57 protein-coding genes and 1 tRNA gene (2 of these 58 only partly in view) are annotated in these 54,751 nt (G+C 60.7%); 29 read left to right on the forward strand and 29 right to left on the reverse strand.

Annotation, left to right across the window (positions count from 1 at the left end; all coding sequences use genetic code 11):
• On the reverse strand, positions 1–860 hold the 5' portion of the coding sequence (locus VGR99_RS02125) for an LLM class flavin-dependent oxidoreductase (protein ID WP_326896649.1). The gene continues 148 nt to the left of window position 1, outside the view; 860 of the gene's 1,008 nt are visible here — the first part of the coding sequence; its start codon is at positions 858–860; its stop codon lies beyond the left edge, outside the window.
• A gap of 283 nt (positions 861–1,143) precedes the next feature.
• On the opposite strand from VGR99_RS02125, the gene VGR99_RS02130 reads away from it, so the two are divergent.
• The 7 genes from VGR99_RS02130 to VGR99_RS02160 all read left to right on the forward strand — a co-directional run bounded on the left by VGR99_RS02130 (position 1,144) and on the right by VGR99_RS02160 (position 11,116).
• The gene (locus tag VGR99_RS02130; protein WP_326896650.1) at positions 1,144–1,632 is read left to right on the forward strand and encodes a Twin-arginine translocation pathway signal; all 489 of its coding nucleotides are present in this window, start codon (positions 1,144–1,146) and stop codon (positions 1,630–1,632) included.
• 11 nt (positions 1,633–1,643) lie between these two features.
• Positions 1,644–2,282: a ferric reductase-like transmembrane domain-containing protein gene (locus VGR99_RS02135; protein ID WP_326896651.1), complete on the forward strand. Its 639-nt coding sequence runs from the start codon at positions 1,644–1,646 to the stop codon at positions 2,280–2,282.
• Positions 2,283–2,465: 183 nt separating this feature from the next.
• Entirely contained in the window at positions 2,466–2,942 is a 477-nt protein-coding gene (locus VGR99_RS02140) for a cyclic nucleotide-binding domain-containing protein (RefSeq protein WP_326896652.1), read from the forward strand.
• Positions 2,943–4,268: 1,326 nt separating this feature from the next.
• Positions 4,269–5,489, forward strand: a complete 1,221-nt coding sequence (locus tag VGR99_RS02145) for a tyrosine-type recombinase/integrase (RefSeq protein WP_326896653.1) — start codon at positions 4,269–4,271, stop codon at positions 5,487–5,489.
• 1,108 nt (positions 5,490–6,597) lie between these two features.
• Complete coding sequence (locus tag VGR99_RS02150) at positions 6,598–8,895, forward strand: AAA family ATPase (RefSeq protein WP_326896654.1); 2,298 nt, start codon at positions 6,598–6,600, stop codon at positions 8,893–8,895.
• A gap of 820 nt (positions 8,896–9,715) precedes the next feature.
• The gene (locus VGR99_RS02155; protein ID WP_326896655.1) at positions 9,716–10,024 is read left to right on the forward strand and encodes a hypothetical protein; all 309 of its coding nucleotides are present in this window, start codon (positions 9,716–9,718) and stop codon (positions 10,022–10,024) included.
• 453 nt (positions 10,025–10,477) lie between these two features.
• Positions 10,478–11,116, forward strand: coding sequence for a hypothetical protein (locus VGR99_RS02160; protein WP_326896656.1), 639 nt, complete (start codon positions 10,478–10,480; stop codon positions 11,114–11,116).
• A 190-nt stretch (positions 11,117–11,306) separates the two neighbouring features.
• Here VGR99_RS02160 and VGR99_RS02165 read toward each other — a convergent pair whose 3' ends face one another.
• The 3 genes from VGR99_RS02165 to VGR99_RS02175 all read right to left on the reverse strand — a co-directional run bounded on the left by VGR99_RS02165 (position 11,307) and on the right by VGR99_RS02175 (position 12,739).
• On the reverse strand, positions 11,307–11,636 hold the full coding sequence (locus VGR99_RS02165) for a hypothetical protein (protein WP_326896657.1): 330 nt from the start codon (positions 11,634–11,636) through the stop codon (positions 11,307–11,309).
• A gap of 67 nt (positions 11,637–11,703) precedes the next feature.
• Positions 11,704–12,195 carry an Hsp20/alpha crystallin family protein gene (locus VGR99_RS02170; protein WP_326896658.1) on the reverse strand — a complete coding sequence of 164 codons (492 nt, stop codon included), beginning with the start codon at positions 12,193–12,195 and terminating at the stop codon, positions 11,704–11,706.
• An 85-nt stretch (positions 12,196–12,280) separates the two neighbouring features.
• On the reverse strand, positions 12,281–12,739 hold the full coding sequence (locus VGR99_RS02175; RefSeq protein WP_326896659.1) for an Hsp20 family protein: 459 nt from the start codon (positions 12,737–12,739) through the stop codon (positions 12,281–12,283).
• Between the two features lie 335 nt (positions 12,740–13,074).
• Here VGR99_RS02175 and VGR99_RS02180 point away from each other — a divergent pair, with 335 nt between their 5' ends.
• Together VGR99_RS02180 and VGR99_RS02185 are read left to right on the forward strand one after the other, a co-directional pair.
• The gene (locus VGR99_RS02180; protein ID WP_326896660.1) at positions 13,075–13,302 is read left to right on the forward strand and encodes a hypothetical protein; all 228 of its coding nucleotides are present in this window, start codon (positions 13,075–13,077) and stop codon (positions 13,300–13,302) included.
• Complete coding sequence (locus VGR99_RS02185) at positions 13,299–13,478, forward strand: hypothetical protein (RefSeq protein WP_326896661.1); 180 nt, start codon at positions 13,299–13,301, stop codon at positions 13,476–13,478. The genes VGR99_RS02180 and VGR99_RS02185 overlap by 4 nt, the downstream gene beginning before the upstream one ends.
• Positions 13,479–13,770: 292 nt before the next feature.
• On the opposite strand, the gene VGR99_RS02190 is transcribed toward VGR99_RS02185, so the two are convergent.
• From VGR99_RS02190 to VGR99_RS02205, 4 genes are all read right to left on the reverse strand, one after another.
• Positions 13,771–14,091, reverse strand: coding sequence for a hypothetical protein (locus VGR99_RS02190; protein ID WP_326896662.1), 321 nt, complete (start codon positions 14,089–14,091; stop codon positions 13,771–13,773).
• A gap of 89 nt (positions 14,092–14,180) precedes the next feature.
• Positions 14,181–14,396 carry a hypothetical protein gene (locus VGR99_RS02195; protein WP_326896663.1) on the reverse strand — a complete coding sequence of 72 codons (216 nt, stop codon included), beginning with the start codon at positions 14,394–14,396 and terminating at the stop codon, positions 14,181–14,183.
• 18 nt (positions 14,397–14,414) lie between these two features.
• Positions 14,415–14,657: a hypothetical protein gene (locus tag VGR99_RS02200; protein WP_326896664.1), complete on the reverse strand. Its 243-nt coding sequence runs from the start codon at positions 14,655–14,657 to the stop codon at positions 14,415–14,417.
• 1,181 nt (positions 14,658–15,838) lie between these two features.
• Complete coding sequence (locus tag VGR99_RS02205; RefSeq protein ID WP_326896665.1) at positions 15,839–16,096, reverse strand: hypothetical protein; 258 nt, start codon at positions 16,094–16,096, stop codon at positions 15,839–15,841.
• A gap of 653 nt (positions 16,097–16,749) precedes the next feature.
• Here VGR99_RS02205 and VGR99_RS02210 point away from each other — a divergent pair.
• Positions 16,750–16,950, forward strand: a complete 201-nt coding sequence (locus VGR99_RS02210) for a hypothetical protein (protein WP_326896666.1) — start codon at positions 16,750–16,752, stop codon at positions 16,948–16,950.
• 504 nt (positions 16,951–17,454) lie between these two features.
• Here the strand turns inward: VGR99_RS02210 and VGR99_RS02215 are convergent.
• Positions 17,455–17,682 carry a hypothetical protein gene (locus VGR99_RS02215; protein ID WP_326896667.1) on the reverse strand — a complete coding sequence of 76 codons (228 nt, stop codon included), beginning with the start codon at positions 17,680–17,682 and terminating at the stop codon, positions 17,455–17,457.
• Between the two features lie 387 nt (positions 17,683–18,069).
• On the opposite strand from VGR99_RS02215, the gene VGR99_RS02220 reads away from it, so the two are divergent.
• The gene (locus VGR99_RS02220) at positions 18,070–18,285 is read left to right on the forward strand and encodes a hypothetical protein (protein ID WP_326896668.1); all 216 of its coding nucleotides are present in this window, start codon (positions 18,070–18,072) and stop codon (positions 18,283–18,285) included.
• A gap of 57 nt (positions 18,286–18,342) precedes the next feature.
• Here the strand turns inward: VGR99_RS02220 and VGR99_RS02225 are convergent, their stop codons facing one another.
• A complete protein-coding gene (locus VGR99_RS02225) occupies positions 18,343–18,726 on the reverse strand; it encodes a PRC-barrel domain-containing protein (protein WP_326896669.1) in 384 nt (127 codons plus the stop codon).
• A gap of 516 nt (positions 18,727–19,242) precedes the next feature.
• Here VGR99_RS02225 and VGR99_RS02230 point away from each other — a divergent pair.
• Both VGR99_RS02230 and VGR99_RS02235 read left to right on the forward strand, forming a co-directional pair.
• The gene (locus VGR99_RS02230) at positions 19,243–19,569 is read left to right on the forward strand and encodes a hypothetical protein (protein ID WP_326896670.1); all 327 of its coding nucleotides are present in this window, start codon (positions 19,243–19,245) and stop codon (positions 19,567–19,569) included.
• Between the two features lie 1,272 nt (positions 19,570–20,841).
• The gene (locus VGR99_RS02235) at positions 20,842–21,117 is read left to right on the forward strand and encodes a hypothetical protein (protein WP_326896671.1); all 276 of its coding nucleotides are present in this window, start codon (positions 20,842–20,844) and stop codon (positions 21,115–21,117) included.
• An 851-nt stretch (positions 21,118–21,968) separates the two neighbouring features.
• Here VGR99_RS02235 and ligD read toward each other — a convergent pair.
• Together ligD and VGR99_RS02245 are read right to left on the reverse strand one after the other, a co-directional pair.
• Positions 21,969–22,886 (reverse strand): non-homologous end-joining DNA ligase, encoded by a 918-nt coding sequence (ligD, locus tag VGR99_RS02240; RefSeq protein WP_326896672.1) that lies wholly within the window; start codon positions 22,884–22,886, stop codon positions 21,969–21,971.
• A 1-nt stretch (position 22,887) separates the two neighbouring features.
• On the reverse strand, positions 22,888–23,238 hold the full coding sequence (locus tag VGR99_RS02245) for a hypothetical protein (protein ID WP_326896673.1): 351 nt from the start codon (positions 23,236–23,238) through the stop codon (positions 22,888–22,890).
• Positions 23,239–23,356: 118 nt separating this feature from the next.
• On the opposite strand from VGR99_RS02245, the gene VGR99_RS02250 reads away from it, so the two are divergent.
• The gene (locus VGR99_RS02250; protein ID WP_326896674.1) at positions 23,357–23,590 is read left to right on the forward strand and encodes a hypothetical protein; all 234 of its coding nucleotides are present in this window, start codon (positions 23,357–23,359) and stop codon (positions 23,588–23,590) included.
• Here VGR99_RS02250 and VGR99_RS02255 read toward each other — a convergent pair.
• On the reverse strand, positions 23,529–23,942 hold the full coding sequence (locus VGR99_RS02255) for a nuclear transport factor 2 family protein (RefSeq protein ID WP_326896675.1): 414 nt from the start codon (positions 23,940–23,942) through the stop codon (positions 23,529–23,531). The genes VGR99_RS02250 and VGR99_RS02255 overlap by 62 nt on opposite strands.
• Positions 23,943–24,078: 136 nt before the next feature.
• Here VGR99_RS02255 and VGR99_RS02260 point away from each other — a divergent pair, with 136 nt between their 5' ends.
• The gene (locus VGR99_RS02260) at positions 24,079–25,707 is read left to right on the forward strand and encodes an arylsulfatase (protein ID WP_326896676.1); all 1,629 of its coding nucleotides are present in this window, start codon (positions 24,079–24,081) and stop codon (positions 25,705–25,707) included.
• A gap of 124 nt (positions 25,708–25,831) precedes the next feature.
• Here the strand turns inward: VGR99_RS02260 and VGR99_RS02265 are convergent, their stop codons facing one another.
• From VGR99_RS02265 to VGR99_RS02275, 3 genes are all read right to left on the reverse strand, one after another.
• On the reverse strand, positions 25,832–26,044 hold the full coding sequence (locus tag VGR99_RS02265) for a hypothetical protein (RefSeq protein ID WP_326896677.1): 213 nt from the start codon (positions 26,042–26,044) through the stop codon (positions 25,832–25,834).
• Between the two features lie 1,118 nt (positions 26,045–27,162).
• Positions 27,163–27,342: a hypothetical protein gene (locus tag VGR99_RS02270; RefSeq protein WP_326896678.1), complete on the reverse strand. Its 180-nt coding sequence runs from the start codon at positions 27,340–27,342 to the stop codon at positions 27,163–27,165.
• Positions 27,343–28,984: 1,642 nt separating this feature from the next.
• On the reverse strand, positions 28,985–29,218 hold the full coding sequence (locus tag VGR99_RS02275) for a hypothetical protein (RefSeq protein ID WP_326896679.1): 234 nt from the start codon (positions 29,216–29,218) through the stop codon (positions 28,985–28,987).
• 459 nt (positions 29,219–29,677) lie between these two features.
• Between VGR99_RS02275 and VGR99_RS02280 the strand changes: the two genes are divergently transcribed.
• On the forward strand, positions 29,678–30,685 hold the full coding sequence (locus VGR99_RS02280; RefSeq protein ID WP_326896680.1) for a glycosyltransferase family 2 protein: 1,008 nt from the start codon (positions 29,678–29,680) through the stop codon (positions 30,683–30,685).
• A 285-nt stretch (positions 30,686–30,970) separates the two neighbouring features.
• Here VGR99_RS02280 and VGR99_RS02285 read toward each other — a convergent pair whose 3' ends face one another.
• Both VGR99_RS02285 and VGR99_RS02290 read right to left on the reverse strand, forming a co-directional pair.
• Entirely contained in the window at positions 30,971–31,297 is a 327-nt protein-coding gene (locus tag VGR99_RS02285) for a hypothetical protein (RefSeq protein ID WP_326896681.1), read from the reverse strand.
• 1 nt (position 31,298) lies between these two features.
• Complete coding sequence (locus VGR99_RS02290) at positions 31,299–31,724, reverse strand: hypothetical protein (protein WP_326896682.1); 426 nt, start codon at positions 31,722–31,724, stop codon at positions 31,299–31,301.
• Positions 31,725–32,121: 397 nt separating this feature from the next.
• On the opposite strand from VGR99_RS02290, the gene VGR99_RS02295 reads away from it, so the two are divergent.
• Complete coding sequence (locus VGR99_RS02295) at positions 32,122–32,316, forward strand: hypothetical protein (RefSeq protein WP_326896683.1); 195 nt, start codon at positions 32,122–32,124, stop codon at positions 32,314–32,316.
• 733 nt (positions 32,317–33,049) lie between these two features.
• On the opposite strand, the gene VGR99_RS02305 is transcribed toward VGR99_RS02295, so the two are convergent.
• Complete coding sequence (locus VGR99_RS02305; RefSeq protein ID WP_326896685.1) at positions 33,050–33,619, reverse strand: hypothetical protein; 570 nt, start codon at positions 33,617–33,619, stop codon at positions 33,050–33,052.
• A 291-nt stretch (positions 33,620–33,910) separates the two neighbouring features.
• On the opposite strand from VGR99_RS02305, the gene VGR99_RS02310 reads away from it, so the two are divergent.
• Positions 33,911–34,561 carry a hypothetical protein gene (locus VGR99_RS02310; RefSeq protein ID WP_326896686.1) on the forward strand — a complete coding sequence of 217 codons (651 nt, stop codon included), beginning with the start codon at positions 33,911–33,913 and terminating at the stop codon, positions 34,559–34,561.
• Between the two features lie 23 nt (positions 34,562–34,584).
• On the opposite strand, the gene VGR99_RS02315 is transcribed toward VGR99_RS02310, so the two are convergent.
• The 6 genes from VGR99_RS02315 to VGR99_RS02340 form a co-directional block, all read right to left on the reverse strand.
• Entirely contained in the window at positions 34,585–36,348 is a 1,764-nt protein-coding gene (locus tag VGR99_RS02315; RefSeq protein ID WP_326896687.1) for an ABC-three component system protein, read from the reverse strand.
• Complete coding sequence (locus VGR99_RS02320; protein WP_326896688.1) at positions 36,345–36,590, reverse strand: ABC-three component system middle component 6; 246 nt, start codon at positions 36,588–36,590, stop codon at positions 36,345–36,347. Before VGR99_RS02320 ends, VGR99_RS02315 begins: the two co-directional genes overlap by 4 nt.
• Positions 36,587–37,498: an ABC-three component system protein gene (locus VGR99_RS02325; RefSeq protein ID WP_326896689.1), complete on the reverse strand. Its 912-nt coding sequence runs from the start codon at positions 37,496–37,498 to the stop codon at positions 36,587–36,589. The genes VGR99_RS02320 and VGR99_RS02325 overlap by 4 nt, the downstream gene beginning before the upstream one ends.
• Before the next feature lie 150 nt (positions 37,499–37,648).
• Complete coding sequence (locus VGR99_RS02330; RefSeq protein ID WP_326896690.1) at positions 37,649–38,113, reverse strand: hypothetical protein; 465 nt, start codon at positions 38,111–38,113, stop codon at positions 37,649–37,651.
• Between the two features lie 27 nt (positions 38,114–38,140).
• Positions 38,141–41,494, reverse strand: coding sequence for a hypothetical protein (locus tag VGR99_RS02335; RefSeq protein ID WP_326896691.1), 3,354 nt, complete (start codon positions 41,492–41,494; stop codon positions 38,141–38,143).
• A 2-nt stretch (positions 41,495–41,496) separates the two neighbouring features.
• Complete coding sequence (locus tag VGR99_RS02340; RefSeq protein ID WP_326896692.1) at positions 41,497–42,621, reverse strand: phage tail protein; 1,125 nt, start codon at positions 42,619–42,621, stop codon at positions 41,497–41,499.
• A gap of 213 nt (positions 42,622–42,834) precedes the next feature.
• On the opposite strand from VGR99_RS02340, the gene VGR99_RS02345 reads away from it, so the two are divergent.
• Entirely contained in the window at positions 42,835–44,127 is a 1,293-nt protein-coding gene (locus tag VGR99_RS02345; RefSeq protein ID WP_326896693.1) for an ATP-binding protein, read from the forward strand.
• Between the two features lie 23 nt (positions 44,128–44,150).
• Here the strand turns inward: VGR99_RS02345 and VGR99_RS02350 are convergent, their stop codons facing one another.
• Both VGR99_RS02350 and VGR99_RS02355 read right to left on the reverse strand, forming a co-directional pair.
• Positions 44,151–44,429 (reverse strand): hypothetical protein, encoded by a 279-nt coding sequence (locus tag VGR99_RS02350; protein ID WP_326896694.1) that lies wholly within the window; start codon positions 44,427–44,429, stop codon positions 44,151–44,153.
• 303 nt (positions 44,430–44,732) lie between these two features.
• Positions 44,733–45,071, reverse strand: a complete 339-nt coding sequence (locus VGR99_RS02355) for a hypothetical protein (RefSeq protein WP_326896695.1) — start codon at positions 45,069–45,071, stop codon at positions 44,733–44,735.
• A 418-nt stretch (positions 45,072–45,489) separates the two neighbouring features.
• On the opposite strand from VGR99_RS02355, the gene VGR99_RS02360 reads away from it, so the two are divergent.
• Positions 45,490–45,792: a hypothetical protein gene (locus tag VGR99_RS02360; protein ID WP_326896696.1), complete on the forward strand. Its 303-nt coding sequence runs from the start codon at positions 45,490–45,492 to the stop codon at positions 45,790–45,792.
• 109 nt (positions 45,793–45,901) lie between these two features.
• Here VGR99_RS02360 and VGR99_RS02365 read toward each other — a convergent pair.
• Positions 45,902–45,976 (reverse strand) — tRNA-Thr (locus VGR99_RS02365).
• A gap of 317 nt (positions 45,977–46,293) precedes the next feature.
• On the opposite strand from VGR99_RS02365, the gene VGR99_RS02370 reads away from it, so the two are divergent.
• The 5 genes from VGR99_RS02370 to VGR99_RS02390 all read left to right on the forward strand — a co-directional run bounded on the left by VGR99_RS02370 (position 46,294) and on the right by VGR99_RS02390 (position 50,487).
• The gene (locus VGR99_RS02370; RefSeq protein WP_326896697.1) at positions 46,294–46,488 is read left to right on the forward strand and encodes a hypothetical protein; all 195 of its coding nucleotides are present in this window, start codon (positions 46,294–46,296) and stop codon (positions 46,486–46,488) included.
• A 41-nt stretch (positions 46,489–46,529) separates the two neighbouring features.
• Positions 46,530–48,236, forward strand: a complete 1,707-nt coding sequence (locus tag VGR99_RS02375) for an FAD-dependent oxidoreductase (RefSeq protein ID WP_326896843.1) — start codon at positions 46,530–46,532, stop codon at positions 48,234–48,236.
• 182 nt (positions 48,237–48,418) lie between these two features.
• The gene (locus VGR99_RS02380) at positions 48,419–48,727 is read left to right on the forward strand and encodes an EthD family reductase (RefSeq protein WP_326896698.1); all 309 of its coding nucleotides are present in this window, start codon (positions 48,419–48,421) and stop codon (positions 48,725–48,727) included.
• Positions 48,728–49,019: 292 nt separating this feature from the next.
• Complete coding sequence (locus VGR99_RS02385; protein ID WP_326896699.1) at positions 49,020–49,529, forward strand: hypothetical protein; 510 nt, start codon at positions 49,020–49,022, stop codon at positions 49,527–49,529.
• Positions 49,530–49,662: 133 nt separating this feature from the next.
• On the forward strand, positions 49,663–50,487 hold the full coding sequence (locus VGR99_RS02390; protein WP_326896700.1) for an alpha/beta hydrolase: 825 nt from the start codon (positions 49,663–49,665) through the stop codon (positions 50,485–50,487).
• Between the two features lie 42 nt (positions 50,488–50,529).
• On the opposite strand, the gene VGR99_RS02395 is transcribed toward VGR99_RS02390, so the two are convergent.
• Entirely contained in the window at positions 50,530–51,180 is a 651-nt protein-coding gene (locus tag VGR99_RS02395) for a TetR/AcrR family transcriptional regulator (RefSeq protein ID WP_326896701.1), read from the reverse strand.
• An 82-nt stretch (positions 51,181–51,262) separates the two neighbouring features.
• Between VGR99_RS02395 and VGR99_RS02400 the strand changes: the two genes are divergently transcribed.
• The 4 genes from VGR99_RS02400 to hisD form a co-directional block, all read left to right on the forward strand.
• On the forward strand, positions 51,263–52,201 hold the full coding sequence (locus tag VGR99_RS02400; protein ID WP_326896702.1) for an SDR family oxidoreductase: 939 nt from the start codon (positions 51,263–51,265) through the stop codon (positions 52,199–52,201).
• 26 nt (positions 52,202–52,227) lie between these two features.
• Entirely contained in the window at positions 52,228–52,887 is a 660-nt protein-coding gene (locus tag VGR99_RS02405; protein WP_326896703.1) for an NAD-dependent epimerase/dehydratase family protein, read from the forward strand.
• Between the two features lie 81 nt (positions 52,888–52,968).
• Positions 52,969–53,418: a DUF2948 family protein gene (locus VGR99_RS02410; protein WP_326896704.1), complete on the forward strand. Its 450-nt coding sequence runs from the start codon at positions 52,969–52,971 to the stop codon at positions 53,416–53,418.
• Between the two features lie 144 nt (positions 53,419–53,562).
• Positions 53,563–54,751, forward strand: the 5' portion of a protein-coding gene (gene hisD, locus VGR99_RS02415) for a histidinol dehydrogenase (protein WP_326896705.1). Its footprint extends 107 nt past the window's final position; the window shows 1,189 of its 1,296 coding nt (coding positions 1–1,189); the start codon lies at positions 53,563–53,565; the stop codon falls past the right edge of the window.

Below are 54,751 nucleotides of genomic sequence, written 5' to 3' on the forward strand. Positions count from 1 at the left end.
ACAACATCGGGCGTGCCGACCGCGGAGCAGGACAGCGACTGGCCGACGCCGGCCTTCTCGGCCGGCGACCACAGCGCGTCCATGTCGTCGACCGGCGGCGGCAGCGGGCCGGGCGTGCCGCGGCGCAGGTTGATGAACTGCTGCTGCAGCGAGGAGAACATGCGCTGCGCCTCGACATTGCTGTCGGCGGCGAACACGTTGACGCCGACCATCGCGTAGGGCTTGTCGAGCTGCGCCGAGGGCTCGAAGCGCGCGCGATATTCGCGTAGTGCCGGCATCATCATCTGCGGTGCGAAATGCGACGCGAAGGCGAATGGCAGGCCGAGCATCGCCGCAAGCTGCGCGCCGAACGTGCTCGATCCCAAAATCCACAGCGGCACCTTCGTCCCCATGCCGGGCACGGCACGGATCGCCTGGTTCGGCTGCAAATCGCCGAGCAGCGCCTGCAATTCCAGCACGTCGTGCGGAAAATTCTCGGCAGCGGTCGCAAGGTCCCGCCGCAGCGCCCGCGCGGTGAACTGGTCGGTGCCCGGCGCCCGCCCGAGCCCGAGATCGATCCGCCCGGGATAGAGCGACTCCAGCGTGCCGAACTGCTCGGCGATGACGAGCGGCGAATGGTTCGGCAGCATGATCCCGCCGGAGCCGACGCGGATCGTCTTCGTCCCGCCCGCGACATGCCCGATCACCACCGACGTCGCTGCGCTGGCGATGCCCGTCATGTTGTGGTGCTCGGCGAGCCAGAACCGCTTGAAACCCCACTTCTCCGCATGCTGGGCAAGGTCGAGCGAATTGCGGAACGCCTGCGAGGCGTCGGAGCCCTGCTTGATAGGCGCGAGGTCGAGCACGGAGAACGGGATCATGGGGAGGGTTACCGGAGTGGGAGATCTGCGCGTCTGAGGGGATCACATGTAATGTCACTGCGTAGGATGGGTAGAGCGCAGCGAAACCCATCATGTACTTCATCGAAAGGTCTTGATGGGTTTCGCTTTGCTCTACCCATCCTACGAGGCAGTTCGAGCGTCCCACACCCCCGTTCACAACACTGTTATTGCGGCCCATTGCGCCCTTGGTCTCAACTGGGCGTTTCTCGCCTGTTGTTGTATCCTCGAACCAGCAACTGCCCGGTCGCCCGGAGGAACTGACATGAGCATTGTCGTACTCAACCGCCGCAATCTCCTCATTGTCGGCGGCTCCGTTCTGGCAGCCGGAGCTTCCGGGCTGCTGTTGCCGGCCCGCGCGGACGGTCTCGCACCGACCGAGACGATGTCGGGCGGGGCGAACAATTACCGCAAGGGCGCGGCGATCGTGGAGCGGATCGGCAAGGGCGGCTTCTGGATGAGCGGCACCGTGCGCCGCGCCGGCGACGGCGCTCCGCTCGCAGGCCAGCGCATCCAGATCTGGGCGCACACGGTCGAGGGCCAGGAGCACGAGCCGCAGAGCCATGGCGCCACGCTCACCGACAAGGACGGAAAATTCCGGCTCGAGATGCCGCAGATCATTCCGATCTTCGGCCAGCCGCACGGCCACCTCGCCTATGACAGCGATGAGTTCAAGACCGTCTTCCTGCGGCCGGTGATGCGGAGCCCGAAGGAAACCAGCCTCGAGGCGCACTTCGTGCTGCAGCCGGCCTGAGCGAATAGCGAATGAATGGGTGGAGACTGGCCCGGGCGATCCTTATCTGGGGCGCCCTTGGTGTGGCCATCGGCGTGCCGATCGCGCTCGCAGCAACAAGCGAGCAGCTCGCATGGCGTGGCCCGGTCTACATCCTCGCCGGCTTCGCAGGCATCGTCGCACTCGGCCTCGTGCTGATTCAGCCTCTCCTGATCGGCGGATATCTGCCGGGATTTTTGGGCTATCGCGGACGGCGTGCCCACCACTGGATCGGCGGCGCGCTTGTCCTGGCGATATTGATCCATGTCGCCGGCCTCTGGATCACCAGTCCGCCCGACATGATAGACGCGCTGACCTACGCATCGCCGACGCCGTTCTCACCCTTCGGCGTCACCGCCATGTGGGCCATCTTCGCCGTTGCGCTGCTGGCCTCACTGCGCCGGCGATTGGGCCTGCGGCCGCGCACCTGGCGCTTCGTTCATATGCCGCTGGCGATCGTCATCGTCGCGGGAAGCGTAGCCCATTGTCTGCTGATCGAGGGCACGATGGAGACGATCTCGAAGGCCGCACTGTGCGCGCTCGTCCTCGCGGCAACCGTGAAGGCCATGGTCGATCTGCAGGTGTGGCGAAAGCGAAGGGCGCTCCGCGGCGAGAGTGTCGCGCGGCAGTAGTGCGTAGGATGGGTAGAGCGAAGCGAAACCCATCGTGCTTGTCTGCGCGGAAGCATGATGGGTTTCGCAAGTGCTCTACCCATCCTACGAGTTTCTTGCTGGCCGCATCATTCTAACCCGTCGTCGTCGGAGCCGATATGCACTCTGCTTGCCGCAGATGGCGACGGAGCGTATTCTCCCGCCATGGTTGTCAGTGCCCCCGACCTGAAAGCGTTCCTGCTCGCGACGCCGTTCTTCGGTGGTCTTTCGGACTCCAGTCTCGACCTCATGATCTCGATGCTGGTCGAGCGCCGCTTCGATGCCGGCGCAACCGTCGTGGCGGAAGGCGAGCCGGGGCGTTCGATGTTCATCGTCAGATCCGGCCGGCTCGCGGTGAGCAAACGGGCGCATGCGGGCAGCGTCGTCCCGATTTCCGTTCTGCAGCCCGGCGATTTCTTCGGCGAGATGACGCTGATCGAAATGCAGAACCGCTCCGCCACCGTGGTCGCCGAGAGCCCGACGGTGCTGTACGAGCTGACCGCCCAAAATCTCTACGCCTGCTACAAGGCCGACATCCACGCCTATGTGATCGTCCTGCAGAACATCAATCGCGAGCTTTGCCGGCGCCTGCGCCGCGCTGACGATCGGTTTGCCGGACACCATGTGGGGGAAGACAATTGATAGTGCGTAGGATGGGTAGAGCGCAGCGAAACCCATCATGTCGCAGCACCGAACAAGACTCGATGGGTTTCGCTTCGCTCTACCCATCCTACGAGTCCGCACGCTGATGCGGCTACAGCAACGCCAATGAGTGCAGCGAGTTTCTATGAAGGCCGAAGGCAACCAGGCCGGAGAGAAGCAGTGCAGTTCCAGTCACGATCAGGCAACACGCAATCACTATTGGAGCCTCTGGTTCGTCATCCACTGCAAAGACGATAATAGATAAAATTTTACCGACAATCGAAAGGAAGAATTAACCTTACTCGCGCGGCGCGGTGTGTAGGATGGGTAGAGCGCAGCGAAACCCATCACGTCTCGGCACCGCGTGATGCCTCGATGGGTTTCGCTTCGCTCTACCCATCCTACGAGCTGGTCGGGAACCCGGCATCGGGTCTTTCGACGGGTCGACGGTCTTGTGCTCACCGGGCACGCCAATCTGCCTGTCGGGCAAAACACCCCAACCCCCGTCAATCCTCCCTCGCAAAAATATTCCACTTTACCGAAATTCGGAATTGCGGCATTCTCTGCGCCATCCCGGCCCGCGGAGAGGGGCGATCGTACGTCGTGTCGAACGAGGGCTGGGGTGCGGTGGACGCGGCTGCGCCGGGCATGGGCGGCGGGACCAGGGCGAGATGAACCTCGTGAGGTCCTTGCCTCCTTGCGGAACGGACGGCGCCAACGCTCTCGCGAAGCCCTTCGGGGCAGAGCAGGGCGAAGCTGCGTACGGCGAAAGCGCGTGGTCCTGACCGTCGTTGCTACGGTCAAGCCTTGCGGAGATGTTCTGGGGCCCAACCGGGCCTGAAGGCATCGTCAATTCGCGAGGTGACGGAGGCCAGAAGGAACTCGGCTCCGGGGAGAGCGCGTATAAGCCGTCAGACCACCGCGCAGGGAAGGCCGGGTGTTTTCCGGCCCACCTGTTTTCCGCCTGCGCATTTGCGTGTGCAAATTCCTGACGCAGCGGACCATGGGTGCCAGCCGGCACCTGGCCTTCCCTGCGCCCTCTTCAAGGAAGAGGGCGAAAGAGCAGAGCAAAACTCGGGCGTTTCAGGCCGCGAGAACGCTGATCTGTGCGTGACCTAAGAAAATGGTGCTGCCAGACAGGATTGAACTGTCGACCTCTCCATTACCAAAAGTGTGCTTAGTTTACGCGTGAACCCGCCTGAACCCGATCAAGCCCGAAAGTGCTGGTTAATCAGAGGCTTCAATGCGACACTAGCCCGACGCAACCCGCATGAGCCCGCAAATTGGTGCTTCCGGGGTGCTTCCGGTCGATAGGGGCGAATAAAAATGCAGAACCGCGTGAATCTCACTGAGGAACGCATCAAGGCGCTGAAGCCAGAGGATGGCCGCGAGGTCGTTCTTTGGGATTCGGAGGTGCGCGGGTTCGGCGTCCGCTGTTGGCCGTCGGGTCGCAAGCTTTTCATCCTGCTTTACCGCGCTGGCGGCGGCGGGCGGAAAGCGCCGCAGCGGCGAATGACCCTTGGCGAGGTTGGCTCGGTGCGGCTGGCTGATGCGAGGACGGCCGCGCGCAAGTTCGCCGGCCAGATTGCCGGCGGTCTAGACCCCCAAAGCCAGCGCAAGGAAGCCTTGCGCCGTGATGCGGCGCGCTTGGATCGGGCCATCGATGCATACGAAGAGCATCTCAAGGGCCGGCACGTCGTCAACACGGTGCACATCGTCTCTCTTCTCCGGCGGGAGCTGCTTGGACCACTGGGAAAGGTTGACGTGCAAACGATAGACCGGCAGTCGGTTGCGAACCAGGTCGCCAAGCTCGAGGAGCGAAAGAAGCCTGGAGCCGCGCAGGATCTGCGGTCTAAGGCCGCGACGTTCCTTAATTGGTGCGTAAACCGTGGCTTGCTTCACGCAAACCCCTTGGCCGGCTGGCGCCGCGATCGCAAGACACGCGCTCAATTCACTTCCCGGACGGGAAGGGCGATCCCGGAAACAGAGCTCAAGCTGATTTGGCGCGGGTGCAGTGCGGTTTCCGCGCCCTACGGTGATTATGTGCGGATACTTTTGCTGCTAGGCCAGCGGCGGAAGGAAACGGCCTTGATGAAGCGATCCGACGTCGACTTCACGAAAGGTGTTTGGACCATTCCAGGGCCGCAAACAAAGAATGGCCGGGAGCATCGCGTTCCACTGCCGCCCTTCGCACTAGCGATTTTGCAGCGTCAGAAGAAATGGGCGAAGAGCGACTACGTATTTGCGGGCGCCGGTGGCAAGCGCATGACTGGGTGGTCCAAGCGCCAACCCGATCTTGTGAAGAAGTGCGCCGTGAAATTCCATCTCCACGACTGCCGCCGCACATTCCGTTCGGGGCTTTCCGCCGCGGGCGTGGAAGAGGAGGTCGCGGAGATGATGCTCAACCACACGCGAGAAGAGCTACTGGAAACGTACGACCGTGAACCCCGGTGGAAAGAGCGTATCGAAGCGGCGGAACGGTGGGCTAAATACGTCGCACGCGTCGTCGACGACTCTGGGGTGATTGAGCTTGCCGCGACGGCATAGCGAACGTGAGTTTTCGTTCCTCGAAGTCCCCTTGCATTTCGCGCTTTGTCTGATTTGTCGATTTTAGCGAGTTGCCACAAACCACGCGTGAGTCGCATATTTGCCGCCATATCCCACGCTTTTTGTAGGAAATGGCGACCATGGATGATGCTCCTGAGCAATTAGCAAAGACCAAAAGCCTCACGCTCGGCGAAGCGGCGAGGCTCGGCAAAGAGACTCTGTTGGACGAGAAAGAAGCGGCTTCCGCTTTGCGACGCAGTAAGCGCACTCTTGAACGTTGGCGCTCGTTAGGGCTAGGGCCCAAAGTTACGAAAATCGGGGGGCGCCGCGTCGCGTACACCGTGGGATCGATTCTCGAATTCGCTGGAATAGCCGCTTAGCCGGCGCCATGCCTGTAGATCTTCAATTCTCACATTCGAGCCGCGGCCTTCGCCCCGCCGCGCGCAAATGCTCCTGGGCAGCCAATAATGGGAGATCGGCCCCCGAAAACAACAAGCCCCGTCCTCATCGCCGCAAACGATTGAGGACAGGGCTCGAAGAAGGAATTTGTTTTGCGTATCGAAAACAATACCACGCCCCGCGTGGATTTTCCAGAGCCACAGCGTGTGTGTTCGGATCCTGAAGGCAATATCCGTGCGCCCTGGCGCGAACTATCTTCCTATCGATCTCTTCAATATTTCATCCCGCTCAACGGCGGAATAGACCCGTCGCGGGGCGAAGCCCGCTTCTACATTGCGCCTGGTGAAACGTTCTCTCGAAATGCAAGGCGGAGCTTCGAGCGACTTCGGGCTAGTCTTCCCAAAGCCGATGAATTCCCAGCTCGTATCGAGCTCGAATTCTCGTCGCCAGCTGGCGCGCCGCTATCGCAGCCTAGGGCATATAGAACGCTAGCTGTCGACTGGGCGCTATCGGTTTGCGACACAGTGCTCGTCTGCATCGACCGCTACCCGGGAAGCTTGGAAGGCGAAGCTCACCGTGTGCTCGCCCCGATGCAAGTCGTCTTCCGCAGTCGCGAGGAGGATGTAGCAGCCTGGCGCGAGTATCTCGAGCCAAGGATGAAGCCCCGACATCGATTTTATATCGTCCATCTCGTCACGGGGCGCGCTTGATGAAGATGGGCGACGTGTTGAGCAACCGCAATGCCAGCAATGGCGCACTTAAAAGCAACACAGATGAGGCAATTCGCTTTCTGCAAGCCCTCGACTCGGTAGGTCGACATAATCTCTGGGCTAAGGATCCCGAGACTAGCAAGAGTGAGGGGCGGACTTTCGGGCCGAACTCCTGGGACGCCATCCAGCGATGGATCGACGCGCGCCAAGGGCGCATGAATATCTATTTCAGCGTGAATGAGCCCAAGCCGGGCGCGCCCGATGACAAGCTTGGCAAAGAGGAAATCGGCCAGGCTCGTGCCTATCATTGCGATATCGATCCGGAGAAGGCCGAACAGCAAGATCCGCTCAATTTGAGCCGTCTGAAGGCCGCTCTTGAGGTCAAGATCAAGGCCGTTCAAAAAGATCCCCGAGCGCCCTGGATAGGCGCGATCATCGATTCTGGCGGGGGATTCAATCTGCTGTACCCCCTTGATCAGAAAATACCCATCGCTTCATCTGAAGACGTCTACGCGATCGAAGCTCAGAACCGTGGCCTCGTTGCCAAATTTGGTGGGGACCCCGGCACGTTCAATATAGACCGTGTGCTCCGCCTTCCCGGCACGATCAATTTGCCAGACTCCATCAAGCGCAAGAGAGGCCGGCAGGCTGCTGTCTCTAGGCTTGTAGATCTCTACATGGATGAGCCGACGACTCCTGCGGAGATGGAGGTCTGGGCCCCTCCAATTGCACCTGAACAAAGGCCGGACACATCCAAATCGAAGCTCGACATTGACATGGAGGCGATCCGGGCCTGCGCAATTTTCGACGACTTGCCTTCCGATCTACGAACTAAGTTCGAAGTTGCGTGCAAGGCAAACAACGCTTTGCTCCAGCTATGGGAGGGCGATCGCCGTGCGGGCCCCGGCGAGGACGACTCGGGCTCAGGCTATTCCTGGGCATTCGGCGCTCTTCTCAAGAAGGCCGGAGGCTTTTCGCCTACGGATTTCGGCCAACTACTTCGCGTGTGGGATTTCAGCTCTGCCGATAAGAGCAAAATCAATCGCCGATATGTCGAGCGAGCCTGGCTAAACAGTCCCGACCCGAAGCCTTCGGCAGGAAGCGAGTTTCATCCGCTTGCGGCTCGTTGGATCACCCGGTTCGAAGCTTCTGATTTGCCGCGGCGCGTATATGTTTTTGGTCCCTTCGCGGCTAAGCGATACGTCTCCGTTTTGGTCGCGCCTGCCGGTGTAGGAAAAACGACCTTTCTGCTGATGATGGCCGTTGCTGTCGTGACGGGGCGCAGTGATATCGCGGGATTCGACGTTCCCCGTCGCGAGCGTGTTTTCCTGTACAATCAGGAGGATGAACTCGACGAGCTTAAACGCCGCTTGTTGGCTGTTATGGCTCAATTCGACGTGTCGTGGTCCGATCTACTCATCGACGGCCAGCCCGGGCTTGTGATGGAATCTGGCGCGGAGCAAGCGCGTATTTTCGCTCGCAAGGACGGTGACCGAGTTGTGGGCACCAAGGACGCAGTCGGCATTGAAGCGTTCATAAAGGACAACGATATCGGACTCGCGATTTTCGACCCCTTCGTTGAAATGCATGCTGTAGACGAGAACAACAACGTTGAAATTGCCGCTGTCGGTCGTGTCTTCCGGCGTATGGCTGTAACCGCACCATGCAGCGTTGTTCTCGCTCACCACCCCCGCAAGCCACCGAATGCCGCCAATCGAGAGTCCTACGCCGGCGACATGGATGCGACCCGAGGTGCCGGCGCGCTCACGGGCGTCACCCGTATGGGCGCCACTCTCTACGGCGTCGATTCCGCAACCGCAAAGAAGTTCGGCATCTCTGAAGCCGAAAAGCACCGCTACATTCGCTTCGACGACGGAAAGGCCAACATGTCGCTGTTGTCTGGCGAACCACGCTTCTTCCGCCGAGAAGGCGTCGTGATCGGCGGCCCTGGTGGCGAAGAGGTTGGCGTTCTTGTCCCGGTGAAGCTCAGTCGAGTCAAAAGCGCTACGCAGTCGGGCGCGGACGAAAATGCCAACATCCGCGAGGCGGTAGCCAGTCTACTTAGAAGAGCAGACGGTCGCAGGATGACGGTAAAGTCCGTTGCCGACGAACTGATCGACACAGGCTTCGCCGAGCTCGTCTCGCCGGAAGCGCTCCGAAAGCGGTTGGCTCGGATGTTCGAGCAGCCGCAGACCTTTGAAAATGGCGACAAAGTCCGGAGTGAAAATGCCCGCGAGAAGGGCAAACAGGGCCGCGCGATGCATCTCATCATCGATATTGGGGACACCACGACATGACCGTCCGCGAACTGTCTCCGAAAGAAAGAATAGTGAGAATTCTCAACAACATGCCAAACATTGCGGACATCAGGACACGCGTTATTGCGGACATCGATGTCCGCGAACCTCAGAATCTTCAATCCTCCCAGAACGTTGGCGTTATTGCGGACACCAGGACAATTCCACCCCTTCGGGGGGATGCGTTGTCCGCAATCCCCCAGCGGGCAGAGATGTGCGCGGCGCTTCGCGCCGCACCGGGAAGGTTTTCACTTGCGCTTATTGAGGAGCGCCGCCCGCGCTTCGGGAGGATCTCTTGAACCGCTTCACCCCTGGCCGCAGCTTCAAGTCTCGAGGCCGGCAGTATCGGATCCTCGGCACCAAGGATCATTGGTGCCGAGACGGCCGCTACCTTGAACTCATCCGCTATCAGTCGATCTGTGCGGAGCCGGGCTGCAAGCGCATCTTCACGGCCTTGAGCACCAAGACTCGGGTTCGCCGGGGCCAACTCAACAAGCGCTGCGAGCTCCACCATGCCCCGGGGGTGCCAATCCCGGTTAAGAAGGTTAGGAAGCGCCTGAGGGCGCGGCCGAAGGTGCGTACGAGGAAGCCAACAGCGGCGGCATGCCAGGCGTCTCGCCGAGAGCGCGCGCTCAAGAGGGCCATCCTCGTCATGCAACGCGTCCAGCGCCCCTCGTATCTCGATTGAGCGGCCTTCTGAAGGGCGTCCTCTGCGAACGCAGGCGCGCGTGAACCCATCGATAGAGCCGTGCGGTGAGCACTCCACTGGTTGCAGTTGGCGGGCGGTCCTGCATGCTCCAGCGACGCGGAGGAGGGGCACATGAAGAAGAGGATCGCGATCGCTTGCGCCATGCTCAGCATGGTGACCGGCGCCTGGAACGGCCCGGCGGATGCAAACGAGAAGCTCGGCCTGGTCGTAAGACGGCTCGCGGATGCCTGTGTAGGAACCATCATCTCGGCTGGCGCCCTCGAGAAGGTCGTCAGGTCGAGCATGACCGCAACGGTCGTTTGCAGCTGTGCTGCGGAAATCGAAGTCGCGCGCGGAAACTTCCCGAAAGAAAGCTTCGATGCTTGGGCAGTGCAACCGCAATTCAAAGAGACGCTAGTGCGCTGCGCTGGAGCTCAATGAAATGTGACGTTCGACGCGACACCGGTTCGCAGTACCCCGCATCCGCGAACGCCTCAGGGCAAAGCATCCTCCAGCGTCAAAGTAATCCGAACAAATCGCGCAAATCGATAAAACGAAGAACCAAATATGGCCTCTGATACCTCAGCCGCCGTGATCTCGCTCCGTCAAGCTCCCAAGAAAGCCATGACCGGCGCGGAGCGGGCCAAGGCCTATCGGGATCGAAAGCGGAAAGCTAAGGCGCCGCCGGCCGAAGCGCGTCCAGAGCTCTCTGCTTCTCCGATGCCCACTAAACCGCCCCCGCCCGTCGTGCCATCTAGCGCCCCTCCGCCAAGCCCTGAAGCCGTCACGCCGCTGCCCGCCGTAACGCACGACAGCGCGGCGACCGTCACGCCTGCGCCCGTGACGCCAAGCACCCCTCCATCCGTCACGCCGTCACGGCCTTCCATCGCTTCCATGATCCTGCTTGTGGCGGCTCTCGCGCTCGCCGGCGTCGGCATTGCGATCAACGGGTGGTTCGCCCGATCGCTCGGCTCAAGCGACATCGCTGGATGGCTCTTCCTGGCCCTGGGCGTGGCCGCCGATCTCATCGCGCTTGGGATGCCGTCCTGTGCCGCCAATCTCTGGCAAAGAAGCCGCACCGGCACCGCTCTCCTTGGGTGGGCACTCTGGCTGGTGACGTTCGTCTTCACCGTCACGGCTGGCATTGGCTTTGCGTCGACCAACGTCAGCGACGTCACGCTGGCGCGGGCGTCACGGGTCACGCCGGCCGTGACGGCCGCTCAAGCTGCGCTTTCGGACGCAATGGCTGCTCGAGATCGCGAGTGCAAGGGCGGGGTGGGGAGGTTTTGCCGTGAGCGTGAGGCGGGAGTCGTGGAGCGCCGGCAAGTCCTGGATAGCGCGGTCGCGGCTGTTAAGCAGGTCGCGGATCCTCAAACGGAAGCTGCCATTAAGCTGGTCGCGTGGGCATCCTTTGGATCGCTCAGCCCGGCGCCGGAGGATTTTGCTATGCTTCGGCTGATTTTGCTCGCCTTGCTCCCGCAAGTTGGCGGTCTCTTGATGTTGGTCGCACGCCGCTCACTGGCATCGAACTGATCGGTCGCTGCGGCCGAGCGGCCGGAGCCGAAAGCGGCGTGCGAGCATCCGGGCCTCTGCTTTGCGACGAGCGGAAGGCTGCGTCAGGAGGTTCTCGCGGAGGACCCGGCTAGGAACGCACAAAGCGGCACTGCACAGATTGCAGAGGCTTGACTGATCAGCACGATCGCCAGAATGGTCCGAGTGAAAATCATGGTGACCTCCGCTGAGCGGCGGCTCGTGGCCGCCGCAGCCGCAGGGGCGCGCCGCCTGGCCGCGGCGGATCATCATCCTCATCGTCGAGCTGACGCAGCGCCGTGAGAATGTCGGCGAGCCTGACAGGGTGGCTCATGCCCGGGATCTCGCGCAGCGCCGGGCAGGAGTCGACCGCGAACATGTCGGACGCCCAAGACGACAAGATGATCCGCTTCTCCGGCGCGGAGAGTTCGTTGTCGTTCAGAACATCCTCCGGAGACGCATAGTGCGCGGCCGGATGGAAGAATGGATTGAGATTGCCGGTGTTCGTGTTGGCGTTGGTCATCGGTTGCTCCCTTTACGCTCCTTTGCAGGGGAGTTCGGGCGGCGACGACCGCCGCCCGTGATAGTCTTTACTGCGTGTTGATCGCAATTCGCTTGACGCCCGCTCGCGGGTTCTCGGACTTCGGCAGCGAGATCGTCAGAACGCCGTTCTTGAACGTCGCCTCCGCCCTGTCCTCCTGGACGTCCTCGAGCGCGATCTGCCGCTGGAACGAGCCGTAGTGGCGCTCGGTGAAGTATCTGCCTTCGTCCTTGCACTCGCTCTTCTTCTCGCCGCGAATGGTCAGCACCCCGTTCGCGATTTCGATCTGGACGTCGTTCTCCGTCATGCCGGGAAGCTCGGCCGAGATGGTCAGCGCCTTGTCGGTCTCGCTGAGCTCGATCTTGGGCCAGCCGAATTGCCCTTCCATGAACGGCGACAGGCTCGTCCCGCCGAAGCCGCGGAAGACATCGTCGAAGAGCCGGTTCATTTCGCGATGCAGCGTCATGAACGGATCGTGGGGGCCGCGCGCCGGCGCAAGCTCCTGGTTTCTGGACCGGGGAATGAGATCACGAACTGCCATGGTTCTTCTCCTTCATTGCATAGGCCAGGGAGCGCGGCCACGCTTGCGCGCGCGCCGCGTTCCGCCGTCGAACCTCGATCAGGCGTCAGGCTGCCTTCTTCTGCTCGATCTGCGACGGAGAAGCGCCATTTCCGATCTGGATCCGGCGAGGTTTCATGGCTTCCGGCACCTCGCGGACGAGATCGATGATCAGCAGTCCGTCGCCAAAGGCCGCGCCCTTCACCTGGACGTAGTCGGCGAGGTTGAACACGCGCCGGAACGGACGCGCGGCGATGCCCTGGTACAGGTACTCGCCGGCCGCCTTCTCGGGCTTCCTGCCCTCGATGGTCAGCGCGTTCTGCTCGGCCGTCACGGCGATGTCGTCCGGGCCGAAACCGGCCACGGCGAGCGAGATCCGGTAGTGGTCTTCACCGGAGCGTTCGATGTTGTAGGGGGGATAGTGGTCTTCGCTTGCCTGGCGCAACGTGCTGTCGACGAGGTCGGCCAGGTGGTCGAAGCCGATGGTGGAGCGCCACAGGGGCGCGAAGTCGAAGGTGGTCCTCATATCCAAGTCCTCCAAAGAGCAAGATGGTTACGAAGGAGCGCAAGACGGTGGTCCGAAACCTCCCGGCCGGCGCCCGTGCCGAACCCATGAAGGCGCCCGGCACACCGCTCTCGCGGCGAAAAACGACTTAGAAAAACACAAGGGAGATTCAAGAGGCCGATCGAAGAATTTTTTGCGGGGCGAATCGGATGGTCGATTAACGATCCGGCCGCAGGCTTCCGCCGATCGCACGAGACATCTTGACAGCGTCTTCACGCTGGATATTTTTTGCGCCGGGAATGGAGAGTCCCAGTTTCTCAAATCGCAAAGGACATGAAAGACCGTCAGGAGTGGCGATGATGCTCGATGAAGATCTTGCCCTTATCCGTGCGCACCGCAACAATATCCACCGTTATCGGCGGCTCACCAGGACCAAGCTGTCGGACCTCGAACGCCAGTTCGTAGATCGGCGTATTTCCGAGGAGCAGGCGGCCCTCGAGGCGCTGGCCTCCAAAACTTTCCCTGTAGCCTTTACTCTGCCCAAGGGGCCGCTCGCGCCAGCAAGCGTGAGGGCGCCGTCATGAGCGACGTCCAGGCCCTGCTGATCCGCGGCAGCGAGAAGGTCATCGCGCATTACCGCCTGCTGTTGGAAAGGGCGACGACGGAGCGGGAACGCGAGCTCTACCTTGGCCGTATCGAGAGGGAGCAGCGGCTCATCGACCAGCTTCGCGGCGACTTTTCAAAGAGGATAGCGGCGTGACTTCCCCAGACGAGGAGGATCGATTTGCGGGCTTCGATATTGTTCTGAAGCGGCGCGGACGGGGGCGATGGAAGTGGACTGTCTGCGCCGCCGGAGGCGAAGCCGTGATGTTCGGCTCGGAGTGCACGCGCGAGGGGGCCCGATACAAGGCCGAGCGCGCTCTCTTTCTCCTGCTTTGCGCAAGCGCTTCGCGGGCTGCATCCGGGGGAGAGGGGCGAGCTGCGGGCTAGCAAAATCTGGAGATTGGGCGTCAGCGATCGTTGCACCCCTTCAAGATTCCCAGCTTCGTCGCTCACAGGGCAAGCACCAGAATTGCTGCAAAGCAGATCATTACCAAGATCAGCGCCTGAGTCATTCTCGGGAGCTGCTGGCGACGCATCGTTCGTTCTGTCTTGAGCTGAATGGATTTCGTTCTCGGCAAGTTTTTGTGACGCGGAGTGCTCGCCGGGCCGCTGTATTTGACGTACAGCTCGAGCAACCTCAATTGTGACTGCAGGTCGTTTCTGCCGTCACGATCTTGTTGGGACAGCACCTCAAACTCGAGAGTTTCTTCAGAGGTGAGTTGGCCCAGAACGATTCGCCCTTCGTCGGACAATCGATAGCGCAGTTCCATTTGAGTCATACGCGAGGGCAATCTTCGGACGAGGTCACGCCGGGCCGTGTCCTCGACAAGCTTCAGGCCGTCTTCCAGGACTTCGTGTCCTATCGGTCGTCTGCCATTGAGGAGAGCCGAGGCCACTCGATAGGCTTGCAGAAGAGGCCGCGGCGCTCGATCTCTTTAAATAGCCGTTCCGCGCGTTGTCGCGCGGCGACGCCCACCAAGTGCGTTCCTGCCGCCGCGTCAGCGTGAACCTGGTGGCGAATGAATTCATACATCCGTAGAATGAAATGGTCGGAGAGGCCGTCGAAATCTTCCATTGTGAGTCACATCTATCGCTAAAATAATGAGGTTATCAGCCACCAACTGGCCCAGCCCAGCGCGCCGATCCAGGCGATCATCGCAGCGCCGGCTGCGCCCAAGAAAACGATAGGAAGAAGGTAATCGCCAAGACGCCTGCGCTCGTCGAGTGCGCCGTTTTCCCCCGTCCGGTCGAGCATGTCGATCCCTGCTTTAGGCGGAAAAATATCGGTTGTCGTGCAGAGAGACAAATCATCTGCGCAATTAACCTCACCGGTCAACCTTAACGCCGCAACGGATGCGATAATCAAGCGACTAAGGATGATCGCAGCAGATGCTCGCAAGATCGACCGGCTTGGTCTTTCGCTTCGATTGGTATCCGTCCATCCCGCCGGCCATCCAGTACCCTTTGACCGAGCGCCTTTAGCGCCAGTCCTGGTGGCATCAACGATTGCTAAAGGGCCATCTCCAATGAGATCCGGGGCGGGTTTCAGTTTCGATACTGTTTCCGCACCCGGCGCAAAGAAAGACGTGACGTATTGTCAGACCATCGTTCACCAATTGAGAACGGGACCACTGCATGTTGCTCCCGCACCCAGCGCAAACTGGAGGTCCCGTTCCGCTGAAGTGGGTTTCCGAACTTGCCATTCCTTCCAGGCCTTCCGCGGCAGAGCTATAGTTCTTTGCGATCTGTTGTAATGTTGCGCGTCTAGACTCATTGCCGATCTGATCGGCCATCTGCAAAGCTTCGGCGGCCTTATCCCGAAAGCGCTTTGCGCTTTCTAAATCTGATAGGGCCTTCTGAGAAGGCGAACTTAACCACTCACTCGTGCGCGAACCGGGCTCGGCTTGCCGAGCTTTGCGCAGAAGTTCGCGCTCGGGGCCCCGCGGGAGAGACTTCGCCTCCTCGCGCAGTTGAACGGCTTCCTGGTCAAGCCGCTCCTCGAGGGGTTGAGTCTGTTTCACTCGACGCCGCTCTGTCATGGCGCTGCTCCTTTGAAGAGTTCGGCGGAGCGCAATGGCGTACTCAAACTGACTAACGCCTCGGGCCGCTCGATGATGGAGAGAATGTGCAGCTATCAAGCAGGCGAGGCCATCGGTATAATTTCGCTCCGCACACGGAACGATCCAGGAGTTACTCAAAAGCCCCCGATTTAGCGACTGTCGCCAAATTATTAGAAAGCTCACATGGAGCACTGTCGGCGTCCGCTAAAGGGCAGAAGCGGACGGCGCGCCGAACGTCGGGTCCGTCTTTGGCACATCACAGATCCTCCCGCAGGCCCCTGCGATCTAGGCAAGAAGCTTGGGTTCCGACCCTGATGCTCTTGTGCGCGTTACGCTTGGAGTAGGGCTGCGTCTTGCGGACCAGCGGCTTCGTTTGCCAGGGGTGCGGAAACCGCGGCGCTGAGGTGCGGCCCGACTTCGAACGGGGTGATTTGCGGCGCGGCGGGCGGGCAGATCTTTACTGCAAGACTTTCGGCATAACTAAGACGATCTCGACGTGCTTCTTCAGTACCATCGATGCAACAGCGGCGATGTGTAGAGAGAATTCATCCTCGATCTCTGCTGCTTTCGCTTCGTCCTCGACGAAGGCATAGAGCATGGTGTCGTAAATTTCGTCGAAGTGGATGCCGACGAACAGATGGTCAAAGACGTCAGCGCCGACGACGCCCGCCATGCGTGCCTGGATGGCCAGATCCTGAATAGTGGTGAGTTTCATGATGCTGGACAGATATGAATCGGCCGCTCCAAAGCAAGTGCGAATCGGTATTCGAAGAGCTCAGTGCGGCGCTCAAGGCCATCCAGGTCGCATTCGACCAGTACGCGGAGGCCGCATTAGACAACCGACGGTTATTCCTAAGTAAATCGCATAGCATCGGTTGAGTGGAGTTCACAGCTGTTCGATGAGCGTTCTCGTTGACGAGAAAAATACAACCAGAATAGCGCGATTGTGGTTGTATCGCGGAACGCCGGAGAGGCCCGAAGGTTGGAGACTAAGGTAGGTAAACTTCCCGCCGTCGGCTCCAACCGATGGCGAGTGTTTCTTATGAGTTGCGTGGCGTGGCGAGACGTACCGAGATGCCGGGGTTCATTAAACCCCAGCTTGCGACCCTGAAGGACAAAGCTCCCTCAGGTGTTCAGTGGATTCACGAGATCAAATACGACGGCTATACGTCATCACGATTGCCAGCCAGAAGTTGAGATAAATGAGTAAAATGCTCATGCGCGAACTATTCTCACGTTTCTAACTTTTGTTGTCGCTCCCGATGGGCTTTGGGACCTACGGTAAATCATCACCGCGCGGTCCATGGCTTTTATCGGTGATGAGAACGCCAATTGCGCTCCCGCCCCACTTCAACAGGGAGCAGCGCCATGAAGCATCGGCGTCGTTTCAAGCAGCAAACAACACTTCAGGATCGAGTCGCGGCTTGGGCTAAAGAGGTCCAGGAGCAGGCTGCAAAACTTCCGCCTGGTCCAGAGCGGGATGCACTTCTCAAGAAGCTTCGTCAGGTAGATGTCGCCTCCCATCTCGACGACTGGATGAGATCGCCGGGGCTTCAGCCGCCGATTTAGGAACGGCGTTTCCGCAATTAACGTTGGTGAACATGACCGACGTTAAATGCAAGATTTGCCAAGGTCTCGGCTGGGTGTGTGAAAATCATCCCGACAAAGCGTGGACCGAGGGGAGGGAGGTTGTCAATGCGGCGCCGGTATGCCCTGCGAGTGCAACAGGGCGAACGGTGAAGACTTACCCGACACTGAAGCCGTTATTATAGAAATTGAAATTGACCCCAAACGTCTGAACTAACTCTCTCGCACCACTTGGACGGACGTACTCGTGGGCCACCCAAGGCCTTCGGTTTTGACCGGAGCCTCAGCGTTATCGGCGTGTGGGGCCCTTCATTCAAGGGCCGCAAATCTGCCCTGTCAAAATCGTTCGAGAGTCGACGCTGTAGGATGGATCGCCCACAGCGCCGAGCCCGTTAGTGCATGTGGCCAATCAGATAAACGCCGCCACCCAGGACGATCACGGCCGGTACGGCCCAAAGCAAAAGTACGGGCATCGAAAATCCCTCGTTAGTTCGACGTGCAGACCTTGACGGTCTTCATGCCGGTTTCAGCTTCGGCGCGGGTCTTGTAGACCGTGTCGCCGCTGACCACCGTCGTTTCCGTGGTCGTCGGCTTCGATTCAGTGATAGTGCACTTCTTCGTCTTCACGTCCTGCACGACGTAGAACGATTGCGCAAACGCAGGCGCTGCCACTGACGTCAGCATGGCGACGGCGATCATCGTCTTGATATTCATTCGGTCCTCCTCCATCAGCCCATCCAGCGGGCTCGTTTCGAAAACCCAGAAAATTGCCACTTGTTCCCGATTGAATCGAACTTCCCAGTCGGCGCTGCGTTATCGCGTTGAACAAGAGGAGACTTCGATGCTGGATGTACGGTTGGTTGCGACTTGCGTAGCGATGTCCGTCGCCTTGATGTCGGTCGCGTTGGCCGAACCGACGAAGGATCAAGCTCCATCCAGTATTCAGAGCTCGACGGAAGCTCGTCCGATACGCGTCATCCTGCCGGCTCCCTGGGAGTCCGGCAATCCGCAGCCCGAAACGCGGCTCGCAAAGTGAGGAAGGAGCGGTAAGCGGTGCTCTTTGTGCCGAGCACCCCTGATCGCATTGCTTGGAGCGGGCTGATGGATAGAAGTTCAATCTATGACGAGCTGGGTCGCGTTGAACGCGATGTGGTGCAGGGAGAGCGCCGGCTTGCAGAAGTGGAGCGGCAGATTGTTGACCTGAAGCGCGAAGGTCAGGACACGACAAGGGCTGAATTGGAGTTGGAGACGCTGCGTGAAAATCAGCGCCTGCGCGATCAGGATCGGCAGCGGCTCCTTTCGATGCTACAGCCGTGATGAGAGCGACCCACTGCGGTAGCAGCGAGCCGCTGTTCAGGTGTAGATCGATGCGACTTACTTCTTCTCGGGCACCCAGGTGGTGCTCTCCCTGTCATATTTGAAGCCCGGTGCGTTCTTAAGCGTGTCCTTTGTCTCGTTTATGGTGAGCCACCATTTGTCGTTCTTCTTGGTGGTCTTCACCGCGCTGAAGGGCACGATGATACGCTTTTCGCCAGCATCCAGGAATCCGCCGACACTGAGCACGAGGCCTGTGATCTTGCCGGATTTATCGATGAGCACGTCGTCGATGTCACCGATCTTGCTCTCCTTGGGGTCATAGACGGCTTGCGTGTAGTAGTTGGTCACCGTCCAGCTTTCCGATGGCGCCATGGTCTTTGCGGCATGAGCGGCAGTGGCGGCTGCAATCGCGAGTGCACTCGCCATAACGAGCTTCTTCATCTTGGTGTACTCCTCAACCAGTTGGTTGCGACGCAAAGAGGAAACAACGGCAAAGGTTCCTGGGCTCGTCCGCTAAGGCGGTTTGTGGAACAAATGATTCACAGCAGTTCCATATCGACGCCCCCAACGTCCCCCCGCTGGATCAGCGGTTTCGCGCCTCCGAGACCTGCAGCAACCTTGGGGATCCTTAGGCGTTCCGGAGGGATGAACCATAGGAACTATACTTTGGTCTGGCCGCTCTTATTGGCGCCTTCGCCCTGTTTTTGATCTGGCTGTCAGAGCATTCGAGGGAAGCAGCATTTCAGCGGCTTGAGCGTTACGAGTTACCGCACTCTCCTGGAAAATAGTGTTGGCTTCCAGCAAAGGCGTTGGGTCACCGGCTCATTCATTCGGTCAGCCATGTGCGGAGCCAATTCCTGTCTGATTGCTGACCCCTTCGAAAATTGCGATTGGGACGACGAACGTTGGGAAACGTTGCGCGTTTAGCGAGATGGGGCAGTGCACGGGAGAAGAAACATGCGAACCGTAACCCTCGCGATGATTGTAGTTGCCGGAAGCGCAATTGCATTCCAAGCAACGGCGCAACAGCAAAGCGCCGCGCCCAGTGAGCAAACCAAGGACGAGATGCACACTGACGTAGACAAAGGGCTCAAGACGAGCGAGCCCAACGAGCAGATGCAGCGCGACGCAGATAAAGGGGCCAAGACACGCAATTCAGGCGCGTCCGGATACGTTGCCGACCAAGACAGGCCGGGCGCCTCTGCGCATCCCCCGGGCCAACCGGGGAGTGAACAGACGACCGGTTCTGGCAGCCAGGCCGGCCCTTCGAAACAAAGCCGGTAGTAATTGCTTGGCCCGGCCTGGCGCTCACCCTTGCGCAACCGGGGGAGTGACGACAGCCGCATTACTGCAACTAGCAGCGGTTTTCATGGGAAGCGACGAAGTGGATTCTAAGTTGGGGATCCATTCCTCCGAAGTCGCATCCCAATGATGGGTGTCGTCGAAATGCTTCCAGAGCGGACGCCTTTGCTTCTTTTCGCCGTTCTGCAGGTTTGCTCGTGCGACGACAACGAGCGACACGGCCCTCACTACCCATCCGCGAGCACTATGGGAGTTCCATTTGATTGCTGAGAGCATTGGAAGCCTCCGTCACAGTAAGAACTTTTCGTCACATTTTGCACGCATCGATCGGTGGCTCTTGACGAAGGTTCATGGCGAGGGATCCCTAGTCGGCTCGAAGAACTGGTCCACCTTCCATTGCAAAGGAGCAGATCGATCCCGACAACCTGTTGGCGCGCGAGGGAGCTTCGTTTTGCTCGGCGCGGCAGCTGCAATTGTCATTTCCGGCGCAAGATGGAATGGGCCAGGAATAGAAGCAGCAATGCCCGTAACGATGGGCTCTCCCAGCGATGTTGCTCCAATCGTGATTGTCACCAAAGATGTGACCGCGATAAGCACATGGGTCACAATGCGCTTTGAAAAATGCCTCGTCATGAGTCGAGCCCTCATAACCGAACTGGGACAGTGACAACCTTAGTTCAGGCACAAATGGCGTAGCAGCGATCCAGACCTGGCCTGGACCCAAGACGCGCTACATGCTAGCGGCTCGTGAGCTCGTTAGCGCTGGCGGAGAACTCTTGATCGCTCTCCGCTCGCTTACACATTCGAGCGGCGGAATTGTGCGATCGGCTGACTTTGCTGTCGGACCAAAAAGAGCAGGCCAAGCTATTGAGATCCAATGTAGCAGCCTTCTGTTTCGGCAAGACTTCGTCAAACAACTCAAGATCGCTCCTGCGCAGATAAAAATCCAACTACAGCGCGAAAAAGCGACCACTAGCTGCGAGCATGGTTGGATGCAACTCGGACCGAGATGTCATGCAAAGGTTGGCGCCTGATAGCGAGCCCGCTCGATTGAAATTTGGCACGTAAAATTTTCGGTGCGAACTCACACAATTTGACTTGGCTCAATGCGCACCACGCCGAATTGCGGATTGTTCCACGCGAAAGCGGACAGCCGCGCTGTTGTTACAGCCTAGCGCCTCCCAATTGCCGCGCCGGGCTTGCTACTCAGTGCGCTTTCGATCGCTCGCGTGCGCCTCTGGCCCGGGAGCTCTGATGTCGGTCGATGCGGATAACCTTCAATCAACTGTGCGCTACGCCCTTTTGACGACGCGCGCTACCACCGTTTGTCCATTTCATCCGGATGTGATCATCCGCGTCGGCGACGATGGCGCCGAGACTCATGCTTATTATCGCGCCCGGAACATCATCAAAAGCGATGGCACTTGCTGGGACCATGACGATCTGATGGAAGAGATTGCAAGCCAACTTGTGCAAGCGGCCGACGGCGAGTGTCCCCGGTGTAGACAGCACCTCCGTCATCCTAACTGAAGCGCCCTGGTGTTTCGACGAACTCAGATCGGAGCCATCACGGCGCCGGCCGCGGCGCTGAACGCCACGACGACGAGAGGAGGGGCCCGCCAGGCGACCAGCAAGACGAAGCCTACCAGCGCGATTGCAAAATTCTTCCCCGTATTGACGGTCGTAGTCTAGACCGGGTCGTAAAGCGCAGCGCCTAGGACGCCAACCACAGCGGCATTGACGCCCCGCATCATCGCCTGGGGGCCGGCGCGCTTACGGAACGAGTCCCAGAGTTTCTGGGAATGGCACCCGACGTACTACGTGTGGTGGCCCCGGCGATCGTGCGGGAACGCCAAGGCACGGGCCTTTAATCTTCGCGCGAGATTCCATCATCCTCTGGAAGATGGGCGTGCACGTAATAGACCAGCCACAACCCCGCAAGAACCAGCGCTGCGATTCCGAAGGCAAAGTATAACCACATCGTTTATGTCTCTAAGCGAGGGCGCTTTGGTTTTCGCGGGGCTGTCTCTTTTTGCGCCAAGTATTGAACAAGCGATAAGAGAGCGCGCCGCGTACCCTTCGCTTTAATTCCCTTGAATGCCTCAACCAGGCGAAGGATCTCTGAATCTTTCACAGACAACGCGGCACCAAATCACTGAACGCAGATAGGATGCCAAAAATACAATTCATGCGTGAGCTCGCAACAGCGCTCCGACATTAACGTAATCAGACAAGGTTAAACGGCGGCTCTTTCCGTACAATTACGGTTCGCGGCAAGCGCACGTTTTCTGGCTCGGGCAGGGAGGCTGCTGGCCGCTCCGATCTCGATGCTCAAGCCTTCAGGACTACCATGCATGACAAGCCCGGACCAATTTTGATGCTCACAGATCCTCCCGCAGGCCCTTGAAGAACGGATGCCGCACCTTTCCCTCGGCGGACTTAGCGCGGTACTCGATCTCGGCAAGCAGCTTCGGCTGAACCCAGATGCCCTTGTGCGGGATGCGCTTGGTGTATGGTTGGGTCTTCCGCACCAACGGCTCAAGGCGGGCGCGGAGCTCGGCTGCTGATGTCTTGTCAAAGCCGTGGTCGACCTTGCCGGCATAGATCAGCTCATCGCCCCTGCGCCGACCTAGATACATGCCGTCCCATTTGCCTTCGTCGAGCGCGAAGCCGGCGATTGTGAGCGTCTCGCGCTGGGCGCAGGTCTTCTTGACCCAGTTGTTGCCGCGGCCGCTGGCATAGACGCTGTCGCGCACTTTCGACACCACGCCCTCGAGCCCGACCTTGCAGGCGTGCGCGAACATCTCGCGCCCGTCGATCTCGAAGCTTTCGCTAAATTGCACGTTGCTGCTGGCAATGATCTTCTTGAGGGCGGCTTTGCGCTCGAGCAGCGGGACTTTCCGCAGGTCGCGGCCGTCGAAGTACAGCAGATCGAATGCGACGAAGACGATCTTGCTCGAATTACCGCGCAGCTCCTTGATGAGTGCCGCATAGTCGGTGGTCCCGTCCGCAGCCGGTACCACGATCTCGCCGTCGATGATCGCCGAGCTCGCCTTGATGTGCCAGGCGTCCTCGGCAACTTTCTTGAAGCGCTTGGTCCAGTCGTGGCCGCGCCTGGTAAAGACAGTGATGGCTTCGTTGGCGAGATGCACCTGAACGCGATAGCCGTCGAACTTGATCTCATGGATCCAGCGCTCGCCCGATGGCACGCGATCGATCGACGATGCGAGGGCCGGCTCGATGAAACCAGGGACGGGCGCCTTCACGCCGAGCGCTTCCGTTTTTCGCCGTGCTGCCATGCTACACGAGCCGCAGGCAGAACTGCCGCAGATCCTGCGCAGCGTAGCGATCAACAAATTCCTGAAGATGGGACGGGACGTCGCTCAGTTGCAAATCGCAGCGGCGCTGGATTTCACGGGCGACATCCTCGGAAACGTCTTCGGACCGTCGCTCCGCTGTGTTGAAGGCAATCACCCGGATCGGCCTGCGATACTCGCCCGCGAGCAGATCCTGAATAACGCTTTCAAGGTCTGCCGTCTCCAGGTCGGCCTCGCGCCAAGCGCGTCCCGCCTTTCCAAAATCATCCGCGACCAGGTAGACCGTCGGCTCGTCGGCCGGGATGAGGGAGGGGGTCCATCGAGACTGACGCATACACGTACTCCACGCCACAGAACCGGGATTCAAACGGACATTTGCCGATTCGTTCCTGGGACTGGAACTGCCTGGGACGCCGGCGCTTTATAGCGACAGATCATCGGGTGGAGGCCACATGGCAGTCAACAAGCCGACCGGGGACAACGCACGGAAGGGTGCGGTCAAGAAGCGTTCGCAGACCAAATCAACACTAGGCGGTGCTTCGGCTTGGACCAAGCGCAACAAAGCGTCGGGCGAGTTCATGGGCGTCAAGAAGCCGGCAAAGGGCAAGAAGGCCGCCAAAAAGTTCAAGGGCGTGCGCGTGGAAAAGACAGGCGCGAAGAAGAGAAAGGCAAAGAAGGGGGCGTAGCGACCCGGTCGACCGTGACTTCAAAGAATGCGCCGCCCCAAGCACGCAGCTCCCGGTGCTCGCCGGTTGAGCGCACAGTCTCGCTGATGCGAAAGGTCATGAAGGAAACGTCAGGGAGGTGATGATAGACAACGTCACGGAAGCGGCTTGTCGCATAACGGGCCTTGTTCTCATCAAGGTGCTTGAGGATAGCATCTCGCCCGATGAGTACGAGTTCGGGCGAAACGCCATCGTGATAGCGCCAGACGAAATCCGGGCAGACAACTCTGTAAAGCGCGTCCATGTCGCGCTTGAACAATGCGCGGGCGAAATCCTCAAAGAGTATATCGCGCTCGGCAGGTACGAGGTTCATCTACGGCCGTTCGATTGGTGATTGCGCAGAAAGAATAAGCGGAAATATCACCCGTGGCGAGGCCGGATGTCGGTAGAGCCTAGCGGAAGCCCTTGAGCCCTAGCAAGTAGGCTTTTGGGTGTCGCGTTGAAAGTCCTTGATTTGGATCAAAGCCGCACTTCTCGACGGCTTCCATTCGTATGTATCCGCCGACGATCAAAGGAACTCACCGGAGGGGGCAGTGAAATCGCACGGGTTAATGTCCAGTGTCAGTCGCCGTGTTGTAGCATTAGGTCTGCCTGCAGTTGCCGCGCTCTCTTCCGTGGTAGCGCCTGTTGCAGCGCAACCGGCTTCGCAAAAACCCAATGTCGTTTTCATTCTGGCGGACAACGTCGGGTACGGTGATTTGGGTTGTTATGGTGGCGGAGAGTTACGTGGCGCACCGACGCCGCGTCTCGATCAACTGGCTCGTGAGGGAATGCGTCTCACCCAGTTTTTGGTTGAACCAGCCTGTACGCCCTCGCGGGCGGCTCTGATGACCGGCCAGTACTCAATCCGCAATGGCTTGTCCCTCATCGCCATCGAGGGATCGCCGAATACGCTTCCCGCGAGTGCCTTCACGATGGGCCAGTTGTTCAAGGGCGCAGGCTATGCCACGGCGATTTACGGCAAGTGGCATCTCGGTGGTGAACCGCAGAGCTTGCCGACCGCGCACGGCTTCGACGAGTTCTATGGCATCCCCCCGGATATTTCTTGGGACGCGGCAACCTACGTCAGCACGGTACAACTAACGCATTCAGTCGCGGCTACTCCGGCTGAGCTTCTGGCTCGTGGGCCGCAAATCGTTGAGGCGACCGCCGGGGGAGCACTGCGAACAGTAAAGCCATTTACGCCGGAAGTGCGCGCAAACATCGACTATGAATTGGTCGATAAGTCGATTGACTTCATGCGACGGCAGAAGGTGGATGGCAAGCCGTTCTTTGTCTATTTGCCGTTTTCGATGGGCCATGTGCCAAACTTGCCGTCAGCGCAATTTAAGGGCAGGTCCCGCATCGGCAATTACGGCGACAAGATCATGGAGGGGGATTATCACGTCGGCCAAATCCTCGACAGTCTGAGAGAACTTGGTCTTGACGACAACACCATTGTGGTCTTTGCGTCCGACAACGGGCCCTATGGTCAAACCGCGCGGGAGTTCGGCAATGACGGTACGCCCGACATGGGCAGTTCCGGTCCCTTCCGTGGTGAACTGGGTGAAGCCTCAGAAGGCGCAATACGGACGGCAGCAATCATCCGGTGGCCCGGAAACGTGCAGCCAAGCACCGCCTCATACGCAATGTTTTCGATCATGGATTTTATGCCGACTTTCGCCAACATAGTCGGTGCCACAATGCCGACTGATCGGCCTATCGACGGCGTAGACCAGATCGACGTGCTGCTTGGCAAAAGCGCGGCGGGACACCGCGAAAATCTCCTGAGCTTCATCGGCGCAGATCTGGTCGCCGCTCGATGGAAGCAATGGCGCATTTATTTCACCGACGTTCATCCTACCGGCGATGGCCCGCAGCGGCAGCCCGGAATTTTCTCAGCGAGCGCTCGCATGGCGGGCTATCCGAAGGTGTACAACATTGAAATGGACCCGCATGAGGACTTGATCGTCGGAGGGTTGTTCAGTTGGGTGTCAGACCCTGCGCTCAAGCAGGTCGATGAGTACCTGGAGACGGTCAAGAAATATCCCAATCCGCCTGCGCCTAACATTACGCAGTTCCATGGTGGCCGTGGTTAACTTGGGAAGCTGGGTCCATTTGTCCGTTGTTGGCCCTTCTCGGAAGTCCGACAACGACCGCTTTCGCGCCGCTATTGGGGACAAGCGGACATCGATTCACGCAGATAATTTATGAGTACACGCCTTAGATGTCTTTGCTGGCGACACCGAAGTTATCGCAGACGACGGCGAATTCATTTTTCGCCTTCGCATCTTCAAAGCAGAAGCGAGTACCGACATCGGCGCGGTCAGTCGACCAGCCTAACTGGCTTGCTTTTGCAATGCGAAAGGCCTCGCCTCGAAGCAAATCCAGTTGTTTTCCCGCTGCACGGACGATCAGGCAGTGTTCGCTAGCCATAAATTTGCTCCCTGGAAATGGGTCGGAGGAGACGCAAAGGGCCGCAGCCTGGGGGCAGGCTACGGCCCGCGCATTGTCAAAAAATCCGGGTGAAAATGTTTAAGGGAAATATGCAGCCAGCCCCGGTGAACTTAGCTTACATCAGCTCTCGAGCAGAGCAATGTTATCCAGGGCACACTTGGAAACGTATTTAACGCGCAGCCAGTGAGGGAAGGCCCGCCTAAGGGCTGGCTGTAGGCGGGCCTTCAACCTCGGAGTACGAGGACGCGTAATCCCCCACGGCCCCGTCCAAGAAAACATCATGACAGGCGGTCGCTTAACGGGTCGCTAAGAACGCGCGGTTGATGTCCGGTTGGCCTGATTAGTGACGCAGCCGCAGGAACGATGGCGCACCGAACGAATCGTTGGCAGATCTCGCAAACTGAGAACTGCGATGCGGTATTTTGCGTATGCGATCGATTTGTCCGGCGTTGCTCGGGCAGTTTACGAGATCGATAGCCCAACGGACAAAGACGCCCAAACTCGAGCTGAGAAATTCTTAGACGCTCACCCAGCTGTTGAATTGTGGGAGGGCCGCCGCCGGGTTGCTCGGCTTGTGCGCGAGATGCGACCCACGCAGCCAGAGTGAAAGCCCCGCCGCGATGGCGTTGCAACTTAGGCGGCCTTACTTCCAAACCTCTTGGCGGCAATCGTAGCACCGATAGATCGGCACCATGCGATCGTTCTTCACGTCGAGGATTGATGACACATAGCGCGATGGCCGGCTGCACGTTGGGCAGGCGGGGCCGTTCTGCGGGGGCCGGGGTGATGGCTCAGCTTCCCTGATCTCGGACACGGGTCACCTATATGAAGGCGACTCCATAAGTTCCAAGGTGGACATTTGTTCCAAGACAATCCGGCCGCTCCCAAATCAACTAGCCACCGTGCTCGGAAAACAGGCCAGCCAACAGCCGGGCCCGGCTATCCCTTCGCTCGCTTGCGCGGACCAGCGATGGGCAGCTTGGCCCTGGTCCGGATGCGAATGGCGTTGTCCGCCAAGCTCTCTCGAATGCTTTTGACTTGGCGTTTCTTCTTCGGAGGCGCGGCTTCTTTCGCCGGCGGAGCAGTTTCACGCACGGCTAGTCGCGTCTGCCACGAAGATCGGCGATGACGGCTAGCTTCTCCGCCGCTGCCTTGGCGAGCACGGCGCCTGTGGTGCGATTGAGCTGTTTGGCGATCAGCGAAAGGGGCATGGTGCCCGCGAGCAGTCTAAGCTTTGTCACTTCTTCCTCTGTCCATTCCTGCTTCCAGCGTGGCATCCCAGTTCCGGTTTTGTGCGCCCCGAATCCCCTTCCACTATGATGAAAATTGACGGCCGCTGCACCCCTTAGGGCGAGTTCATCACCGACAAGGGGCTTTCCGTTTGCGGCACACCGATTGGCACAAAGTGCACTGTCAACGGCAACAATACCATTTTAACTTTTCGATATCTGATGTCGCAGGGCTTCCCTCTGTCAGCTCCGGCGGCGAAAGAGAGCGACGGCTTCGGCGCCTTGAGAGACCCCCAGCCTCCCGCCGGTGCCGAGGCCGATCGTTCACGATGGTCAAGCGAACTCTAGGGTCTTGCCGCTGACGGATGTCCATTGATCGGATGGTGTAAAGCCACCACCCTCGCGTTTCTATCGGAAGAGTACCCATCACTGGCGAGCGCGGATGTCATCCCTGAACCGCGTTGCTGTTGCTGGCCAGTGCTGCACTCCACGCGTCTTCGAATCACCGCGCATGTCGAAGACTGCGCGACGCAAACAGCCGGAGCAACGAAACTCCAGTTTCCATGAATTTGTGACGGGGCCGGAGAGGTCCATAGGCCACGTTTTGCAGTTCGGGCAGGTTGGAAGTGCGGGCTCTGCTGGTAACGACATAGCGGATTTCGTCCCTTTAGATCAGAGAGACGGCCCCGGCTGGTGTTTAACGGGGGTATAGGGGCCGGGGCTGCTCTGCTAGCTCGAGAGGGGGTGAGCCAGCCCAAACCAACTGGGACGGAGAACTCCCGGTTCCTACTGACCCAGCAGATCCTGACCCTGCGGCATCAGCTTCAGATAGGTGCCGCTACCGCGTTCGATCGCGTAGCGGAGACCCTCGGCGTCGAGCCTAGGACCAAAAAAACGAACAACTTAAAAAATTAGAGGGCCGCTGTCCTTTCGGAAACAGCGGCCCTCATTGCACCCAGCCCATATTGCCATTATTTCCCGGTTAGGAGATCCTTGCAATAACATTAGTGAATCGATGGCGAGCTAATCGATTGCGACAGGATCGCTTGCTCTCTTTGCCCCGCGCGCGTGCCGCTTCGCCTCGCGCGTCTCTTGGTCTCTAGTAAAAGAACCACAGCGCGATGATGATGAGCGATCCCATCAGCATCACTGACACCACCGCGGTTCCGACGCAACCACTCTGGTTCAATGTAGACCCCTTGCACCCTTAGCCTGATAGGCAAACAGCTTGCCGCGTTGACAGGTCGCAACCACGAAGCTGTTGACCAGCAGCATCAGCCGCAACCTTTCGACTATCAAGACCTAGCTGGCTTTAACCTCAAGATCTCGCGGCTGCGCCGTTGAACTGGAGACAAAGAGCAAGGACCAGGGCGGCGCTTTTGCTTTCTTGGGATCTTGCGTCACACAACGAAACGGCCCCGCGCATCGCCGGGGCTGGCGCCGGATGCTGAGGCCGTTCGGCGCAGCCGAATCAGTGCGCATTGCCAGTTATTCCCGTATTCAGGGAGCGGAGCAAGACGGGCGATTGCGGGTGTCCTAAATTGGTAGGGAAGTGCGCTGTGCGAAATCGAACGGAGCAAAAGCTTCGATCTCAGTAGGCTCGCCACTGCTTGGTGCAACCGATACCAAGCACCTCAGCGGCCCCGGCCTTACACCCCTCAAAGCCCCTACAGGCCGGGGCCGTCTTCCTTCAAAAGGGATCAGACCTGTCGTCGTGACCGCCGCGGCCAAGGAAAATCGGCACCATTAGTCCGCATCCGACGAGCACAGAGAAAAACATGCCGACGCCTAGCGCGATCCAGCCGTAATTGCCGATCTGAACTCCCCTTTCATTCCATATCGAAACCGCCCCGACGCCAATCAAAACCAGGAGCACTGCCAAAACGGCGAGGGTGAGGATTTTGCCTTTTCCGAGATGTTCCATAGTTGATGCCTCCAGCTGACATTAAGCTGCGCTCAACGTCGTCCCATTGGCTTCACGATTTCCAGGACGAGAAGCTCAGCGGACGCGGGAGTGCCAACGCTTCCCGGTGGAGCCGAACCGCATTCGCGACTATCACAAAATGCTCAAATAGTCGGATAGTGCCAAAATGGCCGCTGGAATTAGCGCAAATAGGGATGGCGGGCGGCTCATTGATTCACCACCATTGCGCGTGTACTGCCAATTTTTCCCTTTATAAAACATATGTGGATCGCGCGCCGGCGGAGGGCCAACGTCATGCAAATGGACGATGACGGTGTGCCTCGCAGTGTCCAGCGTTTCGACCGAGTCGGCTAGCTCAGCGCGAGAACGTTCAGCATTGCCTTCGGATCAGTCGCGACCCGAACCCTGCTGAGGACCCCCTCCGCGCGCGCCACCGCCGCGATCAATGAGGAACTCCGAATGGTCATATTGCAGGCCGAACCGCGCAGCCGAACTCGAGGCTCGGAACGTCAGCCACTCATTTCGGTCGCCATACCGACCTTCCGCCGTCCAGACATGCTGCGCCGTGCCGTCGAAAGTGTGCTGCAACAGGACTTCTCGGATTGGGAATTGGTGATCAGCGACGACGAAGGGCCGGTCGGGGAGACTTGGCGTATCCTGTGCGAGTACGCCCGCGAGGAGCCGCGAATCCAAGTTATCGAAAACCGAAGAGGCCGTGGTCAGGTCGACAACACAAATAACGCGATGCTTGCGTGCTCCGGCCACTGGATCAAGTTGTTGCATGACGACGACTGGCTCGCGCCAGGGGCGCTCCGGAGGTTCGCTGAACTAGCGAGGGCTTATCCAGGCGCGGCATTCATAACCTCAACATGCCATCTAGTTCAGGACAAAGGCATAAGGTACCGCCGAGGAAGCGAGACCTACCTGTATTCGAGCCAGGAGTGCCTCACGGATCTTTATTTGGCGGGCAAGACACGGCTGCTCGGGATTGTCCCTTCGACATTGCTGGTCAACAGCAAAGTCGTCAGAGCCGGCTGCCAGATGCGAAACCACCGGTCGATAAGTTGGGGGGTGGACCAACTGTTCTTCGTTGATCTGGCCTGCCATGGCGATATGGTGGCGATCGACGATGGTCTTGTCTTCTACGATATCACCGACCATGCCAGCATCACCGCATCCGGATCGTTCCCTCAAATTGACCAGGAGACGTTCGATCTCAAGCGTCTGACGTGGACTCTTTTGAAAGACAAAAGAGGCCTCCCCGATCCCGAAACGTTGGTGCGCGCGCTGCGGGTTGCTCGACTGCGCGGCCGGATCGGCCGTCAGCCGATCAGTGTATCCATCCGCGATGCAATCCAAATCCTGCGTCCGTCGGTTCTACGGGCTGCCAACAAGGCCATGCAAGCATGGACGCGCGCGCCAGGGATGATCCTATGCGTGCTTTCTTTTGGAAACTCCCTGATCTGATGGTGCTTCGCGTCACGGCTCCATCTTCGGAGGGTGCGGTGAGCTAATCGATTGTGACTGGAGCTAAAGCTGCAATCCGATGATGAATCGTATGGCAAAGTAGGCACCGGCAGCAACATCAGTCGTCGCACTGATCGCAAAAACCACTCTCCAAGCTTCGTCCAATGCGTACCTCGAAAAAAAATGGCCCCAACATCGGCCGGGGGGCGGGATGATGCTGGGGCCGTGACATGGCTCGACTGAAGCCGTCACCGCAAGCACAAGCCAACCTCGGCCTGCTCGTTCCTAGGTTTCCGAATATTCCCGCGTCTGTGGCCTATTTGAAACAGTGCTCCCCTTGGAGGCTAACAAATCCTGGCCCGGGGGCATCAGCTTCAGATAAGTGCCGCTTTCGTGCATCCAGAGCCAGCCGTGCTCGATAGCGCAGCGGAGCCCATCGCCGAACTCAGGGTGACCGCGGCTGCCTTTCAGCAGAGCCACGAACTGTGCGTTGACCCGCTCGATGTAGATTCGGCCGTCCTGCACCGCCGGCGTGGCGGCAGCAATCTCCACCAGCTTGCGCGCCGCCGTTTCTGGGTCGGCGTAGGGGCGGTTGGCGGCGAAGTTCGACACGTTAACGGTCCTCTGATGGATGCACCCACTTGTAAGGCGTGATTTGGCGGGTCTCTGTCAACTTGATCATTCGAGCCTTCGGCGCATATCGGGGAGTGCGGCACGACCGGCACCTCAGAGAAGCCTCAAGCTTCCATATCGGCGTATCTTTCGGCCGGCGGATAGCGTCGAAGGGTAGGCTCGCGCGTGTCTTGCAGCGGGTGCACTCGACCTCTAACCAGCCAAGCCCGCCATTGAGGCACTGACCGATAGTCGGAGAGGGTTGGGCAGGGCCTCCGTAGCCTTCCATGCGGACGGACCAGGCTTCGGCTTCCGCTCGATCGGCCTCGCGTACGGCCTGCTCCGCGTTCTCGCGGGCTCCCTGGGCGCGGATCTTCGCGCCCATGATTCGGCCGCCCCAGATGACCTCTCGTGACTTCGTGCTCATGCGCCAAGATTCCGTCGAACGAAGCAGGAGGCAAGCCGCTAGACCTTGGAGGATGAGCGGCGGATTGCGCTCCAGGTCGGTCAAGGAGATTCTCGCAGATCTGGATATCAAGGAAGTCTGCGAGCGAGTACCAACCGAGTCGGCTTCATTCTTTTCCAGAAGAGCTGCCTGCTCCGCTGCTGTGCAGGCTTCTCGCCAGCACGCCGGATTTGGCACAAATTGCACATGCCGGAACAACAACCAAAGGTTATATTGGCTCTGTGTTCGCCACTGCCGACGAACGTTCCCCTCCAAAGGCTCCGTTCGAGCGGTGACGGACGACGGCCCCGGCGCCGTCTAACGCTCCCAGCCCCCGGCGCCGGGCCGTTCCTATCACAACGCATCGGGCCGAGAATGGATGGACATTGAACAGGAACGTCTGCGCGGTTTGGAAATGGGCCGACGCTGGGCTGAGCATGCATCCGCTCATGAGCTTGCCACGTTGGTGGCTGGATCGTTCGACGACATTGCCGAAATCTTGCCGCCCGACGTATCTGATCAGTTCGTAGGCGGCTTCCGCGAAGGTGTCTTGCACGTCTGGCGTGGAGCGTAACGATTTCCCTCACGCGGTGGACAACCACGAAAACGCCCAGCGGCGGCTTTCGTCGCGCCTAGGTTTAACTCGCAAATAATTCCGTGTACCAGCCGTGAGACACGGCGACCAGCGAAGGGCCGTCAGGGATTGGTGATGCATCCCCTTGGCGGCCCTTTTTGGAATTCATGAAGGCCCTGTTAGGCGGCCGGAGAGACTTCGGCGCCGGTGTCAACCGCGTGCGACAACTTTCACGACGTCGCATGTGTCCCCTGACCACCCCCGATCTCGTTGAAGGCGACAACCCGACCGGGATAGCTGTAGCAGCTAAGGTCCGCCTCAGGTTCGTCGGCCTATCGCCAAGCGCGACTGGTCCTAGCCCAGGCTGAGTAGATCGTTCGTATTATTTCCCGGCTATCCATGCCGCCTTAGGCTGTCTTCATTTGAGAATGCCGATTTCACAGTGGGGTAGCGTTATGTCGAGTGCAATTGAGATGATTGTGGATGGCTACACGAGACTGAATGATAGGCAGTCTCTCGAGGATCTAAGAAACCACCGCCGCCATCTGGCAGTCGATCTTAAGGCCAGGACGGGCATCGACTGCCGGTCGTCGATCGCCGAAGTCGAGCAGGACATTGCAGCGATAGAAGCGGGGCTGCAGGCGCTCTCGGGACCTGTTGGTGGATAGGTGAGAGCTTCGACCCGGCCACGCTTCCCTCTCCGAGTTCGGACCTCGCCATCGTGGTGCGCGGCTCACTGCCCAGGTGCATCGGGCGCCACGCTCAGCGGCGCTCCTCCGACTGAGATCGGGCCTGTAGGGTTCGGTGCTCGCGGCGATGGCTTCCTTTGCTTGGGGACGACGTGCGCTGTTGGCACTGGCGTCGCGTGAGCCGTCGGGACTGTCGGTGCCGCTACAGCGGGTGCCAGCGTGGGAAACGGCGCCGCCTGTGTCTGCGGCGGCGGGCTTGTCATGGTGTCGATCTTCGCGCTCAAGCTCGCAAGCTGGCTGACTATCGCTTTTAGTTGTTCTTGTTGATCGGCAATGGCCCTGTCGATGGCCGCCAAGTCGTCGGTCGTTTTTTGCTGCGCGGCGAGCAGATCCGTTAGAACTGCTTTATCGCTGGACACCGTATCAACTTCAGTTGGCGTGCGACCCGCGGTTGGAATGAACAGTCCCGGGTTCAGCCAGGCATAAGAACCACCAGCGCCTGCCAGGGAGAGCACGACGATTACAACGAGGACAAGCGGCCATCGTCGGCGAGGCGTGGGCACGAGAGCAGGCGGCTCTGCATTCGGCCAATTCAAGGATGATTCGGTATTCATGTGGTCTTGTTAGTCAGCGGCTTCACTTGACGCAACCTGACTTCGTAAAGAGATGCCCAGCCGCCTACTGATCTGAACCCAACTTGCCCGCCGAAGCGAATCAGGCGCGAGACCTTCAACGCGATACCAGACAAACCCAACAACGAACTTCTCGCTTTGAAGCGGCAGTTGATTTTCTGTCCGATGTGACTGCGACTGTCGCAATTTGACAGACAAGTCCGTCTCATGGCCGGCTCTTCTCGTAACGAGGGACCGACGATGCCCGGGCCACCGCTCTACGAAGAGCACCAGGTGCTCAAACGTCTGAAGATCAGAGCCTCAGAGCTCGGCGATCTGCAGAATATTGGAATGCTGCCACCCGTCGCTCGCAGAAGCGGTGATCCGATGTACTGCGTGGAGATGGTCGACGCGCTCGCAACCGACTATCACCACACGCGATTGGGTTGCGCCATCTGGTGGGACTTCGACCTCAAGCGGCCGACCTTCCTTCCGGAGCACATCGAATGGTCGCCGCCGGACGTCCCATTCTATCCCTTCGACGACGAAGAGCAGCAATCCTGGGCGCGGCGATACTACAAGCAGAAGAAGGCTTGTGCGCCTGGTGCGTATCCGGACCCAGCGCGCTTGGCGCGCTATCGCTCGAGGATGGAGGTTAAGGCCACCAAGGCCTTCGAGCGGAAACACGGCATCAAGCGGCCGCGTCAATTCCGCGGCATTGATGTCCGGATACGCGGTGTGCGCGTCAAAATAACCAGGGTGAAGCTCTTCAATCTTGTGTGGAGCAAGACCATGATCCGCGCAGGTGCCGATCTCGGCATCACCGAGACCGCACTGCGGGGCCTTTGCAAACGCAACATGATCCCGCTGCCGACCCGTGGCCACTTCAATTGGAAGGATCCGAAGAAGAGGCCGCCGAAGCCGGCGTTGCCGAGAACGAAGTAGGGCGCTGCCCCGATAGTTCCGGCCTATTCGAAGCGTAGGCCGAACAGCCCTCCGGTGTCCGTCGCGTCGGTCAGCTTCGTCGGCATAACATGGGAACGGATGTCGAAACCAAGCCTGAAGCCCTCGCGAGGTAGCGCGTCGGAGTTCATGGTGACTATGTATTGGAAGCCCGCCGCCTCGGCCCGTTCGGCCCCGAGTTGCAAGGCCTTCGCGACCTGTCGCTCATCTACGCCATCAAACAAATGGCTGTCATGGATCAGGAAACCGGGACCACGACCGTTCTTCAGGCTGATTTCGGTTAACATGAGATCGAAGCAGAATATCTGCATATTAGTGATGCCCTTGCTTCGCTGCCCATCGATATGAACCTCGAACTGAGGGCCGCTTCCGGTTTCAGAAATCGTCAGACTGCCGGCCTTCTCGTAAAGGGATTCCGAGAGCGACTCGAAGGCGAGAATGGCCTCGCGGATGATTTCGGCCCGTTCGTGGATGTCGTCGCGTAGCGCTTTGCTCAAGTTGGCCCGTTCGATGTCGAGTTCGGCCTTGGTGCTCTCGATCCGCTCGGCGGTGTCGAGGCGCTGGCGAAGTCCTTCGACCTCCGCCTCTGCACGACCAGCTTCCTCGCGCAGCGACGTGTAGTGCTCTAGTGCTCCGCCGGAGCGCAGCACGCCCATGATCTGTCGCCGGCGTCGGTCGCGCTCGGCAGTGCGCTGATCGCGTTCGGAGACACGAGCCTCGGCCGAGGCGATCTCGGCAGTCAGGTGCGCGCGTCGGTTCTCAATGATGGTCCGGTGGAAGCGTTCTACCTCGTCGAAACGACGCCGCACCATGTCGGGCAGGACCGCGCCGGCCTCGGCATAGAGCTTCGTGAGGTCACCCAAATCGGGCGCATCCTCGTCTGAAAGCGACGCGCGAAGCTGTCGCAGGAGATCGCCGTCGATCACGTTCTCGACGTTCATTCCATCGATCTCGCGCGTGATCTCGTTTGCTTCACGCTCGAGAGCCTTGTATTCTGGCACAACCTCGAACGCCTCAAGTTGCTGACGCATCCGCGCGGCGCGAGCCTCTGCGATAGTCAGCTTCGTTCTAAGATCGGCTGCCTTGCCGAAGAATCGGCCAAGGTCGCCGCTACGGGCGGCTTTGCGCAGCTCTTGAGCGACCTTCTCCTGCGCGCGCAGTTCCTGGAAGCGGCCAGGGATGCTCCAGTCGAGCCCGAGCAGATAGCAGATGGAGACCTGCTGATCCCATGCCTGCTGCATCCCTGAGTGCTGCATCGGTTGCTGAAAGCCGCCACTGTTCTGGCGGCGGACGAAATAGGAGAAGAGTGAGCGAAACGATGGCTGGAAGCGTTCGGCTTCGTCCCCGGCCTCAATTGGCAAACCGAACCAGAGCTTTCCGAGATTTGCCTTCCAGTTCTCATTGGACATCTCGAATAAGCCGGCGCGGCCATCCAATTGCGGTGGGATCGGCCAGTTCTCGACGGGTCCATTGAGGAGGATCCGGCTCGGCTTGGCGCCACTGCGGGCGGCCGAGACGGCCTCTCCCGCAATGTCGACAACGACGTCGAACGTCCAAGTCGTCAGCGCATCGGAACGGAAAATGCTATCCTTGCGCGCATCGGCGCCGAACAGGAAATGAACAAGTTCGATGAAGCTGGTCTTACCCGCGCCATTCCTCGATTGTCGATCGTTTGCACCTTCGCTCTTGTCGGCCAGTAGGATGTTCAGGCCGGGCTTGAAGGTCAGGGTCTTGAATGACGCGAGATCGCTGCCGAAACGGCGGATCATGACTGAACCCTCCGCACTAGGCCGCGATCGAAATCAATCGTACCGATCGTGAAGAGCAAGTCGAGCGACAAGATGAACCACTGGTAGTCGATCGGGGCGTTAGGTGCATGGAGCGAGCGGCGCCCGCGGGCCTCGTCCCATAGCCGCGACATGGTCATCGGACGGTTGAGGATATCGAGAATCTCAGCGCCGACGCCGATGAGCGCTCTATCGGGACGGACGTGCTTCGTCGGGAGGATCATGATGCTCCCACGGCAATCGGATCTTCGAAAATGTCGCAGCTATCGAAGAAATAGGTGAGGATCGCCAGCGCCGCCCCTTGACGCTTCGGCTCACCATTGAAGCCCGCATAATCTTGAAGATGCTTGAAGATCGTGTCGGCCGGAAGATCGAAGGCCTTCAATTCGGCATAGCGCAGCCGGAAAGCTTCGGCGATGCGCTCGCCGAGATCAGGGCGCGGGCTCTTGCGGAAAAAGGTATCCACCAGCGCCGATTTCCGGCGGCCAATGCGCAGGAACAGGCCTGTTTCCTCGGACAGGGCATTTTTCTCTAGCTTCTCTGCCGATGGTGGTGTCAGGGGCGGATCGCTTGGATTGGGTTCCTGCCTCTGGAGCGCTTCGATGATCGGCACCAAATCGGACATGACAAGGCGATCCACGATCGCGATGGAAGCCGCAGGACCGAAGAGGGCTTGAAGTGATGGAAGATCGAGACCCATAGCGAGCGAGAACAGTTCCGGCTCGGACCAGGTTGCGATCTGCAGCGGGTTGTGAGTCTTTCGTAGCATGTCCAGCTGTTGAACCGCATTGGGGGGCAGGCCGCGACCGTCATTGTGTACGAATACCCACTCCTGCATTGAGGTCGCCCAATGCACGCGCGCGCCGTGGAAGTCCTCCTCGACCTTTGCGATAAGAGCCGCCTCTTTCATGGCATCTGGCGCGTAGCACTGGAACACAGAGCCCGTGCTGATGCGGCGCCCATCACATTTCAGGTCGCCGTGGGGTCCGTAGGGCCGGACCTCCTCGAAATCGGGCCCAAACGCGTATCCGGCCAGTCGGACGAACCAATCCTGAAAGGTCGTGCCCTTCAATGTATGAAAGGCTACGCGGAAACGATCGACATAGATTGAGCGCTGCAATTCATCCATCATGCCGCCTAGAGCCCCACATCCTCTGCGCAGCGCGCCGCCCCTGAAAATAGACGACATTTCTTGCAGATAGCTTCTAGGCTACACTAAGTCAACGAATCCGCCGATCAAAGCGCGCATGCGCCGAAGGTTCGCTGTCCACGAGTGCATTTGTCACAAGTAAGGAGACACATCCGTCGCCCGGGACGCCAGCTCGCCCTCGACCTTGTCAATCTGCGCCTGGTTGGTTTCGATGAACGCCGCGAGCTCGTCGCGAGACATCTCCGAGAGTGACTTTCGCTGCGGCGCCAGATCTTTCCGGGTGGGCGTGATGTGGCCTGCCCGGTCGAGCACCTTCATTGAAAGATCAGCTCTCACCCGGGCGCTGACGCGTTCGTCCTGGAGAAGCGACTTCGCGACGCGATAGGCGAGGGGTGCGCCGACAGCGGCGAGGTCAAGCTGGATCGAGGCCGAGATCGCCTCGGCGACGGCCGGCAGGCGCAAGGCCCTGTAGACCGACTTCGGATGGTATCCCGCCATCACGGCCGCTTCCTCGGGCGGTCGACCTTCGACCACGATGCAACGCACGAGCTCACGCTGTTGGTCGCTCAGGTCCGATGATGCAATCAGAGCCGTCATTCGGTTGTCTCCTTCGTTATGGATCGATTACTGATCGCGCGACGCGTTTGCAGCCGCAATCAATCGCCGCAGGTCGACGTTGAACCGCGGCACATTGTAGTTCTTGACCGGCCGCTCGAGCAGATAAGCAGCCAAGTTCGGGTCGAACCACGCGGCGTTGACAATCTCGTCGACGTTTTGCCTGCCGGAGGGCAGCATTTCCATGAGCAGCTTCATTCGTTTGATTACGCCGCCGCCCTTCAGATCTCCGTAGATGTGCCGAAACGCGAGTTGCACACCGGTGGGAATAGCTATCTTTTCAGCAGTGTCACTTCCGACGGTCGCGCGCTTCTCGGCTTCCTTGAAGTACGACAGGATCTTGTGAGCCTGACGAAGGTTGTTCATCTCTTCAGGCGTGAAGACCTTAGCGAGAACCTGTTCGTTGTCCTTGAACTCCTTCGCGAGACGAGCGAACTGTACCTCGAGAGTTTCCCCGATTTGCTTGGTGCCCTGCACCTTGTCTGCTAGGACCTCCGACACCGCCGCCTTCCAGCCGCGGGTTGCCTGCTCGTCGTGACGGACCAGTGCGTTAATCTCGTCGAGTCTCTTCGAGCCGCCGTACTTGTCGTTGAGGACACTTGCCGCGGCGTCGCGCGGATCCTCGCGGATCAAAGTCCCGATCACCGAGCGGTCAACTTCGGTCTCAGTCGCATTCCGCGCTGTTCTGGCTGCCTCAAGGTCGGCTCGAGCCTGCGTAGATAGCTGCTCGCCGCGCCGCGCCTGGGCAACGATATTGTCGAACTCCCCACGGATCGCAGGGAATTGCGCCAGGATATCCGCGTGGCTGTTGGCCCAGGCCGCCGCCCGGATCGGATTGATAGTGCCGTCCGGATTCAGCGCCGACATGGCGATGCTTGAGCGGTAGTGATCGCGCAGAGCTGTCTCGGCAGCGGTCATTGCGGGCGAGCCCTGCAGAGCTCGAGGCAAGGTGACAGCGTTCTCGGCGGTGTTCAGGAACCTGCCTGCCGTGTCAGACGGCGGGGTGGCGCCGCGATTGAGCTCGCCATCGGCGTTCTGGCCACCGCGGTCGATCGCTTTCGTAAGTTTGGACATCGCGTCATTTGGCTCGGGGCGGAAGCGCTCTGCAAAGCGCTGATAGTTGGCGTTCGCGTCCGCGTAACCAGGGGCTTCCTCGATCGTGCGATTGATCGCGGAACGGAGGCGACCAAGGTTATCCGCCAGATCGAAATTGCCGGACTGCTGCGCACGCTGCTGCGCCGGGCCGATGAACTTGCGGAGGTCAGCTAGATCGCCACCGTTCGCCGTGCCAGGACCACCGACATTGACACCAGTCTCGGGATCGATCCGCGGCCGCAGCGCATCCAAGCGCCGCATGAAGTCGTTCGGCAGCGTGCCGGGCGCCAAATTGTTCGCGCCGGCTCGGATGCGATCGATTGCACCGAAGACCTCGTCTGCAGGCAGCTCGTCGTTGCGGCCAGGGGCGGTATCGAACAGCCGGTTCTTCTCCGCCCGGGCGGGAACGTAGGTTTGGTCAACCAACGCCCGGTCGAGCCTACGGGATGCGCTGGCTTTTGCCTCACTATTTGCGACGGTACTCAGCGGAAGCCCCTGATCGCGCCTGATTTGATCGAGCGAGTTAACGGCGTCCTGACGCTGCAAGACATCGTTCTCCGCGGCGTTCAACCGCTCGGCACGCGCTTCGCCCGCTCGGCGCATCACTGACGCAAGATCCGCTCCCGGATCGCGCATGGCCTCCACGCGCTCGGCGGCCGCGGCCTTGACGTTCTGGTCGCGCTTGACGAAGTCGGGCGACGACTTCAGGCGGGCGCCCTGCTCGGCTGCAATGAGGCCCGGGTCGCGCGAAAGAAGCCCCGAGGTCGGCATGGCCGAGGGCTGCAGCGGCGACCCGCCCTCCGCAGGGCTCGCCAAGGAAGCCGCGTTCTCGCGAATGTCTTGGGCCAGGGCCTTCGGAGAACCTATTGCGGCCGACTGAAGCCTAGCCGCAGCGCGATCTACGTCGGCGTTGCCGTACGGCGCCTTGGTGGCCGGATTGAGCGGGATCGGCGCCGGCGCGGTCGCAAACGCCCTGGATGCCAAGTTGCGGATCATGCCGCCTACGCCTTCAAGGCCGGCCTGCAGTGAATTCGCGGCAGAAGCCCCCGCGAGCGGCGCCAGCAAGTTGGTAACGTCCTTGAGGCCGTGCCCCACATGGTGTCCGAGGACGATCGCATCGTCAGGGACACTGTTGTCGGCTGCGTTGACCGCTACCCCAGCGCCCGCGCCACCGATCGTATCGCCAACCAGCGTACGGGCTGGAGCCTCTGCGTAGGGCCGCGCCATGTGGTCCAAGATCCGCCCAGGGAGGGTCTCGGAACGCGTTGCCGCGGCCGCGACGCTCGGAGCACGCTGCGCCAGCATGGCGCCGGTACCGACAGCTTGGGTGCCGAACCGATTGACGTCATAGGCGAGCTTCTCGCTCCGCGACATCGTGGCGGGGTCGATGAACGGAATGCCGCTGGCGTCGACGGCCTTCTCGACCAGCTTGGACGCCGGCGTAGCGTACGGGATGTTGGTTCCGAACAGCTTATTAATGCCGGTGGTCGCGGCGTTCTGCACGCCAGCCGCAAGGTCGAACGGGGCGGTGACGATGTCGGTGAGCCCCTTGCCGACGCCTTGGGTGCCGACCTGGAAGTCACGAACCGCGCCGCCGACGCTGCTCGGAAGAAGTGACGCGGGGCGATCGATGGGCTTGGGTCGCTCGGGGGTGATGTAGAGACGCCCTTGGCGCGCAGCGTTCGCCGCGCCCAATGGGGGAGCCTCGGGGGCGGCCGTTGCAGGCATGGCCGGCTGATCAACGGCTTGGAACGGCTGCGTCGGATCGAACGGCGGCTTCGCGTCGGGAAAGGCGGCAAAAGGATCATGGTCGGCAGGTCCGAGTTTGGGCTCTCGACCGGCTCCCGGCCCCGGAATGAGATCATCGAATGAAATCCTCGGTGCCGCAGACTGAGCCGCCTGTTGTCCAGCCAACTGCTGCTGCAGGATCTGCCAAGCCTGTTCAGTCGTTGCCCCCTGGGGGCCTTTGACTGTGTAGCTCTTGCCCTCTGGGGATGTGAAAACGAACGTGGGCCCCTTCGAAATGAGGTCATCGAACATCCCGGGCTTGTTCGCTGGCGGATCAAGTTTGTAGCCAGGGGGCAGTGGGGGAATTGCTGCTTGTGGCGCGGATACATCGCCGCCGATCATTGGATATCGACGATCGGAAGTTCCCACTTCAGGCAATCGCGGATCCGCCATCGAGCTCAACGCGCGCTGTATGTCCGCTTGCGTGAAATCATCAGGAAACTCGTGACGACGCCCTTCAAATTCGATGAGTTGGGGCATCGTCAGTGCGCCTTGATGATGTAGTTGATGACGAGGGTGGGCTGGACGTTGTTGTGTGCCCCGCCGCCGCCCGTCGAGACGTTGGTGATCGTGATGCCGGTGGTGTTGGAAGTGGTGTTGACTGTGGTTGTGCTGGTGTAAGCGGCCGTTCCGCCCGAAGCCGGCTTCTGCTCGCTGTTGTTCACGGCCACATACGGATGCGTGTGGCCAGGATCGGACAACGTGTTCGCGTGCGTATGCGACGGAATCTCCGACGTCGTCAGCGTGTGCCACTCCTCACCGCCGAAATCGCCTAGGCCAATACCTGTAAGCGTCGTCGTAAGTCGCCCGGCCGGCGTGCCGGTCATGCTGTCGAGGCCAGCGGGCACGCGGCCCCGCAAGTCAGGCATCGTGAAGGTCGTGGACCCGTCACCGAAACCGTAGATCGCGCCGCCGCCAAGCGCCGCAAACAGATTAGGGTACGCGGTACGTGAAACATTCTGGCCGGCACACAGAAGCCATCCGGAAGGAACAGACGCGCCGGCGTAGGGCCAAATGGCGCCCGCCGGGATGATCAAATCACGAAGTTGCGCCGGCACGTCGCTGCCCAATTTCGCGAGCAAAATCGCGTTATTGGCCACCTTGTTGGTCGTCACCGCGTTCGTGGCCAGCTTCGAGTTGGTCACAACGCCGTCGGCCAGCTTGTTTGCGGCGACGGCGCCGTCGGCCAGCTTGACTGATGCGATCGACCCGTCCGGGATCACCGCGGACGTCGTGAAATCGGCCAGAACATTCCACTTGGACGCATCGAAAACGGCCCCCGATGTGTGGGTGACGTTCGCGATGTAGAAGATCGAGCTGTGAAAAACCGTGCTGACGAAGGCGGTGTAAAGAACGCCGGTCGCCCATTGCGCCGGCGCCGCGAAACCGATGCTGACGCTGGAGTCGAACTGCTCTTTGCCGATGCTGCCGCGCTTTACGGCGCCGTCGTCGTCCTGAATCTTGGCCAGGTTCTGCTGGGTGTCGTCCATCGACAGCTTGACAGCGTTGAACTCCGCATCGAGTGATGCGCCGGACTGCTGCAAGGTCGGGTTTTCAGCGCTGAACAGCGCGAAACTGGTTTGGCGGTCGTAAGTCGTGGAGGACATATGTTTCGCCGACGGGGGTGAGAGAAAATGCGCGGGATTGCGCGGTGGGTGCCGTCGGCGAAGCGGCGTTGCGTCCGTAGTGAGAAGTGTAACTCAGACGCGGTTATTGAAAAGTGAAAAGTTGATTAGCGGCGAGTGATAACTCCATTCTGGATTGAATCGCTCGTTGAGCCGCACTACGAACTAACAACGCCACGAATCAACGGTGAGCATATGTTTCCCACTCGCTTGGCCGAAGTCTCCGCATCTCAAGTGCTTGAGGTCATTCAGAACGAAGCGGCCGAGACGCTGGATTTTGAGCTCAAGCGAACACTTCCCGTCAAAAAGGGCGTCGACCCTTGGATGACGAATGGCAAGCTTGGGGACGACGCAAAAGATGAACTCGCTGCGGAGATCATCGCGTTTGCAAACACCATCGGCGGGACACTCATTGTCGGCATCGACGAGGATACGGCAACAAAGCGCGCCAAGCCGCCAATATTCCCCATTCCGCGCTGCAAAGAAGCTGCTGCTCGCCTGCATCAGGCAATAAGCGATCGAGTAGAGCCGAAGCTTCCGGTATTCGAATGCGAAGGGGTCATTACCGAGGCCGACGGCACGAGTGGTGTTATCGTTATGCGGACGCTGGAATCTTACCTTGCTCCGCATAGGCACACGCAAAACAACCATTGCTATGTTCGCCGGAACGACCGTGCCGAGCCGATGAGCATGCTCGAAATCCAGGAGATGATCCGCCAGAAGGCGCGCTCGGCGGCGAATGCGGAGAAATCCTTTCAGGACAGCGGTGTCCGCTTCCACTCCTGGATTCCCGATGAGCACCAGCGTACTCACCCGGACGTAGGCGTCCAGGGCACCTACATCGCGCAGGGGACGACCCAAGGATGGGTCGGCATTTGGGCTGTGCGGGTTACTGCGCGCCCCCTTGCTCCTTTTGCGATTACGAACATCCCAAAGCAACCGTGGTTGAAGGGAATTGACACCCGCGCATTCAACGGTACAGGACAAATCCGACAGCTCGAATGGCGTGATCTCAGAACGACTCGCGCGTGGGCGCCTCGGCTCAGGGCGGTCGATCGCGAATTTGAGGGTACGAACAGCTTTGGACTAGATCGAATAAGCAGCGAGGGGCTTATCGAGCGTTTTGTCTGGCAGAAGCAGCCCGAAAACGGGCGGCCACGTCACGGCTTCCTTGAAATAACCGAGCTGCATTGGAACGTCGCATGTGTCGTTCATGCCGCTACAGTCATCCGAGCATTGAATTCTCGGCCAACTCAGCAATTTGCTCTTGAAGTCGAGCTCATGACTTCGGATCCGCTTCTCCTCCACGGCTACCCCCAACGGCCGACGGCGGTTATACCTGCTGGCAGCACGACATTTCCGCGCTACGAGATCGGCGAGTTGCAAACATTCGACGAGCTCATGATGACGGTGGACAAGGACGTGTGGAATTTGGGCAGCTATCATCCGTCATGGGAGCTGGGTGTGATTTGGCCGCCCGCAACTTGATCCTCCTCGTCGGGATCTTTGAATTAAACTTCGAGCTCGGCTTCCGCGCGGGATCTGATATTGTCCTTCAGCTTATCAACGAGTTCGAAAGCTTCCTCCCACAGTTCGTCGATTAGCTTCTGTTTGCCGCTTTTGTCGTTCTGATCGAGCGGAAAGGTCATATTGGATAGCAGCTGGACGAATTCCGTAGCCTTTCTGAAATCGTCTTGGCCCTGCGCTTCTAAAATTTCTAGCGCGCGTTCGGGGCCAGCCTGATCGAAAACCACTGCCTCGGCAATCGGGCCGGCAAACAGCACTTTCACGCGGCGACGCAAATAGTCCCGGACCTGATCGAAGGTTGTGATCTCCTCTTGAAGTCTAAGCTTGGCGCCGCCTTGCCCGCCAACGGCCCCGGATTGAGGATCATTCCATCAGTGTTAAACCCAAGATGTTCTGCCGCGCAAAGATGCCCGGCCTCGTGGTAAGCCATTCCTTGCGCTTGTTCGCGCTGTTCGTCCATGAAACTTGTCATCGAATTCGATTCCTGGCTGCCCTGAACTTCTCAAAAATCTGAAAATTAACCGAGCGGCTTTGCGGCCTTTGGACGCCGTGCGAGCGCCTCCCCCCTAGGGGTCGAGAGCCGGGGCCGGGGTCGGTACCGGCCGGGCCTGGCGCATTCTCATGCCGGCACGCGTCAACAGCGCAAGCCCCTCGTCAATCGTGTCGGCCAGGAGCTGCATCATTATCCGACCTTCCGCCGTCAATCGATCGCCTTGCTCTAACGCTGCCTGGCGCTCGCGCTCGAGATTCCGCTTCGCGCGCACGCCTTGCGCCGTGAGCGCTGGGCAAGTCTCGAGATCGATGATCGCCGCCAGATATTTCTCATCATCTTCGCCGGCAGCGAGGACCCGCTTATGAGCAATGACGGCAGGATCATTTGAGGGCGAAACTCGCTTCTGCTTCATGACGCGCTCCTCTGTGGCGCGTTGATTCTATCTAAGTCGCTGACGCGGCTCAAATACTCGAGTCGCAAAAGTGCCTGTGGCACAGCCATTTCTTGTATTGTTTTGCGAGTTCGAAACCCGACAAGCGAGAACCGCGCGTGAGGAAAAGCAAGCGCATTCAAGCGCTAGCTTGTCTGGTTTTACGTATTAGACTTTTATCGACAAAATATTCGTTGCCGAATTTTCAACAGGGCGCATCCTGATCGCGGGTCGAAAGCCCGAAACGTTAGCCGATAGCCAATCCGGTCAGCGGCGATCACAAATCTTGTCCAGGGGCCGCGCGCGTATGTCCAAGGCGCACGCCCAAAGGCGCGCGGGGCCGTCTAACGTCGGTCATTTCGCCCCTGGGCTTCAGCTCTTGCTCGAAAGGCAAAACGTTATGCGCTCATCCCTCGCTCTCTGCTCCAACGAATCTGCCTGCGAAACCGAGATCGGCCGCGAGCTCGCCCGCAGGAATGTGGGTGTCCTCTTGATCGTTGATGGACCCTACGCCCTGGTTCAGTGCCAGGTGAGCTCAGCTGTTGCCGCAGCAATGCTGGCCCCCCTCAAGGGTAAGGCCGCCGGCCAGTTCCGCGCCTTGGCCGGCAACTTGGTAGAGGTCGACGCCGCCGTGACGTTGCCGATGGCAACGCGAATGCTGAAGGCAAGAGACAAGATGGAAGCTCGCTTACAGCTCAACTGATCGATGTGCGCGGGTACGGCGGACGGCCCCGCGCCGCCTGCCGTGCTTCCGCGGTGCTTCCGGCGCGATTTTCCGGAAGAGCACAACGCTGCTAAGTATTTGAATTTGATGGTGCTGCCAGACAGGATTGAACTGTCGACCTCTCCATTACCAATGGAGTGCTCTACCACTGAGCTACGGCAGCATGTGCTGGGACAAGAATCGGCCGCCAAAGGGGCCTACCAAGCGGGCCGATATCTGCCACAAGCCCCCCTCCTGTGCAAGCTTGCTGGGCCGGTCAAAACGAGAAAATCGGGCCGATATCGAGGCCAAAATGCCCGTTTTCGCGCGAAACGACCGGCCTTCTACGGATTTTGGCCCCTGTTATCCCCCGCCAACTGGCCAGTTGGCCCCGGCTGCGGATTCGGTCCATTTCGAGTTTCGCACGATCGGTTCGCGCCCGCCTCTTGAGCTGCCGCATTCCTTGGGCATGCTGGCGCCGATGGCAGCGCTGGAACCGTGATGGCTGACGAGAACGACAAGCGACAGGACTCGAGGCAGGAGAAGGCATCCCGCGACGATCGCCTGAAATCGGCGCTGCGCGAAAACCTCAAGCGGCGGAAGCTGCAGGCGCGCGAACGCGCCGCAATGGGCGACCCCTCGCAGAATGACGATGCGATCCTAGATGAGGAGGCCGCCGGCAAGACCGGCGGTTGAAATCCGATCGACTGAAATTTTTGGAGTGCATGAAAGTGGCGATGGGGCAGGACGAGCAACGACGAACCGAGGCTGATGCGCAGATGGCGCGGTTCATCCGCCCTGAGCAGACCTTTCCGACGCTGACGCCGGCCGAGATCGAGCGCATCCGGGCTTTCGCGGAACCCCGCGCCTATGCCGACGGCGAATTCCTGTTCGAGACCGGCAAGCCAGGGCCGGGCATGTTCGTCGTGCTGAAGGGCCATGTCGCCATCACCCAGCGCGACGGGCTCGGTCATGTCACGCCACTGATCGACCAGGGGCCGGGACAGTTTTTGGCCGAGCTCAGCCAGCTCTCGGGCCAGCCGGCGCTGGTCGACGGCCGCGCCGAGGGCGAGGTCGAGACGCTGCTGCTGCCGCCGCACCGGCTGCGCGCGCTGCTGGTCGCCGAGGCCGAGCTCGGCGAGCGCATCATGCGCGCGCTGATCCTGCGCCGGGTCAATCTGCTCCAGGGCGGCGTCGGCGGCCTCGTGCTGATCGGTCCCTCGCATTCGGTCGGCGTCGTCCGCCTGCAGGGTTTTCTCACCCGCAATGGCCAGCCGCATCATCTGCTCGATCCCGAGCACGATCGCGACGCTGCCGAGGTGATCGCGCGCTACTCGCCCAAGCCCGAGGACTGGCCGCTGGTCGTTGCTGCCTCAGGCGAGGTGCTGCGCAATCCCAGTGAAACCGAGGTGGCGCGCGCGATCGGCATGATCGGCGGCCCGAAGGACGGGCGGATCTACGATGTCGCGGTGGTCGGCTGCGGGCCGGCGGGGCTCGCGACGGCGGTCTATGCCGCGTCCGAAGGGTTGTCGGTCGCCGTGCTCGACACCCGCGCCTTCGGCGGCCAGGCCGGCGCCAGCGCGCGCATCGAGAATTATCTCGGCTTCCCCACCGGAATCTCCGGCCAGGCGCTGACCGCGCGCGCCTTCACCCAGGCGCAGAAATTCGGCGCCGACATCATGATTCCGGTCACGGTGAAGTCGCTCGACTGCAGCCGCAAGGACGGCGCGTTCGCGGTGGCGCTCGACGGCTGCGATGCCCTGCGCTCGCGCGCGGTCGTGGTGGCGAGCGGCGCGCGTTATCGCCGGCCCGATATCGCGAACCTCGACAAGTTCGAGGGACGCGGCGTCTGGTATTGGGCCTCGCCGGTCGAGGCGCGGCTCTGCGCCGGCGAGGAGGTCGCCCTGGTCGGCGCCGGCAATTCGGCAGGGCAAGCCGCCGTGTTCCTGTCGGGCCATGCCAAGCGCGTGCTGATGATCATCCGCGGCGGCGGCCTGGGGGCCAGCATGTCGCGCTATCTCATCGAGCGCATCGAGGCGACGCCGAACATCGAGCTGATGTTCAACACCGAGATCACCGCGCTCGAAGGCGACGAGGCTTCGCTGCTGCGGCGGATCCACTGGAAGAGCCGGCTGTCCGATGACGGCGATTCCGCCGACATCCGCAATCTCTTTCTGTTCGTCGGCGCCGATCCCGCCACCAGCTGGCTCGACGGCTGCGGCGTCACGCTCGATCGCGGCGGCTTCGTCGTGACGGGCGCGCAGTCCGAGCTGAACCAGGGCAAGCTGGTGGCGCCGCTCGAGACCTCGGTGCCCGGCGTCTACGCCGTCGGCGACGTCCGCTCCGGCTCGGTCAAGCGCGTCGGCGGCGCCATCGGCGAAGGCGCACAGGTCGTGGCCTCCCTGCACGGCTATCTCGGCGACGCCGCAAAACCGGCGCTTTAGGGCACGATCCGGAAAAGTGTGAAGCGGTTTTCCGGCAAGATCGTGCTCAAAAAATAAGTCAAGGACAAGACAAGCAGATGGCAAGTCGAATGAGGCTTGCCATCTTGCCGTGTGATGCGGGACTATCGTCGCGTCGCGAGAACACTCGCGCGTGGAAAAACAAGATTCAACGGGAGGACTCAATGGCCGAACTCGTCGTGCTCTACAAGACGCCCAAGGACGCTGCCGCCTTCGACAAGCATTATGCCGAGACCCACATTCCGCTCGCCAAGAAGCTTCCCGGCCTGAAGAAATACGCCGTCAGCACCGGCGCGGTCGGCTCCCCTGCCGGACCGTCCGGAATTCACCTCGTCGCCATCCTCAGCTTCGACAGCGTCGGCGACATCCAGAAGGCCTTCGGCAGCGAAGCCGGCAAGGCAGCCGCGGGCGACGTGCCGAAGTTCGCCAGCGGCGGCGCCGACTTGCTGATCTTCGACACCAAGGAAGTGTGAGTCTCGATTCGACTTTCGTCGAAACCTGGAAGCCCGTAGCCCGGATGGAGCGAAGCGTAATCCGGGACAATGCGTCCACACGCGAAGAACCCGGATTTCGCTGCGCTCCATCCGGGCTACGCACCACAAACTGCTGTCGTTTGTGACAGCTCTGCAAAAAATTCAGCCATGCGTTTGTCGATTCGCACGATCACGCATGGCTGCACGCGCAAGTGTGACGACAGCGCAGGTGGCAATCTGATGAGGACCGTAATATCAATCTGCTGATCTCAGAGCAGAGAGGAGAGATGTCATGGTTCTTGGGTTGAGCCTGCCCGCCTTTACGTTGGTCCATGTCATCATCAGCCTGATCGCGATCGCCGCCGGTCTCGTCGTGATGTTCGGCCTGCTCGGCTCGAAGTCGATGCCGGGCCTCACCGCGATCTTCCTGCTGTTCACGATCCTCACCAGCGTCACCGGCTTCCTGTTCCCGTTCAAGGAACTGCTGCCCTCGCACATCATCGGCATCATCTCGCTGGTGCTGCTCGCGATCGCCTGCTTCGCGCTCTACGGCATGAAGCTTAGCGGAGCCTGGCGTCCGGTCTACATCGTGACCGCGATGATCTCGCTCTACTTCAACGTCTTCGTGCTGGTGATCCAGTCGTTCCTGAAGGTGCCGGCGCTCGCCGCGCTCGCGCCCGCCGTGCCGCCGGCACCGCCCTCCGGCCCTGTCTTCGCCGTGGTGCAGGGCATCGTGCTGGTGTTCTTCGTGGTCCTGACCATCGGCGCCTGGCGCCGCTACAAGCCGATGGCGTTTGCCTGATCACACGATCGTCGTCACGCCGGGGTGATGGGAGCCATCGCACTCGGCGGATCGCACACCCATCTTGCGGATCGTCGGCCTGCGCCCATGCGCGCGCCATCACGCAATGATTTCAACCGAAAGGATGCAATCCATGCCCACCATCACCACCAAAGACGGCGTCGAGATCTTCTACAAGGATTGGGGCTCGGGCCAGCCGATCGTGTTCAGCCATGGCTGGCCGCTGTCGTCCGACGACTGGGACGCGCAGATGATGTTCTTCGTCACCCGCGGCTATCGCGTCGTCGCCCATGACCGCCGCGGCCACGGCCGCTCGGCGCAGGTCGCCGACGGTCACGACATGGATCATTATGCCGACGATCTCGCGGCGGTCACCGCGCATCTCGACCTCAAGAATGCCATCCATGTCGGCCATTCCACCGGCGGCGGCGAGGTCGTGCACTACATCGCGCGCCACGGCGAGAGCCGGGTAGCGAAGGCCGCGATCCTCTCCGCAGTGCCGCCGCTGATGGTGCAGACCGCAGCCAATCCCGGCGGTCTGCCGAAGAGCGTGTTCGACGATCTCCAGAAGCAGCTCGCCGCCAGCCGCACGCAATTCTATCGCGATCTCCCCGCCGGACCTTTCTACGGCTACAACCGTCCCGGCGCAAAGCCGTCGGAAGCGGTGATCCAGAACTGGTGGCGCCAGGGCATGATGGGCGGCGCGAAAGCGCATTACGACGGCATCGTCGCGTTCTCGCAGACCGACTTCACCGAGGACTTGAAGAAGATCACCGTCCCCGTGCTGGTGATGCATGGCGACGACGACCAGATCGTGCCTTACGCCGATTCCGCCCCGCTCTCGGCCAAGCTGCTCAAGAACGGCACGCTGAAGACCTACAAGGGTTATCCGCACGGCATGCCGACCACCCACGCCGAGACCATCAACGCCGACCTGCTGGCGTTCTTCAAGGAGTGAGTTGGACGCTTACGCTCCCCTTCAGGGGGAGCGTAAGCTACCTCACTTCAAGATCGCCCTGATCGCATCGAAGGTGCGCTTCACGAAGGCCTCGGGCTTTTCGCGCGCACCTTCGCCGATCCAGCTCTCGCCGCCGACGCGCATGGCGCCGGTCGAGATCATCGCGACCAGCCGCGCCTTCAGCCGGTCGGACTTGCGGCCGGAGCGCTGGGCGAGCCCTTCGGCGAGGGCCTGCTCGAGCTTTTCGTATTTGAGCTGATCGCGGGCATGGAGCGCGGGATTGTCGCGCTTGAGCCGCGACATCGCGGCGGCCTCCGTGGGATCGATTCGCTTGAGCGCCGCGGCGATCGCGTTCTCGGCTGCCGTCAGCATGGATTCGTCCGCGGGACGTGCGAGGATCTCGGCGACCAGCGCGGCCGCGGCATCCTCCTGCCAGGCGGCGACCACGTCTTCCTTCGAGGCGAAATAATGGAAGAAGCTGCGCCGCGACATGTCCGCCGCGGCCGCGATGTCGTCGATGGTCGTGGCCTCGAAGCCGCGGTCCAGGAACAGCGCCATCGCCGCGCGCTTCAGCCGCTCGCGCGTCTGCTGCTGCTTGCGCTCGCGCAAGCCCGGCGCCGGGGATTTTCCTCCCGGCGACAAGGACTTGGCACCTTTCCTGACCGGTTTTCCGGCGGACTTCGACACCTTCAAATTATTTCACCTCTTGCAAACTTGCACTCAGTGCACATTTAGACCCGTCGCGGGCGTTTTCCAGCCCCGAACGGAGATATGCATGACCGACGGGACCACGGCAGACATCCCCTCCCTCAGTGGCAAGACGGCTGTCGTCACCGGCGCCACGGGCGGCCTCGGCTACGAGACGGCGATGGCGCTGGCGGGCGCCGGTGCCATTGTCATACTCACCGGGCGCAATGACGCAAAGGGCCTGCGGGCGATCGAGGGCATTTGCGAACGCTTTCCCAACGCGTTGATCGCCTATGAGCATCTCGACCTCGCCAGCCTTGCCTCCGTCGCCGATTTCGCAAGGCGCTTCGCCGCCAGCAACGAACAGCTCGATCTCCTGGTCAACAATGCCGGCGTGATGGCGTTGCCGACGCGGCAGCAGACCGAAGATGGTTTCGAGATGCAGCTCGGCACCAATTATCTCGGCCACTACGCGCTGACGGCGCGCCTGTTGCCGCAGCTTCGCCGCGCGAAAGCGTCTCGCATCGTCAATCTCTCCAGCCTTGCGCACCGCTCCGGCGCGATCCATTTCGACGACCTGCAAGGCAAGCGGTCCTATCGTCCGTGGCGCGCCTATTGCCAGTCCAAGCTGGCGATGCTGATGTTTTCGCTGGAGTTGCAGCGCCGCAGTCTCGCCGCCGGCTGGGGCGTGCACAGTATGGCCGCGCATCCGGGCTTTGCGCGGACCGATCTCATCTCGAACGGGCCGGGCACCAACACCCTGCAGTGGCGGGTCGGCCGGTTGCTCCAGCCCTTCATGAGCCAGTCCGCGGCCGAGGGCGCGTTGCCCACGCTGTTCGCCGCGACCTCGCCGGCTGCCGAGCCCGGCGGTTATTACGGCCCGAACGGGTTTTATGAAATGAAGGGACCGCCGGCAGCGGCGAAGATCATGCCGCGGGCGAAGGATTTTGCCGCGGCGGCCATGCTGTGGGATGTCTCTGCAACGTTGACGGGTGTATCGTTCGACGAGATCGCGGTCGCTGCATGAGCCGCGATATCGTTGGGGACCTCCCGATGCGGGTCATCATCTTCGGCGCGACCGGCATGGTCGGGCAGGGTGTTTTGCGCGAGTGCCTGATCGATCCCGCCATCGAGCGCGTGCTCGTGATCGGCCGCAGCCCGACCGGCGTGCGGAATCCGAAGCTGACCGAGATCATCCACGGCGATTTCACCGACTATTCCGCGATCGAGTCTGAGCTGACCGGCTTCGACGCCTGTTTTTTCTGCCTCGGCGTGTCCTCGATCGGCATGAACGAGGAGCGCTACCGCCATCTCACCTACGACATCACGCTCGCTGCCGCGACGACGCTCGCGCGGCTCAATCCGCAGATGACCTTCACCTATGTCACCGGGGCCGGCACCGATTCCACCGAGCAGGGCACGCGGATGTGGGCCCGGGTCAAGGGCAAGACCGAGAACGATCTGCTCAAGCTGCCGTTCAAGGGCGCCTACATGTTCCGGCCGGGCGCGATCCAGCCCTTGCACGGCATCCGCTCGAAGACCGCCTGGGTGCAGGCGGTCTACACCGCAACCTGGCCGCTCTGGTCGGTGTTGCGCCGGATTTCGCCGCGGCTCGTCACCTCGACCGAGCAGATGGGCCGGGCCATGATCCATGTCGCGCGGGTCGGCTATCCCAGCAAAATCCTGGAGATGGAGGATATCAATAGCCTCTGATCCCCGGGGCCGTTAGTTCTAAGGAAATTTCGGCGGCCGCGCGCGTTGGGCCGTATCGGCCCTCGAGGAGAAATATTGGTGATGTCTCCCCAGCTCAAACTGATCGCGCTCGATGCCGACGATCTCGCCGTGATCTCGACCCATGTCCAGGACGCCCGGGTGCAGGCCGCCGACATCATCTGGCGGCAGAGCGAGAAACGCCTGGTGGTCGGCATGAGCCGGCTGGACTGGGAGCAGACGCTGGACGGCGAGGCCGAGCCGCGCCGGCTGGTCGCCGCGCTCCGCTTCGACCGCGTGCTGGCCTGTAAATCGCGCAACATCGATCTCACCGCGCCGGACAAGGTTCTGGACCTCGTCGGCATCGAGTTTCATCCCCAGGACGGCCGCGCCGAGGAGCCCGGCGGCAGCGCCCTGCTGCTGTTCGCCCAGGGCGGCGCCATCCGCCTCGACGTCGAGTGCCTCGAATGCGAGCTGACCGATCTTGGGACGGACGAACTGGGAACGGGACTGGAGATCGAGGGGGAGGGGTGAGGTCGCCTGTATACCAGCCGGCCCGGCTCAATCCGTCGCCCAAGCGGCACCCCGCGAGGGTTGACGCAGCTTCCCCGCCGCGCCATTGAGCAGGGGGTCGGGTGAGCCAATCCGCCCCAAAGACCAGCCGGAAGCCAAGCCAAAATGCCCGTTCGTCTCGACCGCAGCAGCGCCGATTTTGACCAGCGATTCGCGGCCTTCCTCGCCGCCAAGCGCGAGGTCTCGGCCGACGTCGAGGCCGCGGCGCGCGCCATCGTGGACGACGTCGCCAAGCGCGGCGATGCCGCCCTGCTCGAAGCCACCGCGAAGTTCGACCGGCTGAAGCTGGACGCATCCGGCCTGCGCATCACCGCCGCCGAGATCGACGCCGCGGTGAAGGCCTGCGATGCCGCGACGCTGGACGCGTTGAAGCTCGCGCGCGACCGCATCGAGACCTATCACCGCCGCCAGTTGCCGAAGGACGAGCGCTTCACCGATCCGCTCGGCGTCGAGCTCGGCTGGCGCTACACCGCGATCGAATCCGCCGGCCTCTACGTGCCCGGCGGTACTGCGGCCTATCCGTCCTCGGTGCTGATGAATGCGGTGCCGGCGAAGGTCGCCGGCGTCTCGCGCCTGGTGATGGTGGTGCCGTCGCCGGACGGCAAGCTCAACCCGCTGGTGCTGGCGGCCGCGCAGCTTGGCGGCGTCACCGAGATCTACCGCGTCGGCGGCGCGCAGGCCGTGGCCGCGCTCGCGCACGGCACCGCGACGATCGCGCCGGTCGCCAAGATCGTCGGCCCCGGCAATGCCTATGTCGCCGCCGCGAAGCGGCTGGTGTTCGGCAAGGTCGGCATCGACATGATCGCCGGCCCCTCCGAGGTGCTGGTCATCGCCGATGACACCGGCAATGCCGACTGGATCGCAGCGGACCTCTTGGCGCAGGCCGAGCACGATGCCAGCGCGCAGTCGATCCTGATCACGGACTCGGCGCGGCTTGCCGCCGATGTCGAGAAGGCCGTCGAAGCGCAGTTGAAGACGCTGCCGCGCGCGGACATCGCAGGCCGCTCCTGGGCCGATTTCGGCGCCATCATCATGGTGAAGAACCTCACCGACGCCATCCCGCTCGCGGATGCGATCGCCGCCGAGCATCTCGAGATCATGACTGTCGATCCCGATGCGCTCGCCGCAAAGATCCGCAACGCCGGCGCAGTGTTCCTCGGCGCGCATACGCCCGAAGCCATCGGCGACTATGTCGGCGGCTCCAACCACGTGCTGCCGACGGCGCGCTCGGCGCGATTCTCCTCGGGCCTCGGGGTCGCCGACTTCATGAAGCGCACCTCGATCCTGAAATGCG

The organism is Bradyrhizobium sp. (assembly GCF_035935975.1).
In the GTDB taxonomy this organism is placed as follows: Bacteria; Pseudomonadota; Alphaproteobacteria; order Rhizobiales; family Xanthobacteraceae; genus Bradyrhizobium.

What these genes read in the sequence shown, in the direction of transcription:
- VGR99_RS02130 (WP_326896650.1), top strand. Translation starts at nt 1,144, where the DNA reads ATGAGCATTGTCGTACTCAACCGCCGCAATCTCCTCATTGTCGGCGGC.
- VGR99_RS02135 (WP_326896651.1), top strand. Translation starts at nt 1,644, where the DNA reads ATGAATGGGTGGAGACTGGCCCGGGCGATCCTTATCTGGGGCGCCCTT.
- VGR99_RS02140 (WP_326896652.1), top strand. Translation starts at nt 2,466, where the DNA reads ATGGTTGTCAGTGCCCCCGACCTGAAAGCGTTCCTGCTCGCGACGCCG.
- VGR99_RS02145 (WP_326896653.1), top strand. Translation starts at nt 4,269, where the DNA reads ATGCAGAACCGCGTGAATCTCACTGAGGAACGCATCAAGGCGCTGAAG.
- VGR99_RS02150 (WP_326896654.1), top strand. Translation starts at nt 6,598, where the DNA reads ATGAAGATGGGCGACGTGTTGAGCAACCGCAATGCCAGCAATGGCGCA.
- VGR99_RS02155 (WP_326896655.1), top strand. Translation starts at nt 9,716, where the DNA reads ATGAAGAAGAGGATCGCGATCGCTTGCGCCATGCTCAGCATGGTGACC.
- VGR99_RS02160 (WP_326896656.1), top strand. Translation starts at nt 10,478, where the DNA reads ATGATCCTGCTTGTGGCGGCTCTCGCGCTCGCCGGCGTCGGCATTGCG.
- VGR99_RS02165 (WP_326896657.1), bottom strand. Translation starts at nt 11,636, where the DNA reads ATGACCAACGCCAACACGAACACCGGCAATCTCAATCCATTCTTCCAT.
- VGR99_RS02170 (WP_326896658.1), bottom strand. Translation starts at nt 12,195, where the DNA reads ATGGCAGTTCGTGATCTCATTCCCCGGTCCAGAAACCAGGAGCTTGCG.
- VGR99_RS02175 (WP_326896659.1), bottom strand. Translation starts at nt 12,739, where the DNA reads ATGAGGACCACCTTCGACTTCGCGCCCCTGTGGCGCTCCACCATCGGC.
- VGR99_RS02180 (WP_326896660.1), top strand. Translation starts at nt 13,075, where the DNA reads ATGATGCTCGATGAAGATCTTGCCCTTATCCGTGCGCACCGCAACAAT.
- VGR99_RS02185 (WP_326896661.1), top strand. Translation starts at nt 13,299, where the DNA reads ATGAGCGACGTCCAGGCCCTGCTGATCCGCGGCAGCGAGAAGGTCATC.
- VGR99_RS02190 (WP_326896662.1), bottom strand. Translation starts at nt 14,091, where the DNA reads ATGGAACTGCGCTATCGATTGTCCGACGAAGGGCGAATCGTTCTGGGC.
- VGR99_RS02195 (WP_326896663.1), bottom strand. Translation starts at nt 14,396, where the DNA reads ATGGAAGATTTCGACGGCCTCTCCGACCATTTCATTCTACGGATGTAT.
- VGR99_RS02205 (WP_326896665.1), bottom strand. Translation starts at nt 16,096, where the DNA reads ATGAAACTCACCACTATTCAGGATCTGGCCATCCAGGCACGCATGGCG.
- VGR99_RS02210 (WP_326896666.1), top strand. Translation starts at nt 16,750, where the DNA reads ATGAAGCATCGGCGTCGTTTCAAGCAGCAAACAACACTTCAGGATCGA.
- VGR99_RS02215 (WP_326896667.1), bottom strand. Translation starts at nt 17,682, where the DNA reads ATGAATATCAAGACGATGATCGCCGTCGCCATGCTGACGTCAGTGGCA.
- VGR99_RS02220 (WP_326896668.1), top strand. Translation starts at nt 18,070, where the DNA reads ATGGATAGAAGTTCAATCTATGACGAGCTGGGTCGCGTTGAACGCGAT.
- VGR99_RS02225 (WP_326896669.1), bottom strand. Translation starts at nt 18,726, where the DNA reads ATGAAGAAGCTCGTTATGGCGAGTGCACTCGCGATTGCAGCCGCCACT.
- VGR99_RS02230 (WP_326896670.1), top strand. Translation starts at nt 19,243, where the DNA reads ATGCGAACCGTAACCCTCGCGATGATTGTAGTTGCCGGAAGCGCAATT.
- VGR99_RS02235 (WP_326896671.1), top strand. Translation starts at nt 20,842, where the DNA reads ATGTCGGTCGATGCGGATAACCTTCAATCAACTGTGCGCTACGCCCTT.
- ligD (WP_326896672.1), bottom strand. Translation starts at nt 22,886, where the DNA reads ATGGCAGCACGGCGAAAAACGGAAGCGCTCGGCGTGAAGGCGCCCGTC.
- VGR99_RS02245 (WP_326896673.1), bottom strand. Translation starts at nt 23,238, where the DNA reads ATGCGTCAGTCTCGATGGACCCCCTCCCTCATCCCGGCCGACGAGCCG.
- VGR99_RS02250 (WP_326896674.1), top strand. Translation starts at nt 23,357, where the DNA reads ATGGCAGTCAACAAGCCGACCGGGGACAACGCACGGAAGGGTGCGGTC.
- VGR99_RS02255 (WP_326896675.1), bottom strand. Translation starts at nt 23,942, where the DNA reads ATGAACCTCGTACCTGCCGAGCGCGATATACTCTTTGAGGATTTCGCC.
- VGR99_RS02265 (WP_326896677.1), bottom strand. Translation starts at nt 26,044, where the DNA reads ATGGCTAGCGAACACTGCCTGATCGTCCGTGCAGCGGGAAAACAACTG.
- VGR99_RS02270 (WP_326896678.1), bottom strand. Translation starts at nt 27,342, where the DNA reads ATGCCACGCTGGAAGCAGGAATGGACAGAGGAAGAAGTGACAAAGCTT.
- VGR99_RS02275 (WP_326896679.1), bottom strand. Translation starts at nt 29,218, where the DNA reads ATGGAACATCTCGGAAAAGGCAAAATCCTCACCCTCGCCGTTTTGGCA.
- VGR99_RS02280 (WP_326896680.1), top strand. Translation starts at nt 29,678, where the DNA reads ATGGTCATATTGCAGGCCGAACCGCGCAGCCGAACTCGAGGCTCGGAA.
- VGR99_RS02290 (WP_326896682.1), bottom strand. Translation starts at nt 31,724, where the DNA reads ATGAGCACGAAGTCACGAGAGGTCATCTGGGGCGGCCGAATCATGGGC.
- VGR99_RS02295 (WP_326896683.1), top strand. Translation starts at nt 32,122, where the DNA reads ATGGACATTGAACAGGAACGTCTGCGCGGTTTGGAAATGGGCCGACGC.
- VGR99_RS02305 (WP_326896685.1), bottom strand. Translation starts at nt 33,619, where the DNA reads ATGAATACCGAATCATCCTTGAATTGGCCGAATGCAGAGCCGCCTGCT.
- VGR99_RS02315 (WP_326896687.1), bottom strand. Translation starts at nt 36,348, where the DNA reads ATGATCCGCCGTTTCGGCAGCGATCTCGCGTCATTCAAGACCCTGACC.
- VGR99_RS02320 (WP_326896688.1), bottom strand. Translation starts at nt 36,590, where the DNA reads ATGATCCTCCCGACGAAGCACGTCCGTCCCGATAGAGCGCTCATCGGC.
- VGR99_RS02325 (WP_326896689.1), bottom strand. Translation starts at nt 37,498, where the DNA reads ATGATGGATGAATTGCAGCGCTCAATCTATGTCGATCGTTTCCGCGTA.
- VGR99_RS02330 (WP_326896690.1), bottom strand. Translation starts at nt 38,113, where the DNA reads ATGACGGCTCTGATTGCATCATCGGACCTGAGCGACCAACAGCGTGAG.
- VGR99_RS02335 (WP_326896691.1), bottom strand. Translation starts at nt 41,494, where the DNA reads ATGCCCCAACTCATCGAATTTGAAGGGCGTCGTCACGAGTTTCCTGAT.
- VGR99_RS02340 (WP_326896692.1), bottom strand. Translation starts at nt 42,621, where the DNA reads ATGTCCTCCACGACTTACGACCGCCAAACCAGTTTCGCGCTGTTCAGC.
- VGR99_RS02345 (WP_326896693.1), top strand. Translation starts at nt 42,835, where the DNA reads ATGTTTCCCACTCGCTTGGCCGAAGTCTCCGCATCTCAAGTGCTTGAG.
- VGR99_RS02355 (WP_326896695.1), bottom strand. Translation starts at nt 45,071, where the DNA reads ATGAAGCAGAAGCGAGTTTCGCCCTCAAATGATCCTGCCGTCATTGCT.
- VGR99_RS02360 (WP_326896696.1), top strand. Translation starts at nt 45,490, where the DNA reads ATGCGCTCATCCCTCGCTCTCTGCTCCAACGAATCTGCCTGCGAAACC.
- VGR99_RS02370 (WP_326896697.1), top strand. Translation starts at nt 46,294, where the DNA reads ATGGCTGACGAGAACGACAAGCGACAGGACTCGAGGCAGGAGAAGGCA.
- VGR99_RS02375 (WP_326896843.1), top strand. Translation starts at nt 46,530, where the DNA reads ATGGGGCAGGACGAGCAACGACGAACCGAGGCTGATGCGCAGATGGCG.
- VGR99_RS02380 (WP_326896698.1), top strand. Translation starts at nt 48,419, where the DNA reads ATGGCCGAACTCGTCGTGCTCTACAAGACGCCCAAGGACGCTGCCGCC.
- VGR99_RS02385 (WP_326896699.1), top strand. Translation starts at nt 49,020, where the DNA reads ATGGTTCTTGGGTTGAGCCTGCCCGCCTTTACGTTGGTCCATGTCATC.
- VGR99_RS02390 (WP_326896700.1), top strand. Translation starts at nt 49,663, where the DNA reads ATGCCCACCATCACCACCAAAGACGGCGTCGAGATCTTCTACAAGGAT.
- VGR99_RS02400 (WP_326896702.1), top strand. Translation starts at nt 51,263, where the DNA reads ATGACCGACGGGACCACGGCAGACATCCCCTCCCTCAGTGGCAAGACG.
- VGR99_RS02405 (WP_326896703.1), top strand. Translation starts at nt 52,228, where the DNA reads ATGCGGGTCATCATCTTCGGCGCGACCGGCATGGTCGGGCAGGGTGTT.
- VGR99_RS02410 (WP_326896704.1), top strand. Translation starts at nt 52,969, where the DNA reads ATGTCTCCCCAGCTCAAACTGATCGCGCTCGATGCCGACGATCTCGCC.